Consider the following 45047-nt stretch of genomic DNA (forward strand, 5'->3'; position numbering starts at 1 on the left):
GAGGACGCCACCGCGAACCGCACGCCACCGGCCTCGGGGTGCGCGCCAAGCGGAAACGGGCGCCCGGCGAGCACGGGCAGGTCGGACTCTCCTCTGTGCAGCACCTCGTCGATCCTGCCAGCACGGTGCGATCGGGGCGCTGGGACGAACTCCACCATGGCTGTCAGCCCCCAGTGCTCGGCCCCTCGACTGCGGTCATAAACAATGGTCGCGTGACCGACCACGGGGCGAGGCAGGGCACGGTGCGGAGCAACTCGAATGGACGCGTTGACGTCGATGTGACCGACCTGGTCGTGCACATGGCGGACGTGAGCGTGCGACGAGGGCGGAACACGCTGCTCGGCGGCGTGCAATGGAGTGTTGAGCTGGACGAGCGCTGGGTGGTGCTCGGGCCCAACGGCGCTGGCAAGACCACGCTGTTGCGCCTGGCCGGCGCCGAGATGCACCCGACAGAGGGAACCGTGCACCTGCTCGGCGAGCAGCTGGGGCGGGTGGACGTGTTCGAGCTGCGGCCGAGGATCGGCCTGTGCTCCGCGGCGCTGGCCGCCCGCGTGCCGGCGCAGGAGAAGGTCGTCGACGTCGTGGTCAGCGCCGGGTACGCCGTGCTGGGCCGCTGGCGCGAGGACTACGACGAGCTGGACACCGGCCGGGCGCTGGAGCTGCTGGCGGCCCTCGGCGTCGACCACCTCGGCGACCGGCTGTTCGGCACGCTGTCCGAGGGCGAGCGCAAGCGCGTGCTGATCGCCAGGGCGCTGATGACCGACCCGGAGATGCTGCTGCTCGACGAGCCGGCGGCCGGGCTCGACCTCGGCGGCCGGGAGGACCTGGTCGCGCGGCTGTCCGAGCTGGCGCTCGACCCGGACGCGCCGGCGATGGTGCTGGTCACCCACCACGTCGAGGAGATCCCGCCCGGCTTCACCCACGCGCTGCTGCTGCGCGAGGGCGGGGTCGTCGCGCAGGGACTGCTGGACGAGGTGATCACGGCCGAGAACCTGTCCGCCACCTTCGGCCAGGACCTCGACCTACAGAAGGCTGGCGACCGCTTCTTCGCCCGCCGTCGCGTGTGAGCTGTTCCACGAGGTGGGCTACCGCGCGGTAACCTGCCGTTGACTAGCGCTGGATCACGGTCGAGGAGGACCTGGGGATGGGCGAGTTCGTCAGGCTTGAGGTTGAGGGCGGCATCGGCACGATCCGGCTGGAACGGCCCCCGATGAACGCGCTCAACAAGCAGGTCCAGGAGGAGATCCGGGCCGCGGCGCACGAGGCGGCGCAGCGCGAGGACGTCCGCGCGGTGATCGTGTACGGCGGCGAGAAGGTGTTCGCGGCCGGCGCGGACATCAAGGAGATGGTCGACATGTCCTACGTGGAGATGGCCGACCGCGCGCACGCGCTGTCGTCCTCCTTCGCGGCCGTCGCCGAGATCCCCAAGCCCACCGTCGCCGCGATCACCGGCTACGCCCTCGGCGGCGGCTTCGAGCTGGCGCTGTGCTGCGACCGCCGGATCGCCGGCGACAACGCCAAGGTCGGCCAGCCGGAGATCCTGCTCGGCATCATCCCCGGCGCCGGCGGCACGCAGCGGCTGGCGCGGCTGGTCGGCCCGAGCAAGGCCAAGGACATCGTGTTCACCGGCCGGTTCGTCGGCGCCGAGGAGGCCCTGGCCATCGGCATGGTCGACCAGGTCGTCGCCCCCGACGAGGTGTACTCGGCGGCGCGCGCCTGGGCCGGCCAGTTCACCGGCGCGGCGTCCCGCGCCCTCGCCGCGGCGAAGGCGGCCATCGACGGCGGCCTCGACGGCGACCTGGCCAGCGGGCTGAAGCTGGAGAGCCACCTGTTCGCCGCGCTGTTCGCCACCGACGACCAGACGATCGGCATGCGGTCGTTCGTCGAGAGCGGCCCGGGCAAGGCCAACTTCACCGGGAAGTGAACTCCGTGACCGAGAAGTCCGTGACCGCGAAGGCAGACCCGGCGCCCAACCCGCACGCCAGCGCGGAGCAGGTCGAGGCCGCCTGGCAGGACCCCAAGCTCGCCAACGTGCTCTACCACGACTGGGAAGCCAGTACGTACGACGAGAAGTGGTCGATCTCCTACGACGAGCGCTGCATCACCTACGCCGTCGACCGGTTCCGGCTTGCCGCAGGCGACGTCGGGCCGTACGAGCACGCGCTCGAACTGGGCAGCGGCACCGGTTTCTTCCTGCTGAACCTGATGCAGGGCGGCGTGGCCAGCAAGGGCTCGGTCACCGACCTGTCGCCCGGCATGGTGCAGGCCGCGCTGCGCAACGCCGAGCACCTCGGCCTCGACGTGGACGGCCGGGTCGCCGACGCCGAGCGGATCCCCTACGAGGACAACACCTTCGACCTGGTCGTCGGGCACGCCGTGCTGCACCACATCCCGGACGTGTCGGCGGCCATGCGCGAGGTGCTGCGGGTGCTCAAGCCGGGCGGGCGGTTCGTGTTCGCGGGCGAGCCGACCACGATCGGCGACTTCTACGCCCGCAAGCTCGGCCAGGCCACCTGGTGGCTGACCACCAACGTGACCAAGGCCGTGCCGGTGCTCAACAGCTGGCGGCGCCCGCAGGAGGAGCTGGACGAGTCGTCCCGCGCCGCCGCGCTGGAGGCCGTGGTCGACATCCACACCTTCGACCCCGACGAGCTGGAGCGCACCGCGGTGCGGGCCGGCGCGGTGCGGGTCAGGGCCGTGACCGAGGAGCTGTCGGCCGCGCTGTTCGGCTGGCCGGTGCGGACCTTCGAGGCCGCGGTGCCGAGGGAGAAGCTCGGCTTCGGCTGGGCCATGTTCGCCTACCGGACCTGGCAGCGGCTGTCCTGGCTGGACGAGCAGGTGCTGTCGAAGGTGGTGCCGCGCAACCTGTTCTACAACGTGCTCATCGCCGGGACCAAGCCCGTCTAGTCGGGGCCGGCCGGAGTTGGGCTACGAGTTCACCCGCGAGGACGTCGCGTTCCTGCGGTCGGCGGCAGGCGGCCGCGCGCTGGCCGAGGTCGGCGCGCTGCCGCTGATCCCGGCCTCGCAACTGGCCGACGTGGTCTCGGCGCGGCAGCTCGTCGGCGAGCGCTTCGCCACCGTGGTGGAAACCGTGCTGCTGCGCCGCCGCGCGGTGTCCAAAGTGGACGATTCGGCCGACTGGCTGTTCACCGACGCCGCGCTCCAGCAGGCCACCGCGTCCGCCGTGACGGCGCACCGGGCCGCGCGGTTCGCCGGCCGCGACGTGCACGACGTGACCTGCTCGGTCGGCGCCGACCTGGTCGGGCTGGCCAGGGTCGCCGCGCGGTGCGTCGGCTCGGACCTCGACCAGGTGCGGCTGGACATGGCCGCGCACAACTGTGCGGTCGCCGGCGTCGGGCCGGTGCTCGCGCGGGCCGACGCGCTGCGGCCGGTCACCAGGGGCACGGCGGTCACCGCCGACCCCGCGCGCCGGGACGCGAGCGGGCGGCGGCGCTGGCAGCCCGGCGACTTCGCGCCGCCGCTGGACGAGCTGGCGGAGACCTATCGCGGCGTCGACCTCGCCGTGAAGTGCGCGCCGGGGCTGGACTTCGACATCGCGCCGTGGGCGGACGAGGTGGAGGTCGTGTCGCTGGACGGGCAGGTGCGCGAGGCGTGCCTGTGGACCGGCGGGCTCGCGACCGCAGGCGTCCGGCGGCGGGCCACCGTGCTGCGCTCCGGAGGTCCACAGTGGACGGTCACGGATGCGGAGTCGGATGACTGCCCGGTGCGGGAGGTCGGGGAGTGGATCGTCGACCCCGACGGCGCGGTCGTGCGGTCCGGCCTGGTCCGCCAGTACGCGGCGCGGCACGGCCTCGGCCAGCTCGACGAGCACATCGCCTACCTCACCGGCGACACCCCGCCGCCGGGCATCCGGGCGTTCCGGGTGACCGAACACGGGCACTACAACGAGAAGACCCTGCGGGCGATGCTGCGCCGGCACGGGGTCGGCCGGCTGGAGATCCTGGTGCGCGGGCTGGACGTCGACCCCAACACGTTGCGCCGCAGGCTCAAGCTGGCCGGCCCCGCCGAGGCCACGGTGGTGCTGACCCGCGTCGGGCGCAGCCCCACCGCGTTCCTCTGCACGGCCCACCGCACCTGAGCGTGCTGACCGTCCTGGCTTGTGCTGAGTGGTTCTACAGAGTGCTGATCCGCGTCGGGCGCAGCCCCACCGCGTTCCTCTGCACGGCCCATCGCACCTGACCGTCCCGGCTTGTGCCGAGTCGTTCTACAGGGTGCTGAGCCGGTCGAGGACGAACTGTCGGAGGCCGTCGAGGTCGGTGTCCAGCGCGAAGTCGACGGCCTGCTCCTGATCGACGCCGTACTCCCTGTTGACCTCGGTGCGGCGGCGGTCCGCCACGGTCGCCCCTCGGCCAGGCCCGAACGTGCAGTCGACGTCCACCGGATACCTGGTGGTGCGCAGGATGCCCGGCCGCACCGCCTCCGCGACCGCGACCGCGTCGTGCAGCACCAGGCCGGGCCAGCCGAGCGACTGCGCGTAGTGCCGCTGGTACTCGGCGGTGAGCCCGACCAGGGCCGCCCCGACCGGCCCGGCGGCCTCGACCCGGCCGAGCCAGTCGAGGTCGACCGCGCAGCGCATGGTCAGGTCGAGCGGCACCAACACCGTCGGCAGGCGCTCCTCGGCCAGTACTCGGCGCGCGGCCTCCGGGTCGCTCCAGATGTTGAACTCCGCGGCCGCGCTGACGTTGCCGCCGCCGACCGCGCCGCCCATGATCACCAGCCGGCCGATCTTCTCCCGCGCCCAGGGGTGCGCGGCCAGCAGCAGCGCGACGTTGGTCAGCGGGCCGACCGCCGCGATGGTGACCGGCGCGGTCGCGGCGGCGAGCAGCTCGGTCATCAACGTGACCGCGTCCCTCGGATCGAGCGCGCGCGTCGGCTCGGGCAGCGTGTCCGAACGGCCGGACAGCCCGTCCGAGCCGTGCGCGTAGCGGGCCCGGTGCGGGTGCGGGTGCACCAGCGGCCGGTCCGCGCCTGCCGCCACCGGCACGTCCTCGCGGCCAAGCAGCGCGAGCAGCCGCCGCGCGTTGACGGTGGTCGCGGACAGCGGGACGTTGCCGAAGACGGTGGTCACGGCGAGCAGGTCGACCTCGGGGCTGGCGGCGGCGAGCGCGAGCGCGAACGCGTCGTCAACGCCGGGGTCGGTGTCGATGATCAGCGGGGTCCTGGTGGTCACGTGATCGCATCCTGCCCGACCCCGCGCGGTCCCGTCGGGTGCGATACGCGGAGTGCGTGCGCGACCGCGCTGCGCGCTCGACTACCGTTCGGTAGCCATGACCAGCATGTGGGGCGCGCCGATGGCGGAGCGGCTGCGATCGTGGCGCGGCGCGCGGCGCGATCCGGACCAGGCCAGGTTCCTGACGCTCGACTCGTTGCGTTGGGTGCTGCGGCACCGCGCGTACACGCCCTGGTACCTGGTCAGGTACTGGCGGCTGCTCCGGTTCCGGCTGGCCAACCCGCACGTGGTGCTGCGCGGCATGGTGTTCCTTGGCAAGCGCGTCGACCTGCACTGCCGGCCGGGCTACGGACGCCTGGAGATCGGCCGCTGGGTGCACATCGGCGACGGCAACGCGATCCGCTGCCACGAGGGCTCGCTGCGCCTCGGCGACAAGGTGGTGTTCGGCAAGGACAGCACGGTCAACTGCTACCTGGACATCGAGATCGGCGCGGCCACCCTGGTCGCGGACTGGACCTACATCTGCGACTTCGACCACGTCACCAGCGACATCCACCAGCCGATCAAGGACCAGGGCATCGTGAAGTCGCCGGTGCGGATCGGCCCGGACTGCTGGGTGGCCACCAAGGTCACCGTGCTGCGCGGCACCAGGGTCGGCCGAGGCTGTGTGCTCGGCGCGCACGCCGTGGTGCGCGGGGACATCCCGGACTACTCGATCGCCGTCGGCGCGCCGGCCAGGGTGGTCCGCGACCGCAGCGCCGACTACGCCGCCGACGCCGACCGCCGCGCGGCGGTGGCGGACATGGCACGCAAGGCGTCCGAGGCGCTGAACCGCACGCTGGAGTCCTGACGGCGGCGGTCGACAGCGGAGGCCCGGAACGGGTCCGCCGCACGCCTGACGCCTCGCTGACGGTCCCGCGCCCGCCCAGTTCCCGCTACGGACCGAAGGCGTTGCCGCTGGCGATCTTGGGGCGGCCGAGGGTCGCGGGGGCGGACACCGTGGCCTGTCGGTACACCTCGGCGGTCGCCTCGGCGATGCGCGTCCAGTCGAAGTCGGTGGCCAGCCGCGCCTTCGCGGCGCGCGCCCGTCGGGTCGCCGAGGGCCGGTCCGCCAACACGGAGTGCACGGCGTGCGCGAGGCCGTCCACGTCGCCGGGCGCGAAGGACAGGCCGGTGCGGCCGTCGACCACGACCTCGCCGAGGCCGCCCGCCGTCGAGGCGACCAGGGGAGTGCCGGCGGCGGCCGCCTCCAACGCCACAATGCCGAACGGCTCGTACCTGCTCGGCAGCACCACGGCGTCGGCGGCCGACAGCACCGCGGCCAGCTCCCGATCGGACAGGTGACCGGCGAACTCCACCGCCCGCCGCACCCGGTGCTTGCGGGACTGCTCGACCAGCCAGGACGCGTGGCTGCCGTGCCCGGCGACGACCAGCCGCGTGCCGGGGTGGCTGCGGCGCACCTTCGGCAGCGCCGCGATCAGGTCCTGGACGCCCTTCTCCCACTCGAGCCGCCCGAAGAACAGCAGCAGCGGCTCGCCGCCCGGCGCGTACCGGTCCCGCGCCTGCGCGAGGTCGGCCGGGCGCACCCGCCAGCCCCGTGGCTCGATTCCGTTGTGCAGCACCGAGATCGTCGCCGGATCGACCTCGAACAGGTGCGACACCTCGGCGCGCATCGACGAGGAGCAGGTGATCACCGTGTCGGCCCGGTTCGCCAGCCACCACTCCACCGAGTGCACCTGCTGGTTCAGCGACTGGGTCAGCCAGCCGCTGTGCCGGCCAGCCTCGGTGGCGTGGATCGTCGCGACCAACGGCACCTCCGCCGCCTCGGCGAGCGCCACGGCCGGATGCGTCACCAGCCAGTCGTGCGCGTGCACCACCTCGGGCCGCCAGCCGCCGAGCAACGCCAGCCCGGCGCGCACCATCGCGTGCCCCATGGCCAGCGTCCACGCCACCAGGTCCCGCTCGAACACCAGGTGCGGCGGGTCCTCGGCGACCCGGATCACCCGCACGCCCTCGACCGACTCGTCGGTGGTCGGGTGCGTGCTCGCGTCGCTGCCGGCCTCCTGCCGGCACAGCACGACCACGTCGTGTCCCTGCTCGGCGAGCCGGCTGGCCAGCGCGTGCACGTGCCGGCCGAGCCCGCCGACCACCACCGGTGGGTACTCCCAGGACAGCATCAGCACGCGCATGACGGGCGATCCTCGCACTTCTCACGCAGGTTCATCGACGCATCAGGTCCCGTGCGTCCAGGTGGCCGAACGGTCCGTCGACCGCCCGCAGCTCCGCGGCCAGCGCGGCGGCGTGGTCCCGCCGGCCGGCGCGCAGCAGCGCGGCCAGCTCGGCGAACCGCTCGCCGTGCACCTTCGCCCGGTGGCGGGCGTAGTCCGCGGCGGAGTCCTTGGTGACCATGAACGCCCAGTCGCTGGACAGCGCGAGCAGCGCCTCCCGCACCGTCTGGTCGAGGGCGGTGTCCCGAACGCCTCGGTCGCCCGCCAGGTCCACCGCGGCGAGGAGTTCGCGTTGCAGTGCGGTGTTCTCCGCCACCAGGTCGGCGACCTGCTCGCCGTCCCACACCCGCCAGTCCTTGCCGGAGCCCCAGGAGGACGCGGGCAGCTCGATCGGCTCGCCGACGTGGCCTGCGGCCACCGCGCCGCGCAGCGAGCTGACCCGCACGCCCGCCTCGGGCAGCGCGCGCAGCACGGCCTCCAGCCACGCGGGGCCCTCGTGCCACCAGTGCCCGTACAGCTCGGTGTCGTAGGCGGCGACCACCATGCCTGGCCGGCCGTCCCGGTCGCGCAGCTCCCGCAGCCGCCGCACCACGGTGTCGACGAAGTCCTCGGCGTGCCGCTGGACCGCCTGTGCCGCAAGCGTTGGCTCGTAGGGCTTCTTGTCCTCCGGTGCGACGTCCCTGCCGGTCACCCGGGAGGGCTTGAGGCCGGTGGGGTGGTCGAAGGTGTGGAAGTCCCGGTACGCCGGGTCGCCGGGGTAGCCGACCTTGGGCGACCACACCCGGTAGGTCACCGACAGGTCGCGTCCGAAGCACAGCACGTCCGAGGAACCGACCGGGTGCGCCCGCGCGGTGTCGCCGCGCAGCGCCGGACCGTCCACCAGGAACCGCCGCACCCCGGCCGCCGCGTAGTCGCGTTCCATGCCGGGCGCGTAGCCGCACTCGGGCGCCCAGATGCCCTCCGGTGCCGAGCCGAGCCGCAGCGCGGTGTCGGCCAGCCCGGTGCGCAGGGCGAAACCGCGCACCCGCTCGTCCAGCAGCGGCTGGAACGGGTGCGTCGCCGGCCCGCCGATCAGCTCGATGACACCGGCGTCGACCAGCGGGCGCAGCACCGGTGAGAAACCGTGCCGCCAGGTCGACTCGAACCGCTCGATCGACCAGGTCGCCCTGCGGAACTCGTCGGCGGACAGCTCGCGGAGTTCCGGTTCGGCGCGCGCCCACCGGGTGCCGGCGTACTCGGCGCGCAGCCGCCAGTTGCCGAGCCAGTCGTGGAAGCCGCGCAGGCTGTAGGGATCGTCGAGCTGGGCGGCGAGCACCGGGGTGACGCCGAGGGTCAGCACGTCACGGAAACCCTGCTCGCCCAACCGTTGCAGCAGATCGATCAGCGGCAGGTAGGAGTGCGCCCACGCCTGGTAGAGCCACTCCTCGCCGACCGGCCACGCGCCGTGGTGCGCCAGCCACGGCAGGTGGCTGTGCAGCACCAGGCAGAAGGTGCCCTCGTCGCGTGGCTGCCCGCCGGTCATGGCGCCACCGCGACGGCGACCAGGTCGAGGCTCGCGTCCAGGTCGTCCCCGGTGATCTCGAAGTCGTTGCTGCGCACGGACTTCACCGCGTCGAGCAGGTCGGCCGGCCACGGGGTGCCCGCGACGGCGACGGCCACCTGCGCGTCGATGATCGAGCCTCCGTTGGCCGCGTCAAGCTCGCGCAGCGCGGGGCCGTGCCGCAGGCCGGCGAGCAGCTCGACGCGGAAACCGGCCCCGCGCAGCAGCTCGGCCAGCTCGTTCGGGGCGAGTTCCCTGGTGTGGAAGGGGTTCAGCGGGGTGTCCCGGCCGGGGGAGAAGGTGAGCCGGTTCGGGGTGGTGACCAGCAGTCGACCGCCGGGCCGCAGCACCCTCGCGCACTCGGCCAGGAAGCCCTCCTGGCTCCACAGGTGCTCGATGACCTGGAAGTTGGCCACCACGTCCACCGAGGACGATCGCACCGGCAGGTCGGCCAGGTTCCCGCGCAGCACGGCGAGGTCCGGGTAGGCGCGGGCCACGTGCGCTGCGGTGAACTCGTCGTAGTCCAGCGCCAGCACCCTGGCGGCCGTGCCGGCGATGAGCTGGGCGCCGTAGCCCTCGCCGCAGCCAGCGTCCAGGACGGTGCCGCCCGCGCAGTGCGGCAGCAGCGCGAGGTATGCCGCCTCGTGTCGGCGGAACCAGTAGTTTTCCTCGGCGATGCCGGGCACCGTGCGTTCACCGGTGAGCGGCAGGCCGGGCTCCTCAGCTGCGTCGATAGCTGCGTGGATGCTGCTCACTGCCCTCGTCCTTTCGGGTGGACCGACTCTCGGGCGATCCCCAGCCAGGTGGATGGCGCCGGTCAGTTTTCCACCTGGACGGGGGAACGTTACTCACGGGTATGTGAATCAGGAGGAGGCGGCCCACCAGCGGAGCGACGGGCGCGGCCCCCGTGACCTTCCCAAATTGATCACCGGACCGGCTGACAGCGGTGCCCGGTCCCGTCGGGCGCCGCGCGGCCGCTGGCCGTCGGTCGCGGTCCGGGGCGTACGCCGACAAGCCGTGACCCGCAACCGCGACCGCGCGGCCGTGCCGCGGCTGGGGGATCGGTGAACCCCGTCGGCGGGACACCCGTTGGTGGGAATGCGAGGTTTTGCTGACGGTGCGCACTTGGTGTGGTCGGTGGATCCGGCCGTGTCCACGCGACGGTGAATTCTCTAAATTCACACAATCGTGTGCAGGTCGATAGTGCACAGTTGATCTACTTGGGCTGGTCAAGGGCATGTCACGCCGGTTGGGAAGGCGTTCGCGACGGATGTCGCCGTGTCGACTTCCGGTGGTTGTCCACCCATCGTGTGGGTATCCTCCGACGACCATTCCGTTCCGGCCCCAGTGATTAGGCGTCGCGTATGTGCGCTAAAGAGCAGGAGATTGTGCCCTTGCACGAGGCATTCGATGTCGTGTTGCGAGGCTTCCACAAGCGTCAGGTCGTGGAGCACATCGAGTCGATGGAGGAACAGCTCCGGTTCACCAGCATGGACCGGGCCGAGGCCATGGCGCAGGCCGCCGACCTGCGCAAGCTGCTCGACATGACCCGCAGGGACCTCGAGAGCACCAGGGCTCGGCTGGAACGGCTCGAACTGTCGCCGGCCACCGCCGTCGGCGCCAGCGAGCGGCTGCACCGGATGATGATGCTGGCCGAGGACGAGACGGCCGAACTTCGGTTGCGGGCCAAGAAGGACACCGACGGCCTGCGGCAACGCGTCGACGTCGAGGTCGCCGAGCTGCGCGCGAAGGTCGCCAAGGAGGCGAAGAAGGCCCGCGAGACCGCGGTGCGCCGGGCGGCCGAACTGGACCAGCGGGCGGTGGAGCTGGAGCGGCTCCGCGTCGATCTCGAGGCGGAGAACGCGCGCAGGCTGGTCGAGGTCGAGGCGGAGTGCGCGGCCATGCGGGAGAAGGCCACGGCCGACGCCGAGCGGATCCGCGCGGAGATCGTGGAGTTGGCCACCGCCAGGGCGAACTTTCTGGTGTCGGTCGCCGGGCAGGAATCGCGTCGGCGAATCGACGAGGCCCGCGATCGGATCGCGCAACTGCACGAACTGCACAAGGCTTTGGCCGGCAAGGTCGAGGCGGCTCGGTCGGCGATCGCGGACGCGGTCAAGGGAATCGAGTTGACCCCCGTCAGAACGAACGGGGTCATTCCGGAACAGTCGACGAAGGTCGCCGGCACAACCGTGACGCTGCCGGCATAACGACACTGTCGGCATAACCGAATTGCGACGCATCGTGCCAATGCTGCGTCAATAGGGTGTCTTCGCGCCAGACGCGATGACGGGTGATGGTGCGCCCGGTATCGCGTGTGGCGCGAAGCTTTTTGTGGGAGTGGTGCGGTCGCGAGGCGGGTGCGGGCGGTCAGTGGGGGGAGATGGAGACGCCGAGGGCTCCTGGGCCCACGTGGGCGCCGATGGCGGAGCTGACCTGGGTGAGGGTGAAGTTGTGGCCGCCGGGGATTCGGCTGCGGAGGGCGCGCAGCAGCGTCTCGGCCCGGTCGGGGGCGGCGAAGTGCTCGACGGCGACGTCCACCTGGGCGCCTCGGGCCTTCTTGGCGGCCAGGTCGACCATGCGGCGCAGCGCTCGGTCGGTGCCCATGACGCGTTCCAGGGGAGTGATCGCGCCGTCGGCGACCGTGAGCAGGGGCTTCATGGACAGGGCGGTGCCGACCAGGGCCGCCGCGGGGCCGATGCGGCCGCCCCTGCGCAGGTACTCCAGGGTGTCCACATAGATCAGCTCAAGGCCCTGGCTCCAGCGGCGCTCGGCCGCGGCGATCACCGCCGACACGTCGCCGCCCCGGTTCGCGGCGTCGGCCGCCGCGATGACGCCGTGGCCGAGGCTCATGCCGGCCGTGTGCGAGTCGATCACGTGCACCGGGATCTTCGACCGCTCGGCCGCCGCGCGCGCCGCCTCGCAGGTCGCCGACTGCCGGCCAGAGATGTGCATCGACACCACCGCCTCGGCGCCGTGGCCCCAGGCCTCCTGATAGGCCCAGAACAGCGCCCCGGCGTCGGGCGGCGCGGTGGCCACCTCGACCCGGTCCTCCATGGCCCTGACCAGGGCGTCGGTCGGCACCCGCGCCTCGTCGTCGACCTGGTCGCCGACCCGCAGCTGCATCTGGACGACGGCGATGCCCAACCGCCCGACGTCCGCGTCCGGCAGGTCGGCGGTGGAGTCCGTGACGATCGCTACTCGTCGGTACATGTGCCAGCACCCTAGACCGAATGACGGAGTCCGGGTCCATCTCCGCCTCCCTAATCTGCTTTACCGGTTAACGAGCGGCGGGCCGTGTGCGATGGTTCTGTCCAATCGACGGCGTCCGTGGCCGGGTGAGCACGATCACCGGCGCGGGCGCTTGCTTCTGTTTGCACCCGCGCTACCGGTGGGTAACATCTGGAGTAGTCGACACCACCGTGCCATCGCGGCAACGACATGGCAGGGTCGGTGTGCTCGGATGACCCTCGAGTCACCCACCCCCATGAAGGCAACTGCCGCCCGTCCGCAGGAGGTCGAAGAGGACCTATGAACATCGTTGTCCTGGTCAAGCAGGTGCCTGACACCTGGTCCGAGCGCAAGCTCACCGACGCCGACCACACCCTCGACCGCGAATCCGCGGACGCCGTGCTCGACGAGATCAACGAGCGCGCCGTCGAAGAGGCCCTGAAGCTCCAGGAGGCGCACGGCGGCGAGGTGACCGTCCTCGCGATGGGTCCCGACCGCGCCACCGAGGCCATCCGCAAGGCCCTGTCGATGGGCGCGGACAAGGCGATCCACGTCTCCGACGCGGCCCTGCACGGCTCCGACGTGCTGGCCACCGCCAAGGTGCTGGCCAAGGCCATCGGCACCGTCGAGGGTGTCGACCTCGTCATCGCCGGCAACGAGGCCACCGACGGCCGCGCGGGCGCGATCCCCGCGATCCTCGCCGAGCTGCTCGGCCTGCCGCAGGTCACGCAGGTCCGCAAGGTCGAGATCGACGGCACGACCGTGAAGGCCGAGCGGGAGACCGAGGAGGGCGTCGCCTTCCTCGAGGCCACGCTGCCCGCGGTGGTCAGCGTCACCGAGAAGATCAACGAGCCGCGCTACCCCTCGTTCAAGGGGATCATGGCGGCCAAGAAGAAGAAGGTCGACACCCTCAGCGTCGCCGACCTCGGCCTCGACCCGGCGGAGGTCGGCCTGACCGGCGCGTGGTCGAGCGTGCTGGAGGCCGCGCCCAAGCCGCCCCGGTCCGCCGGCCAGCGCGTCGAGGACGACGGTAACGGCGGCGCGCAGATCGCCGAGTACCTCGTCGGCCAGAAGCTCATCTGAGGACGAGGAGGGAAGGTACACATGTCTGAGGTCCTGGTCCTCGTCGACCACATCGACGGCGAGGTCAAGAAGGTCACCTTCGAGCTGCTCACCGCGGCGCGTCGGATCGGCGAGCCGTCCGCGGTCGTCGTCGGCACACCCGGCACCGCGGCGAAGGTCAGGGACGCCCTGGCCCGTTACGGCGCGGCCAAGGTGTACGCGGCGGAGTCCGAGGACGCCGTCACCTACCTGACCACCCCCAAGGTCGACGCGCTCGCCACGCTGGCCGGCTCGGCCTCGCCAGCGGCCGTGCTGATCTCGGCCACGGTGGAGGGCAAGGAGGTCGCCGGCCGGCTGGCCGCGCGGCTGAACTCCGGCCTGCTCGTCGACGTCGTGGACATCGACGCCGACGGTGTCGGCACGCAGTCCATCTTCGGTGGCGCGTTCGTCGTCAAGGCCAAGGTCGGCAACGGCCTGCCCGTCATCACGGTCCGCCCCGGCGGGGTCGAGGCGGAGGAGGCCGACGGCGCCGCCGCCGAGGCGGCCGTCGAGCTGCCCGCCGTCGACGCGGCGAAGTCCGCCAGGATCACCGGCCGCGAGCAGATCGTGGGCGGCGACCGCCCCGAGCTGACCGAGGCGTCCGTGGTCGTCTCCGGTGGTCGAGGGGTCGGCAGCGCGGAGAGCTTCGCGGTCGTCGAGAAGCTGGCCGACACCCTGGGTGGTGCGGTCGGCGCCTCGCGCGCCGCGGTGGACTCCGGCTACTACCCGCACCAGTTCCAGGTGGGGCAGACCGGTAAGACCGTCTCGCCGCAGCTGTACATCGCGCTGGGCATCTCGGGCGCGATTCAGCACCGCGCCGGCATGCAGACGTCGAAGACGATCATCGCGGTGAACAAGGACGCCGAGGCGCCGATCTTCGAGATCGCCGACTTCGGTGTCGTTGGTGACCTGTTCCAGGTCGCGCCGCAGCTCACCGAGGCCGTGGCGAAGCGTAAGGGCTGATTTTTTCGTCATGTCTTTATGAACACCGGGGCTGCTCCTGCGGGGGCAGCCCCGGTGCTTGTTTCACCCGGTCGAGTCAACCTGAGGAGAACCTGAGAACCGGGGATTAACCGACATTCCACCGACGTGTCATCGGATTCCCCTGCTCCCGTACGCACTGCGGCACGTACACCAGTCATATGACGCAGTCGGAACTGCTTGTCAGCACCGCGCGGCCAGGAACCGAGGTTCCCGCCGACGCCCCCCGCTACTCGCTGCTGGTCGCGAGGGACAGCGCGGAAGTCCTTGCCGCGCAACGTCTCCGTTACGAGGTCTTCGCCACCGAGATGGGGGCGACCCTGCACACCGACCAACCCGGTGTCGACGTCGACTACTTCGACGAGTTCTGCGACCACCTGGTCGTGCGCGACGACCGCACCGGCGAGATCGTCGGCACGTACCGGATGCTGCCGCCCGAGCGCGCCGCCGAGGCCGGCCGCATCTACTCGCAGTCCGAGTTCGACCTCGGCGCCATCGCCGACCTGCGCCACACGCTGGTGGAGACCGGTCGATCCTGTGTGCACCCCGACCACCGCAGCGGGGCCGTGGTGAGCCTGGTGTGGGCCGGCATCGCGCGCTACATGCTGCTGTCCGGGCACTCCTACCTCGCTGGCTGCGCCTCGGTGTCGCTCGCCGACGGCGGCACGCTGGCCGCCGGGGTGTGGGATCTGGTGCGCGCCAAGCACTTCGCGCCGGAGGAGTACCGGGTGCGGCCGCTGCACCCGTGGGATGCGGACGCGGTCGCCAGGCCGGCCCGCGCCACGATCCCGCCGCTGCTCAAGGGGTACCTGCGGCTCGGGGCCTGGGTCTGCGGCGCGCCCGCCCTCGACGAGGACTTCGGCGTCGCCGACCTGTTCGTGCTGCTGAGCCTGGACCGGGTGGACAAGCGCTACCTGAAGTTCTTCCTCGGGGAGACCGAATGACCACGCACGCGTGGATGCCGCAGTCGCCGTGCGGGGCTGGCTGTGTCGAGGGCGCGGCGCCCTCGGTGACCTGGTCGCGCCGGGTCGCGCGGGCGGTCGCCGCTGGCTCGGTGCTGCTCGGCGCCGTCGGCATGCTGCTGGCGATCGTGGCGCTGCCGGGTTCCGCGCGGGCGGTCGTGCTGCGCGGCTGGTTCCGGCTGCTGCTGCGGGCCTTCGGCGTGCGGCTGCGCGTCGTCGGCGCCGACCGCTTCCAGGGCACGGCGGGCCGGGGCGTGCTGGTGGCCAGCAACCACGTCTCCTGGCTGGACGAGGTCGCCCTCGACGCCGTGCAGCCCCTTCGGATGGTGGCCAAGCGGGACATCAGGTCGTGGCCGGTGCTCGGCAGGCTGGTCGCCGCCGCCGGCACGGTCTTCCTCGACCGCGAGCGGCTGCGGTTGCTGCCGGGCACCGTCGCCGAGCTCGGCTCGGCGCTGCGGGACGGGGCCGCCGTCGGCATCCACCCCGAGGGCACCACCTGGTGCGGGCTCGCCTCGGGACGGTTCCGGCCCGCGCTGTTCCAGGCCGCGCTGGACGCGGGCGTGCCAGTGCGCCCGGTGGCGCTGCGCTACGTCCTGGCCGACGGCGCGCAGACGAGCACGCCGGCCTTCGTCGGCGACGAGACCCTGCTCGACGCGATCGGCCGGGTGCTGCGGCTGCGCGGGCTCGTCGTCGAGGTGCACGTGCTCGACGAGATCGCGCCGGGCCGCGCGGTCGACCGCAGGGAACTCGCCGCGCTCGCGCAGGCCGCCGTCGACGCGGTGTCGGCGTGGGACATCGAGCTGCCCGGCCAGCGGACGCACGGACACGCCCTCGCGGCGTGAGCCGAACCACCGCGCGGAAAAATAGCTGGACCTCGATCGCCCTAGAGGTTGCAAGGTAGTTTCCGTGACGATCGAGACCGAGTCCAAGACCGCCAAGAGCAGCGTCCTGTGGGCCCCCGACCGGCGGGGGCCCACGATGGGCATCCTGCTGCTGGTCACCCTCGTGGCCTTCGAGAACATGGGCGTGAACACGGCCATGCCCAAGCTGGTCGCCGACCTGCACGGCGAGAGCCTCTACTCGTGGCCGTTCGTGGCCTTCCTCGCGGCCAGCGTGATCGCCACGGTCCTGTCCGGCCGGGTCAGCGACCGACGCGGCCCGGTGCCGTCCCTGCTGGTCGGGCCCGCGCTGTTCTTCGTCGGGCTGATCGTGGCCGGCACGGCCCAGTCCATGACCATGCTGCTCGCCGGCCGCGTCCTCCAGGGGCTCGGCGCCGGCGCCCAGGTCGTCGCGATCTACGTGTTGATCGCGCTGGTCTACCCGCAGCGCGACCGGCCTGCCGTGTTCGGCGCGCTGTCCGGGGCGTGGGTGCTGCCGTCGCTGATCGGTCCCGCGCTGTCCGGCGTGATCACCGAGAACCTGAGCTGGCGGGTGGTGTTCCTCGGTCTCGCCCCGCTCGTGCTGCTCGGCCTGCTCCTGCTGGTGCCGGTGCTGCGCAGGCTCCCAGCGCACGTGGCAGGCGACACCGTGGTGCGGCGCGGGCTGACGCTCGCCGCGATCGCCGCCGGTGTCGGCGTCGCCGGGCTGAGCTGGGCCGCCGAGCACCCGTCGCTGCCGAGCCTCGCGCTCGGCGTGGCCGCCATCGCGGTCCTCGCCCCCGCGCTGCGCACCCTGCTGCCGACCGGCACGCTGCTCGCGCGGCGCGGGCTGCCGGTGACGATCCTGGCGCGCGCCCTGCTGGCCGGCACCTACTTCGGCGTGAGCGCGTACCTGCCGCTGACCCTCGTCGCGGTGCACGGCTACAGCATCGCGCTGGCCGGCGTGCCGCTGACGGTCGGCGCGCTCGGCTGGTCCTCGGCGTCCGCGTGGCAGGCCAGGCATCCCGACCTGGCCAGGTCCACGCTGCTGCGCTGGGGGTTCGTGCTGCTCGCGGTCGGCACCGCAGGCCTGACCCTGGTCGCGCCGAGCTGGAGCTCGCCGTGGCTGGCGCTGCCGTTCTCCGTCATCGCCGGCGCGGGCATGGGGCTGGGCACCTCCAGTGTGAGCGTGCTCACGCTGGCGGGCTCCTCGGCGGCCGACCGGGGGTTCAACTCGGCGGCCATGCAGATCGCCGACATGCTGGGCTCCGCGATCATGATCGGTCTCGGTGGGGCGCTGGTCAGCGCGCTGGCGTCGACGCGACTGCCCACGGCGGCGATCGTGCCGTTCGATCTGCTGATGGCCGCGCTCGCGGTGCTCGGCGCGGTGCTCACCGGCCCGAGGGCCCGGGTCGACTCGGTCGCGTAGGTGCGGGGGCCCCTCGGCCGTCTACCCTTGACTCCCGATGGCATATCTCGACCATGCCGCCACGACACCGATGCTGCCTGAGGCGGTCGCGGCGATGAGCGCGGCGTTGTCCACCGTGGGCAACGCCTCCTCGCTGCACACCTCGGGCCGGCGGGCGCGGCGGGCGGTCGAGGAGGCGCGCGAGACGATCGCGGCCGCGCTGGGCGCCCGGCCCTCCGAGGTGCTGTTCACCGCAGGCGGCACGGAGAGCGACAACCTCGCCGTCAAGGGCATCTACTGGGCGCGCCGGCAGGCCGACCAGCGCCGCCGCAGGGTGCTGGCCTCGGCCGTCGAGCACCACGCCGTGCTGGACGCGGTCGAGTGGCTCGCCGAGCACGGCGGCGCCGAGGTCACCTGGCTGCCGACCGACGCGCTCGGCAGGGTGCTGCCCGACGCCGTCGAGGAGGCCATCGCGGGCGACCCGGACAGCGTGGCGCTAGTCACCGTGATGTGGGCGAACAACGAGGTCGGCACGGTCAACCCGGTGCGCGAGATCGCCGAGGTCGCCGCCCGCCACGGCATCCCGTGCCACACCGACGCGGTGCAGGCCGTCGGGTCGCTGCCGGTGGACTTCGCCGCGTCGGGAGCGTCCGCGCTGACCATGACCGGCCACAAGCTCGGCGGCCCGTACGGGGTCGGGGTGCTGCTGCTGGGGCGCGACGTGCCGTGCACGCCGCTGCTGCACGGCGGCGGCCAGGAACGAGACGTCCGGTCCGGCACGCTGGACTTGCCGGCGATCGTCGGGCTCGCGGCGGCCGTGCGGTTCGCCGTGGCCGAGCAGCCGCGCGAGGCCGAACGGCTGGCCGCGCTGCGCGACGAGCTGGTGGCCGAGGTGCTGCGCGTGGTGCCAGACGCGCACCCCAACGGCGACCCCGATGCGAACGGGCGGCTGCCCGGCAACGCGCACTTCACGTTTCCCGGTTGCGAGGGCGACAGCCTGTTGATGTTGTTGGACGCCAAGGGAATCGAGTGTTCGACGGGTTCGGCGTGCACGGCCGGGGTCGCGCAGCCGAGCCACGTGCTGCTGGCGATGGGCGTCGACCCGGTGCTGGCGCGTGGCTCGCTGCGGTTCTCGCTGGGGCACACGTCGACGAGGTCGGACGTGGCCGCGCTGGCCGCGGCGATCGGCCCGGTGGTGGAACGCGCTCGCCGCGCCGGGCTCGCCGGGCTTCGGCGGTCGGTCAGTGAGCGGTCTGTGAATGAGCAGTCTGTGGATGAGAATGCGGGCGTGAATCGTCCGGCGGAGGTGTGACGTCATGCGTGTGCTCGCGGCGATGAGCGGTGGGGTCGACTCCGCGGTGGCGGCGGCGCGGGCCGTCGAGGCCGGGCACGAGGTGGTCGGCGTGCACCTCGCGCTGTCGGCCAAGCCGGGCACGCTGCGCACGGGCGCGCGGGGTTGCTGCACGGTCGAGGACGCGCACGATGCGCGCCGGGCCGCCGACCTGCTCGGCATCCCGTTCTACGTCTGGGACTTCGCGGAGCGGTTCACCGAGGAGGTCGTCGAGGACTTCGTCGCCGAATACGCCGCGGGCCGCACCCCGAACCCGTGCCTGCGCTGCAACGAGCGGATCAAGTTCGAGGCGTTGCTGGACAAGGCGATCGCGCTCGGCTTCGACGCCGTGTGCACCGGGCACTACGCCCGACTGTCCACTGTGGATGGCGAGATCGAGCTGCGGCGCAGCGCCGACGACGGCAAGGACCAGTCCTACGTGCTGGCGTCGCTGACCACCGACCAGCTGCGGCACGCGATGTTCCCGCTCGGCGACTCCACCAAGACGGCGGTGCGCGCCGAGGCGGCCGAGCGCGGGCTCGGCGTCGCGGAGAAGCCCGACAGCCACGACATCTGCTTCATCCCCGACGGGGACACCAGGAAGTTCCTCGGCGACCGGCTCGGCGAGCACGCCGGGCTGCTGGTGGACGACGAGACCGGCGCGGTGCTCGGCCGGCACGCCGGCGTGCACGGGTTCACCGTCGGCCAGCGCAAGGGGCTTGGCATCGACGCGCCCGCCCCGGACGGCCGGCCGAGGTACGTGCTCGCGCTGGAACCCGTCTCGGGCACCGTCCGGGTCGGCGCCGCCGACCGGCTCGCGGTGGACCGGATCGTCGCGACCCGCCCGGTGTGGCCCTCCGGCCAACCCCTCGGCGGCGCGCAAGGCCCGGTGGAGTGCGTCGCCCAGGTCCGCGCGCATGGAGGCATTTCGCCTGCCGTCGCCGAGCTGGTGGACGGCGAGGTGGTCGTGCAGCTGCGCGAGCCGCTCAAGGGCGTCGCGCCGGGCCAGGCCGTCGCGCTCTACCGCACCGACGCCGCCGCAGGCGACCTCGTGCTCGGCAGCGCCACCATCACGACCACCGGCTAGGTAGCTCAGCCGAGGAAGGTCGCGAGCATCACCGCGGCGGCCACCACCAGGTAGCAGCCCACGGCGACGCGAACGACCAGCAGCCGCCGCGCCTCCGGCCAGTCGGTGAACGACAGCAGCCAGGCCAACGCGGGCAGCACCAGAATGGCGTGCATGGGCGCGGCGTGCGCCGGCTTGTACGACCCGCCGGTGGCGAAGGCGAGTTCCAGCTGCCCGCTGTTGGCCAGGATCTCGCCCTTGGCGATCATCACCGCGCCGACAGCCAGCGCGGCGAGGAGCGCGAGGAAGCCGAAGCGCAGCGCGAGCCGCATGCTCGGCGACACCGAGGGATTCGGCCGCTGCGCCACCACGGTCAGCGCCAGCACCACGGCGATCAGCACCATGCCGCCGGAGGCGAGGAAGGCCACCACGACGGCGTTGAACGGCCCGACCGCGTTGTAGTGCGACGGCACGTGCCGCCACGCCTGCACGGTGATGCCGGCGACCTCGATGGCGCATTCGAGGGTGAACAGGCCGAGCAGCCATGTCCTGGCGCGGTCCCGCAGCGGCAGGTACGACGTCACCCAGACGATGGTGATCAGCGTGAGCCCGAAGGACAGCCCGAAGGTGACCGGCTTGCGCCACGACACCGGGCCCTCCCACGGGCCGCCGAGCACCGCGAACACCCCGAGGTGGAACAACCCGCTGAGCAGCAGCACCGCGCCGACCAGGTAGCCGACGCGCTCGATCCGGCGGCCACCCGTCCACCGCGCGCGCAGGTCGTCGGCCATGCGGCGCCACGGAATTCGGGTCGTGGTGGGCAGTGCGGTGGTCATGGCGTCCTCCCGGCCGAGTCGCGCTCAGCCTGGCAGGACGGCGGGCCAGCGTCGTCGGTCCGCTGCGGACACTTCGGCGTACGTCGGGGCGCGTAGCCGCGCTGCGTTCGGGGAGGTACTCAGCGTTCTCAGCGCGGCACGGACAGGGCGGCCGAGGCGAACTCCGGCCAGCGGTCCAGGAACGCGCGCGGGACGCACACCCAGTCCTTCATCGGGCGGTCCCGCCCGGACGGGTCGAACAGCTGCGCCCCCGACAGGGCCAGCGCCTCGGTGTGTGCCTGGGTGCCCTGGCCCAGCCGGCAGGCGAGCTCACCCTGGAAGAGGCAGGCGAACGCCTTGCCCCCGGCGTCCTTGAGGGCGGGCTTGCCGAACATCACCGAGACACTGACCCCGGAACAGCCGAGATGTCCCACAAGGGTGTCGAGCAGGTCTGTGTCGTCCACCGCACAAGCGTCCCACCGAACTGCGGGTTTGTCCTGGTGATCGGCTATGTGGCTTGCGGGCGCCGTGGACCTCAGACCGGCGTCCAGTCGGTGTTCGCGCCGCACAGCACCACGCAGGCCAGCTCGCCGGGCACGCGCCCGGCCAGCCAGGCCGCGAACGGCACCGCGCCCGCCGGCTCGACGGCCAGCCGGAACTCCTCCCACAGCCGGTCCCGCGCGGCCAGCAGCTCCTCGTCGGTCACCAGCTCGGACCGCACCGGGTTGGCGCGCAACACGTCGAAGGGCACCCGGCCGACCCTGGTCGCGCCGAGCGCGGAGGACGCGACGGAGTCAACCGCAGAGTCGACCGGCTCGCCCGCCGCGAGCGCGTCGTGCACCGCGCGGCAGTGCTCCGGCTCGACCAGCACGGTGAGCCTGCCGCCAGCGCCGAGGGCGGTGCCAGCGCCGAGCCCGCCCCCGCCGCAGGCCACCGCGAACGCGTCGACCTCCGGCAGCGCCGCGACCACCTCGGCGGCCACCGTGCCCTGGCCCGCGACCACCAGCGGGTCGTTGTAGGCCTCCACGTACCTGCTGCCGGGCTGCTGCGCCGCCGCCCACGCGGCCACCACGGCGTCGGCGTAGGTGGCGCCGTGCCGCACCAGCGTCGCGCCGAACTCCTCGATCCGCCGCGCCTTGCCGGCCGGCACGGACTCCGGCACGAACACCGTCGCCGGCAGGCCGAGCAGCCGCGCCGCCATGGCAACCCCGAGGCCGTGGTTGCCGCCCGACGCCGTGACCACCCGGTCGGGCCGCTCGGTGGCCAGCAGGGCGTTGAGCGCGCCGCGCAGCTTGAACGAGCCGGTCAGCTGGAGGTGTTCGAGCTTCAACACCAGCGGCCGACCGTCCACTTCGGTCCGGAACAGCGGGGTCCGCCTCGCATATGGGCGAATCCGCTCCGCCGCGGCGGTGACGTCGGCCGCGCTCGGGGCGGTGGTCGAGGTTGTCATACCAGCGAGCCTGAGGCCGGCCGGACATAATGACCAGCGATGTTCACTCAGCTGACGTTAGCAACGCTTAACTCTCTCGGTGGGCTCGGATGAGCCTGGACGCCGGGCGGCTGCGGGTGCTGGTGGAGGTCGCGCACGCCGGGTCGATCGCGGCGGCGGCGCAGCGCATGTCCTTCACGCCGTCCGCGCTGTCCCAGCAGCTGGCCAAGCTCGAACGCGAGCTGGGCTGCCGGCTGGTCGACCGGGGTCCCGGCGGCACGACGCTGACCAAGGCCGGCCGGGTGCTGGTCAGCCACGGCGAGGCCGTGCTCGGCGAGCTGCGGGCCGCCGAGGAGGCCGTGCGGGCGGTGCTCGGCGCCGAGCCGGACCGGTTGGCCATCGGCACCTTCTCCACGGCCGGCCGCATCCTGGTGCCCGAGGCGCTGGCGGCGTTCCGGCACGACTACCCGGCGGCCCGGCTGTCCCTGCTGGACCTTGAGCCGCCCAAGGGATACGGCCTGGTCACCTCGCGGGACCTCGACCTGCTCATCACGCACCGGTACGTGGGTGTTCCGCTGCCGGGGCTGGCCGGCCTGCGGCGCACCAGGCTGCTCACCGATCCGCTGCGGCTCGTGCTGCCGGCCGACCACCCCGCCGCCGATCAGGCCAGGTCGGGCCTCGCCGACCTGGCCGACGAGGAGTGGATCTCCGGCGGCCACGGCGTGCCGAACCGGGTTTGCCTTGGCACGCTGGCGAAGCAGGCCGGGGTTGAGCCGCACGTCGCCTACGAGACCCAGGACTACGAGGTGACCCTGGCGCTCATCCGGGCGGGTCTCGGCATCTCGCTGGTGCCGGAGAGCGTGTTGCGGCGCACCGACCTGACCGGGCTGGCCGTCCGCGAGCTGCGCGGCGTCCGACCGTCCCGGCAGATGTACGTGGTGCACCGCAGGCGGCCCGCCGCGCTCGTCGCGGCGATGGTGACGCTGCTGCTGCGGTCCGCGGAGACCATCACGACGGCGGTGTGACGGCGGCCTCATCCGGCCGGTGTCACGTTCCGGCGGGCTGTCCAGTCCTACTTGTGTGGACGCGCAGGAGAGCAGGACGACGGAGTTCCTGTTGCTGCGCTGGGAAGCCAGTCAAGAACTGGCTGTCTATCAAGAGGAGAACCGATGAGCCGCCTGAACGTGATGGCAGTCGAGCCCAAGGCCTACGAGGCCATGTTCGGGCTCGAGCGATACCTGGCCAGCAGCCCGCTGCCCAAGCCGATCCTCGAACTGGTGAAGCTGCGCGCCAGCCAGCTCAACGGGTGCGCGTTCTGCGTCGACATGCACGCGCACGACGCCAAGGCCGCTGGGGAGACCGACGAGCGGCTGTTCTCGGTGGTCGTCTGGCGGGAGGCCCCGTGGTTCAACGCGCAGGAGCGCGCCGCGCTCGCGCTGACCGAGGAGGCCACCCGGCTCGGCGAGCACGGCGTGTCCGACGAGGTGTGGGAGGACGCGGCCGCGCAGTTCGACGAGCACGCCCTCGCCGCGCTGGTCATGGCGATCGCCGTGATCAACGCGTGGAACCGGTTCGGCGTGATACTGCGCAATGAGCCCGGTTCGCTGCGCAAGAAGGCGGCTCCTGCGCACCAGTGACCACCGAGCGCCCGCACTGAAGTCGTTGCTGGGCAACGGTTTTACGATTCGAAGGTTCGAGCTGGCGGCCGCCCATCGGCGTCGGACGGAGTTCCCGTTCGCGTCGAGCGGGCGGCTGTCGGCGAGCAGACCCGTGCAGCGGACGACGGCGCGCCGGCCCACCGGTGCAGGGCGGCTTCGAGGTCGGTGACATCGGTGGTGTCGGAAGCCCACGCGACCACCCCGTCCGGGCGCACCAACACCCCGGTCGGCGTCGTGTGGTCGTCGGTCACGCTGCTCACCCGCCCTGCCCAGGCCGAGGCGAGGCGGGCGAACGCGCCGTCCGGAGTGCGGTCGAGCAGCAGGAATCCGCCGCCGTGGCCGTGGTCGACCAGGCGGGAACCGTTCCCGAGCCACAGGTCGGGGGCGAACCGGCCGACCAGCGGATGGTCGCCGGGTAGGTCGACGCGCTGCGTGACGCCGGAGAGCTGCTTGACCGTGTGGGTCGCGCCGGCCCCGGTGCTCAGCAGGTCGGCGACGACCGCCCGGAGCGCGGCCGACTTCGCGTCCCCGCGCAGCACCCCGATCTGGGCCCGCGTCCAGTCCAGCACCCAGGCGCCGAGGGGATGGCGCTCGGCGTCGTAGGTGTCGAGCAGTCCTTCTGGCGCCCACCCCGCGACCACGGCGCCGAGCTTCCACCCGAGGTTCATCGCGTCGCCGACCCCGAGGTTGAGCCCCTGACCGCCGAACGGCGAGTGCACGTGCGCGGCGTCGCCGGCCAGCAGCACCCGCCCCGACCGGTAGGTCGCGGCCTGGCGGGCGTTGTCGGTCCAGCGGGTCGCGGCGCCGCGCAGCGCGGTCAGCGTGACGTCGGTGCCCGAGACCCTGCGCAGGCTGGCCTGGAGCTCCGCGAGGGTGACCGGCGCCGAGCGGTCGCCGGACGCGCCGTCGAACTCCACCGTGATGACCCGCCCGCGCTCCGGCCCGCAGCGGTACACGCCCCTGGTCGACCACGTCCATCCGTTCGCGAGCTTCTCGGGGTCGGCGATGTCGACGGTCGCCACGCGCCCGGTGAGTTCCGGGTCGGTGCCGGGGAAGTCGACGCCAGCGAGGCGGCGCACGGTGCTGCGCCCGCCGTCGCACCCGACCAGCCAGCCGGTGCGCACCGGGCCCGCGGTGGTGCCGACGAGCACGCCGTCGCCGGTGTCGTCGAGCGCGGTGACCGCCACCCCGCGCCGCACCGGTACGCCGAGTCGCGCGACATGCTCGGCCAGCAGCGCCTCCAGCTCGCGCTGCGGCACCATCCGCGCTCCGCCGACCGAGGCGTGCGCGGCGAGGTCGGGATCGGACCAGTCCACGAGGTCGGCGTCGAGGACCATGCCGGCGAAGTGCCCGGTCAGCCGCGGCTGGCGCGCTCGCTCGCCGCCGCCGGGTGCTTGGTCGTCGACCGCGCGAGCGAACCCCATCCGCTCGAACAGCTCGCGCTGCACCTGTTCGGCGGCGGGCAGCAGGCCCCGGCGGTCGAGCGCCTCGGCCGTCGGCACGTTGATTCCGCCGGCCTTGGCCGACTCGTCCGGCGCGGTCCGTCGTTCGAAGACCTGCACCGTCGCCCCGGCCAGCGCCAGTTCCGCGGCGAGCACCAGGCCGACCGGCCCGGCTCCGACCACGGTCACGTCCACGTCGCGGGTCGCGTCCACCGGCTCTGACGAACACTGTTCTACTCTCACGAACAAAGTTCTACGTGTGGAACATTGTTCGTGTCAAGGTAGGCTCTGCCGCATGTCAGTCGATCCGACACAACGCCGCGCCGTCCGGCACGCTCAGCCGGCCGCCGTTCCGGCGCGGCAGGCGCGCCGGAAGCCGCCGATCACTGTCGACAGGATCACCGACGCGGCGCTCGAGATCGTCGCCACCGAGGGCTACGACGCCCTGACGATGCGCAGTGTCGCCGGCGCGCTCGGCACGGGGCCCGCCTCGCTCTACGCCCACGTGGTCAACAAGGCCGACCTCGACGAGCTGCTCATCGGGCGGCTGTGCGCGGGGCTCGTGCTGCCCGAGCCCGACCCGGCGGCCTGGCGGGAGCAGATCCTCGGCGTGTGCGCCCAGATCCGCGACCAGTACCTGAGGTACCCCGGCATCTCCCGCGCCGCGCTCGCCATGGGGCCGACCGATCTCGAGATCGTGCGCGTCAGCGAGGGAATGCTGGCGATCCTGCTCGCCGGCGGCGTCGCCCCGCAGGCCGCCGCCTGGGCCATCGACGCCCTCCTGCTGTACGTGGCCGCCTACTGCCTCGAGGCGTCGATCGTGCGCCAGCGATCGGCGCAGGAGGACGCCGTCGTGGTGCACGACCGCGAGGAGGTGCTCCGCCGGTTCGCCGCCCTGCCCGCCGCGACCTTCCCGCACACCACCCGGCACGCCGCCGAGCTGACCGCGGGCGAGGGGCACGACCGGTTCGACTTCACCCTCGCCCTGATGGTCGACGGCCTCGTACACCGCTAGGCCGACGCCGTCGGACGGGTTTCGGGTCTCACCTTGCCACGTCTGCGTGTTTGTTCTATAACTTCTATAACAGAGCAACGCGGGAGTGCGGACGTGATCCTCAGTGTCGACCTGACCAGCGAGGTCCCGATCTACCAACAGATCAGGGACCGGGTCGTCGAAGCGATCGCGGCGCGCGCGCTGGTCGAGGGCAGCCCGCTGCCCTCGACCAGGCAGCTGGCCGCCGACTTCGGCATCAACTTCCACACCGTCAACAAGGGCTACGACCTGCTCAGGCAGCAGGGGCTGTTGCGGCTCAACCGCAAGAGCGGCGCCGTCGTGCAACGCGATCCCGACTCCGGTCCGCCGGAGGCGGGCTTCGCCGAGGAATGGCAGGGTCGGCTGACGACGCTGCTCGCCGAGGCGGTCGCGCACGGCGTCGACGACGCCGTGGTGCTCGGCATGTGTCAATTGGTGCTCTCGTCGTTCGGCGGCGGGGAAGGGGAGTCGGCGTGAACGCCCTGACGGCCATCCAACTGGCCCTCGTCCTGGCCATCGGCAGCCTGCTCTGGCTGATGCCGGCGCTGATCCGCCCAACGCTCCAGTTCGGCGTGCGGATCCCGCCGCAGCGGGTGGACGCCCCGGTGATCGCGCGGCAGCTCGTCACCTACCGGCGATGGGTGCTCGGCGCCACCGTCCTCGCCGTCGTGGTCGGCGTGCTGGTCGCGGCGGTCAGCGACCAGCCGGTCGCCGCGTCCGTCGGGATACCCGTGCTGCTCGTCGGGGGCGCGGTCGGCTACGTCAGGGCGCGGCGGGCGATCCAGGCGGTCAAGGCGCGCGAGGACTGGTATCGGGGGCTGCGGCAGGGCGTCGCGGTCGACACCTCGCTGCGCACCGACCCCGTGCGGTTCCCGTGGTCGTGGGCCGTGCCGGGGTTGTTGATCCTGGTCGGCACGGCGGTCTACGGCGTGCTGCGCTACCCGCACCTGCCGGACACCCTGGCGCTGCACTACAACGCGGCAGGCGTCGCGGACCGGACGGCGGCCAGATCGGTCGCCACCGCGTTCGGCCCGGTGTTCACGCAGGCCGGCCTCACCGTGCTCATCGTCGGGCTGATGTGGCTGTCCCTGCGCGCCAGGGCCGACCTGGACGCCGCCGCGCCGGTCGCCTCCGCGCGTCGGCACCGCGAGTTCGCGCCCCGGCTCGCCCGCGCCATGCTCGTGCTGGTCGCCTGCCTCAACCTGTCGATGCTCGTCCTCGCGGTGCAGGTGTGGCACGGCAGCGCGCACATCAACAGCGCGCTGCTGCTGGTGCCGGTGGTGTTCGGCGTCGCGGGGCTGGTGGCCGTCGCGATCCGCGCCGGGCGGGCCGCGCGCACGCCGCCCGGCGGCGAGGAGGCCGAGGACACCGGCACGGTGCAGCGCGACGACGACCGGTACTGGCGCGGCGGCGGGCTGGTCTACGTCAACCCGGACGACCCGGCCCTGATGCTGCCCAAGCGGTTCGGCATCGGCTGGACGCTCAACTTCGGCAATCCCAAGCTGTTGCTGGTGCTGCTCGGCGTCGTCGCCGTCGTGCTCGTGGTCAAGGTGGTCGCCTGACGCTGCACCGACCCCGTGGCCGGCGCCTCGACGAGGCCCGGCCACGGGGACTTCTCGGTCAGCCGGTGTAGGCGCCGAACAGGGTGGTGAACTCGTAGGGGGACTGGGAAATGCTGCTGCACGTCGGCGAGACGCCGCCGCCGGGGCAGGAGCCGTTGTCCCGGCCGACCGACCAGAACCGGATCTGCGCGATGTGGTTGCTCTGCGCGAAACCCAACAGCTTCCTGGCCGCCGCCTGGTCGGTGATCGGGCCGGTGTCGTTGCGCCCGATCATCGGCGTGATCGCCAGCGCGGCGCGCTGTTCCGCGTCGCTGCGGCCCGGCCACACCGTCTGCATCTGCCCGAGCGTCGCGTTGGCCGCCGACACCATCGCGTCGCCCCAGTCGCCGCTGCCGCCGAAGTCCATCAGCATCGGGTTGACCACGACGTTGAGCCCCTGCGCCGCGGCGTCCTGGAGGATCTGCACCGAGAACGGGTCGAGCCCGTAGTCCTGGCCCTGGATCCGCAGGGTGTAGCTGACCGAGGTGCCCCTGGTCTGCTGGAGCCGCAGCAGCGCCTGGTTCACCATGGCGACCGGGATGCTCGCCTCGACGTCCACGTCGATGCTGTTGCTGCCGACCGTGTCCAGCGCCTTCGTGTACGCCGCGTAGAGCGCGTCGGCCGTGCCGCAGGTGTCCTCGAGGTACGGGCCTGCCGCGCCGCCGGTCGCCACGACCACGCTGCCGCCGACCCCCTTGAGCGCGTTGACCTCGCCGACGATCCTGCTGTCGGCGATGGGGATCGTGCCGCCCCACGACGGCGTGCAGCCGGTGCTGTCGGCGAGGGCGAAGGCGAGCGTGAAGGTCTTCTGCCCGGTCGCGTTGGCGACGTCGACCAGTGCCGGCCTGTCCATCGTGATGTCGATGTAGGGCGCGGTTCTCGAGTGGTTCGGCGGTGGCGGCGGGCCGGTCGTCGTCGTGGTGGTGGTCGTTGTCGTGGTGGTGGTGGTTGTGGTGGTCGTCGTCGGCGGCGGGGTGCCGCCGCCGCAGGGCTGGCCGTTGAGGCGGCAGTTGGTCGGGTCGGCGGTGCCGCTGACCAGGAAGCCGAAGCTGGTGGACGCGCCGGCCGCGACGGAGCCGTTGTACTCGCGGTTGTTGAACGTGTAGTGGCCGCCGCTGCTGGCCAGCGTCGCGTCCCAGTAGGTGCCGACCGAGCTGCCGGACGGCAGGTCGAACTCCAGCTTCCAACCGGTCAGCGCGGCGCTGCCGGCGGCGATCGCGTACTTGCCCTGGTAGCCGGTGCTCCAGGTGGAGTCGCGGCTGAACGCGGCGGACGGGCCGGCCGCGGCGCCGGCGAGGTGGTTCGCGGCGAGCAGGCCGGTGACGGGCAGCAGCAGGACTCCCGCGATCAGCGCGACGGCCCTGGTTGGCACGAGTCTCATGGGATTCTCCCGCTCACTCGACGACGAGCACGCGTTGTTGGACGCCCCAGTTGTCGGCCTGGCCGCCGGGCAGCCACACGTCGACGATGGAGTCCTTGATCCAGCTGCCGATGTCGGCCGCGTAGCAGTGGCCGTACCCGGGGACGTAGAACCTGGTGCCCCAGGGGATGTTGCGGGCGTCCACTGCGCAGAAGCCGGGGCCCGCGTTGTAGCCGAGCGCGGTGCGACCCGTGTCGTTGTAGGAGGTGACCTTGTAGGTGAACCTGGTGCCGGCCGGGATCGCCCACGCGGCGAGCCGGTTGCCGCCCGCCAGCCGGTAGGAGGTGGAGACCTGGCCGGTGCCGGCCTCCGACCCGGACGAGTCGGCCATCGCGTAGAGCTGGTAGTTGGCGTTCTGGCAGGGAGAAGCGTCCCTGACCTGGAAGCTCGGCTGGCCCCAGTCGTCGATCCACTGGAGCGCCTGGCCGTTGCGGAACGCGCGGTAGGCCACCGCGCCCGGGACGCGGCTGAAGGTGAAGGTCACCGAGCCGTCGGCGTTCAGGCCGCCGGACACGCCGCCGGGCGCGGGCAGTCGGTTGGCGACGCTGACGGCGGAGATCTCGGGGGACGGTCCGGTGCCGGGGGAGAGCGGTCGGTCCGGGATCGTGCCGGTGTAGAAGTGCTGGCAGGCGGGCAGGGTGGCGGCCTGCGCGGTCAGCGGCGCGGCGAGCGTCGTCGCGGACGCGAGGGCGAGGACGGCGGCGGCGAAGACGGGTCGAAGGGTGCGGATTGAGGCCATGGGCGTCACCTCGGCTGGTGCAGGGGAGGTGGTGCGGAGGCACAGGCGCGTCGCACCTCCGCACCACGTTGGGGCGGCCCTGGCAGCGTCGTGCGCGGGTGACCACTGTCAGCACCGTCCCCGTGACGGTATGTGGCCTAGACCACTTAGTCAATAGGTCTAGACCTTTGGTCCACGGTGGACCACCCGGGCGACGCGGGACCCGGACCAGCGACACTGGTGCCGTGGACACCACCCCCTGGTCCCCCGGCACCGCCACCGGCATCGGCTCGCTACCCGGCACCGACCCCTTCGAGGCCGCCCGCATCGTGGTCGGCGAACTCCCCGACCTGCCGCACCTGCCCGAGCTGCCGGCCAGGGGCGTCGGGGCCGACATCATCGGCCGCACCGCGGGCCTGCTGGTGGACCTCGCCGTCGAGGTGGTGCCGTCCGGCTACCGGGTGACCGCGCGGCCTGGCCGGGAGCACCGGCGGGCCGTCGACCTGCTGCGCCGCGACCTCGACGCGATCGAGGAGGCCGTCGAGCGGGCCGGCGCGCGGCCCGAGCTGCTCAAGCTCCAGGTCGCGGGCCCGTGGACGCTGACCGCCGGCATCGAGCTGGTGCGCGGCCACCGGGTGCTGACCGACCAGGGCGCGCTGCGCGAGTTCGCCGACTCGCTGGCCGAGGGCCTCGCCGCGCACGTGGCCGAGGTGGCCAGGCGCACCGGGGCGCGCGTCCTGGTGCAGCTGGACGAACCGACGCTGCCCGCCGTGCTCGGCGGCAGGCTGCCGACCCCGTCCGGGCTGGGCAGGGTGCCGGCTGTGGCCGATCCGGAGGCGCGCGGCGTCCTCGCCACCGTCGTCGAGGCGGCCGAGCGGGCCAGCGGCCAGCCCGTGATCGTGCACTGCTGCGCGCCCCGGCCGCCGCTGACGCTGCTGCGGGAGGCCGGCGCGCGGGCGATCGCCCTCGACCTGACCCTGCTCGGCGACGCGCCAGCCGCCGTCTGGGACCAGTTCGGCGAGGCGTGGGAGGCCGACACCACGCTGCTGCTCGGCCTGGTGCCGAGCACCGATCCCGGCACCAAGTTCGACCTGCGCGCGGCCGCCACCCCCGCGCTCGCGCTCGCCGACCGGCTCGGCTTCCCGAGGTCTGTGCTGGCCGAGCGCGCGGTGCCGACGCCGACCTGCGGCCTCGCCGGGGCGAGCGACGCGTGGGTGCGCAGGGCGATGTCGCTGACCCGCGACCTCGGCAGGGCGTTCGTGGAGGCCCCGGAAGGTTGGTGATTGACCGGTTGGTCACCTTCCCCAATAATTGGGCAACTTTCTTAACCAAATGGGCTCCCGCCGCCGGCCCCGGGGAACGGAGGGTCCATGAGATCGTCACGTCCGGCGATGGCGTTCGCGACGCTTGCCGTGCTGGCTATGGGAACCGTGGTCGCCGCCGTGCCGGCGCAGGCGGCCGCCACCGGCCAGGTGCGCGTCGACCAGGTCGGCTACGGCACCGGCGAAACCAAGCAGGCGTACCTGATGGCGACCTCGGCCGCGTCGGGGGCGCAGTTCGCGGTGGTCGACTCCGGCGGAAAGTCCGTGCTCACCGGCAAGGTCGGCGCCAGCACGGGAAAGTGGAGCAGCACCTACTCGGCCGTCTACCCGATCGACTTCTCGGCGGTGCGCGACCCAGGCACCTACCAGATCAAGGTCTCCGGGGCGGTCTCGGCGAACTCGCCGAGCTTCCGGGTGGACACCCAGGCCGCCCTGTTCACCCCGGTCTCCGACGCGCTGGCCACGTTCTTCCAGGCACAGCGCGACGGTTCGGACGTGGTGCCCGGCGTGCTCGGCCGCAAACCGAGCCACCTCACCGACAAGAGCGCCACCGTCTACGCCGTGCCGACCTTCACCGGTGACGACACGATCACCAGCGCGCTCACCAGGATCGGCGGACCGATCGACGTCTCCGGCGGCTGGTTCGACGCGGGCGACTTCCTCAAGTTCACCGAGACGACCTCCTACGCGGTGACGAACCTCCTGCTGTCCCAACGGGTGCAGGCAACACCGACGGTCGCGGCCGAGGCGCGGCACGGGCTCGACTGGCTCGGCAGGATGTGGAACCAGCAGACCGGCGTGCTCTACGCCCAGGTCGGCGTCGGCGGCGGCAGCAGCAAGGCCAACTTCGTCGGCGACCACGACGTGTGGCGGCTGCCGGAGGCCGACGACGCGCTGAACGTCAAGCCGGGCGACAGTGCGTACTACGTCAAGTACCGCCCGGTGTTCGCGGCCAACCAGGCGGGCAAGCCGATCAGCCCGAACCTCGCCGGCCGCGTCGCGGCGGCGTTCGCGGTGGCAGCGCAGAACATCGCGGGCACCGACCAGGCAAGGGCGAAGCAGTACCTGGCCACGGCGGCGGCGATCTACGGCAAGGCCGACACCTCCGGCGGCGCCATCGTCTCGGCGTACCCGCACGGCTACTACCCCGAGTCCTCCTACCTCGACGACCTCGAACTCGGCGCGACGGAGCTGTCTCTCGCGGCGACCGCGCTCGGCGACTCGCGGGCGGCGGGCTGGACCTCGGACGCCGCGAAGTGGGCCAAGGCGTACCTGGCCAGCGGCGACAAGGGCACGCTGAACGTCTACGACACCAGCGCCATCGCGCACGCCGACCTGGTCGCGGTGCTGCGCGCCGCTGGCGGGCACGCCGACGTCACCGAGGCGCAGCTCGTCGGCGATCTCAAGCGGCAGCTCCAGGACGGCGTGACCAGGGCGGCGAGCAGCCCGTTCCGCACCGGCGCCTCGGTCACCGACTTCGACGTGGCCAGCCACAGCTTCGGGTTCGTGGCCACCGCGCTGCTCTACGGCTCGATCACCGGCAGCCACGAGTTCGACGCGTTCGCCACCCAGCAGCGCGCCTTCACGCTCGGCGCGAACGCCTGGGGCAGCACACTTGTCGTCGGCGTCGGGACGACGTTCCCGCACTGCATGCAGCACCAGGTGGCGAACCTGGCCGGCAGCCTCAACGGCGGCAGCAAGGTCGTGGTCGGCGCGGTCGTCAACGGGCCGAACAACGCCTCGCTGTTCAAGACGATCGACTCGCTGCCCGACGGCGGAAAGTCCTGCGGCGTCTCGTCGTTCAAGCAGTTCGACTCGTCGACCTCGCGCTACATGGACGACGCGCGCACCTGGCAGAGCTCGGAACCGGCGATCGACTTCACCTCGACCGCCGCGCTCGCGCTGGCTCTCACCGCGCGCGGTTGAGTCAGTCGAGGTGGGTCTGCCGCGCCGCGGACCCACCTCGGCTGGTGGTCACTCGTCCGGGGCGGACCGCGTCGGTCGCCCGGCGGCTCCGGTCATGATCGCCCACACTCGTCCCCAAAATCCCGGCCCGCCGGGACAAGCGCAGCACGCGCGAAGGGAACCGGTGATGGCGATGAGCGAGCACTCCGCACAGCCCGTCGACACGTACCCCGTCAGTTTCACCGTCGACTATCCCGACCGGCCGCTGAACCGGCTGACCACGTTCTTCCGCATCGTCGTGGTGATTCCCATCGCGCTCGTGCTCTCGGCGGTCGGCGGTTCGGAGATCGACACCTGGAACCGGGTGGACGGCTCCGGCGCCGTGCACGCCGCGTTCACCGCTGGCGGGCTGCTGTTCGGCGCGCCGCTGCTGATGATCGTGTTCCGGCGGAAGTACCCGCGCTGGTGGTTCGACTGGAACATCCAGCTGCTCGGGTTCTCCAACCGCGTCGGGGCGTATCTCTCGCTGCTGCGCGACGAGTATCCGTCCACGGACGAGGAACAGGCCGTCCACCTGGAGATCCCCTACCCCGACGCGGAGCGCGACCTGAACCAGTGGCTGCCGCTGGCGAAGTGGTTCCTCGCGATCCCGCACTACGTCGTGCTGTTCTTCCTCGGCATCGCCGGCACCGTCGCGATCATCATCGCCTGGTTCGCGATCCTGTTCACCGGCCGCTATCCGCGCGGGCTGTTCGACTTCGTGGTCGGCGTGATCCGTTGGGGCGTTCGCGTGCTGGCCTACGCCTACCTGCTCACCACCGACCGGTACCCGCCGTTCAGCCTGAGCTAGCGATCAGCTCGACGCCCTGCGGCAGGCGGTCGGCCTCGGCCTCCTGCCGCAGGAACTCAAGCAACACCGTCCGGAACGCGCGGGCCGCGTTGGTCGGGGCGACGTCCGTCCGGTGCGCCAGCGCGATCGTGCGGCTCAGGCCGGGCGGCGCGAGCGGCGTGCCGCGCAGCAGCGGCCGGGCGGTCAGCACCATGCTCGGCACGATCGCCAGCCCGAGGCCGGCCTCGACGAACCGCAGCACCGCGTCCATCTCGCCGCCCTCCACCGAGAAGCGCGGCACGAAGCCAGCCGCCTGGCACGCCGCCAGGGTCGCCTCGCGCAGGTCGTAGCCCTCCCGAAACATCACCAGCTCCCGCTCGCGCAGGTCGGTCAGCAGCAGCTGCCGCCGCGCCGGCACTGCGGTGTCCGCGTTCGACGCCACCACCAGGTTCTCCCGCAGGATCGGCGTGCTGGTGAGCGCGCCGTCGGTGTCCCCTGGTGACTCGATCACCAGCGCGAGGTCCAGTTCGCCCCGGCCGAGCGCACCGACGAGGTCCCGCGAACCGTCCTCCTCCACGAGCAGCCGGATGCCCGGATAGGTGTCGTGGAACCGCCTGAGCACGTCGGCGAACAGGCTCGCGCACAGGCTGGGCGGGGCGCCGACGCGGACCCGGCCGCGCCGCAGGCCGACCAACTCCTGCACCTCCAGCCGCGCGGTGTCCACATCGGACAGTATTCGCTCGGCCACCGGCAGCAGCGCCTCGCCGGCCGGGGTGAGCGCGATGTTGCCGCGCGCCCTGCTGAACAGGGTGGCGCCGAGCTCGTCCTCCAGCGCGTGGATCTGCTTGCTCAGCGAGGGCTGCGCGACGTGCACCCGCTCGGCCGCCTTGGTGAAGTGCCTGGCCTGCGCCACCGCGAGGAAGTAGACGAGCTGTTGCAGGGTCACTTCCATAGCCTACGGCTATCGAATCCAGGCGAACGATATATTGGACGACTCGTCCGGCCGCTCCTAGCGTGGATCCGTGCCAGTTGCGAGCAAGGAACTTCCCGGGGCGAGAGCCACGGCGGCGCCCAGATCCGGGATGGTGCGCCTGTGGCGGTCGACGGTCGGCAAGAAGGCCGTCATGGCCGTCTCCGGCGCAGGCCTGCTGCTCTACGTCATCGCGCACATGCTGGCCAACCTGAAGATCTTCTTCGGCGCGCGGTCGCTGGACGGCTACGGGCACTGGCTGCGCGAGCTGGCCGCCCCCGTGTTCGGCTACGAGGGCGTCGTGTGGATCGCGCGGGCCGGGCTGCTCGCCTGCGTGCTGCTGCACATGACCACGGCGATCCAGCTGGCCAGGCGCGCCCGTGCGGCCCGGCCGATCGGCTACCGGCACCGCAGGCCGGTGCAGGGCAGCTACTCGGCGCGCACCATGCGCTGGGGCGGCGTGCTCATCGCCCTGTTCGTCGTCTACCACGTGCTGGACATCACCGCGGGGGTGGTCAACCCCAACGGCGTGCCCGGCCAGGACTACCGCAACGTGACGGCCAGCTTCGGACGCTGGTACGTCGCCGTGTTCTACATGCTCGCCGTGACGGCGCTCGGCTTCCACATCCGGCACGGCATGTGGAGCGCGTTCCAGAGCCTCGGCATCTCCACCGCGAAACGACGGCGCGCGCTGCGGGCGATCGCGCTCGGCGTCGCGGTCGTGATCACCGCGGGCTTCCTGTCCGTGCCCATCGCCGTGCTGACCGGAGTCCTGACATGAGCCAGCTCTACGCCGAGGGAACGCCCATCGCCGACGAACGCGCACCCGACGGGCCGATCGAGACCCGGTGGGACCGCAGGAGGTTCGCCGCGCGGCTGGTGAACCCCGCCAACAAGCGCAGGCTGACGGTGATCGTCGTGGGCACCGGGCTCGCCGGCGGCTCGGCCGCCGCGACGCTCGGCGAACTCGGCTACCGCGTCGAGTCGTTCTGCTACCAGGACAGCCCGCGCCGCGCGCACAGCATCGCCGCGCAGGGCGGCATCAACGCCGCCAAGAACTACCGCAACGACGGCGACAGCGTGCACCGGCTGTTCTACGACACCGTCAAGGGCGGCGACTTCCGTTCGCGCGAGTCCAACGTGCACCGGCTCGCGCAGATCAGCACCGAGATCATCGACCAGTGCGTCGCGCAGGGCGTGCCGTTCGCCCGCGAGTACGGCGGCCTGCTCGACACGCGCTCCTTCGGCGGCGCGCAGGTGTCGCGGACCTTCTACGCCAGGGGCCAGACCGGCCAGCAGCTGCTGCTCGGGGCCTACCAGGCGCTGGCGCGGCAGATCAGCGCCGGCACCGTGCGGATGCACCCGCGCACCGAGATGCTCGACCTGATCGTGGTCGACGGCCGGGCGCGCGGCGTGGTGGTCAGGGACCTGGTCACCGGCGAGGTGACCAGCCACCTCGCGGACGCCGTGGTGCTGGCCACCGGCGGCTACGGCAACGCCTTCTACCTGTCCACCAATGCCAAGGGCTGCAACACGTCCGCGATCTGGCGGGCGCACCGGCGCGGCGCGCTGTTCGCCAACCCCTGCTACACCCAGATCCATCCGACCTGCATCCCGGTCAGCGGCGAGCACCAGTCGAAGCTGACGCTGATGAGCGAGTCGCTGCGCAACGACGGCCGGGTCTGGGTACCGGTGCTGGCCGGCGACGACCGCCCGGCCGGCGAGATCCCCGACGCGGAACGGGACTACTACCTGGAGCGGATGTACCCGAGCTTCGGCAACCTGGTGCCGAGGGACATCGCCTCCCGCGCGGCCAAGCACGTCTGCGACGAGGGACGCGGCGTCGGGCCAGGCGGGCTCGGCGTGTACCTGGACTTCGCCGACGCGATCGCGCGGCTCGGCCGTCCTGCCGTGGAAGCCAAGTACGGCAACCTCTTCGAGATGTACCAGCGGATCACCGGCGAGGATCCGTACGCGGTGCCGATGCGCATCTACCCGGCCGTGCACTACACGATGGGCGGCCTGTGGGTCGACTACGACCTGCGCAGCACCATTCCCGGGCTGTTCGTGATCGGCGAGGCCAACTTCTCCGACCACGGCGCTAACCGGCTCGGCGCGAGCGCGCTCATGCAGGGGCTCGCCGACGGCTACTTCCTGCTGCCCAACACGATCGGCGACTACCTCGTGGACGGCCCGTTCGACGCGGTCGACCCGGCGCACCAGGCCGTCGCGGACGTCGAGTCCGAGGTGCGCGGCCGGATCAAGGCCCTGCTGATGGTCGACGGCGACCGCACGGTCGACTCGTTCCACCGCGAACTCGGCCAGCTGATGTGGGAGCACTGCGGCATGGAGCGCACCGACGCGGGCCTGCGCAAGGCGCTCGCCCAGATTCCCGCGCTGCGCGAGGAGTTCTGGCGGCGGGTGAAGGTGCCCGGCGAGGGCGCGGAACTCAACCAGTCGCTGGAGAAGGCTGGCCGGGTCGCCGACTTCCTCGAACTGGCCGAGCTGATGTGCCTCGACGCGTTGCACCGCACCGAGTCCTGCGGCGGGCACTTCCGCGCGGAGAGCCAGACCCCCGACGGCGAGGCGCGCCGCGACGACGAGAACTTCAGCTACGTGGCCGCCTGGGAGCACACGGGCGTTGGCACGCCGCCGGTGCTGCACCAGGAACACCTGCGTTTCGAACACGTCACACCGAGCCAGCGGAGCTACAAGTGAGACTCACCCTGCGGATCTGGCGGCAGCGCGGCACCTCCGACGCCGGCGAGCTGGTCACCTACCCGATGGACGACGTGTCCCCGGACATGTCCTTCCTGGAGATGCTGGACGTCCTCAACGAGGAGCTGATCCTGCGCGGCGAGGAGCCGGTGGCGTTCGACCACGACTGCCGCGAGGGCATCTGCGGCATGTGCGGCCTGATGATCAACGGTGTCGCGCACGGCCCAGAGCGCGCCACCACGGCCTGCCAGCTGCACATGCGGCATTTCGCCGACGGCGACACCGTCACCATCGAACCCTGGCGCGCCAGGCCTTTCCCGGTGGTCCGCGACCTCGTGGTGGACCGCTCGGCGTTCGACCGGATCATCGAGTCCGGCGGCTACATCAGCGCGCCGACCGGCAGCGCCCCGGACGCGCACGCGGTCCCGGTGCCCAAGCCCGACGCTGACACCGCGTTCGAGGCCGCGGCCTGCATCGGCTGCGGGGCCTGCGTCGCGGCCTGCCCCAACGGCTCGGCGATGCTGTTCACCGCAGCGAAGGCCACCCACCTCGGGCTGCTGCCGCAGGGCCAGCCGGAGCGGTACTCGCGGGCCGAGGCGATGGTCCGCACGCACGACGAGCTCGGCTTCGGCGGCTGCACCAACACGGGGGAGTGCACCGCGGTGTGCCCCAAGGGCATCCCGCTGGACACGATCGGCCGGCTCAACAGCGACCTGCTCAGGGGCGCCCTGCGCTCTTGAGTTAGCCGCCGATGACGCGCAGCGCCGCGAACGCGACCCCGGTGACCAGCAGCGTCGACAGCAGGCCGAGCAGCAGCGCGCGGGGGCCGGTGCGCACCAGCGCGCCGATCCGCACGCCGCAGCCGAGCCCGAACAGCGCGCCGGCCAGCAGCAGCGTGGTGAGCGTCTTCGTCGCGTCCAGGACGCCGCCGGGCAGCACGCCGAGGCTGCGCACCGCCACCATGCCGAGGAAGCCGAGCACGAACAGCGGCACCAGCGGAGGCCTCTTGCCCTCGGTCGCGGGCCGCCTGCGCCGCTCGACCAGGCTGACCGCCGCCACCATCGGGGCGAGCAGCACCACGCGGCTGAGCTTCGCCACGACGGCGACGGTTACCGCGGCGGCCCCCAGCGGCGAGGCCGCCGCCACGACCTGCGCGACCTCGTGCACGCTCATGCCGGCCAGGCGGCCGTAGTCCGCGTCGGACAGTCCGAGCGGGCCCGCCAGCATCGGCAGCACCAACATCGACACGCTGCCGAAGATGGTGACCAGCGCGACCCCGGAGGCGACGTCCTCCTCCTCGCGGTCCACCACGCCCTCCATGGCGGCGATCGCGGACGCGCCGCAGATGGCGAACCCCGTGCCGACCAACAGCGACAGGCCCCTCGGCAGGCGCAGCAGCCGGCCGAGCGCGATCGTGCCGAGGAACGTCACGGCGACGGTGACGACCACCGCGAGCAGCGTGCCGCCGCCGAGCGCCAGCACCTGCGGGACGGCCAGTTGCAGGCCGAGCAGCACCACGCCGGCGCGCAACAGCCTGCGGGTGGCCCAGGTCAGGCCGGGACGCGCGGTGGCCGGCAGGATCGGCAGGTTGCCGACGACGACGCCGAGCAGCACCGCGGCCGTGAGCGCGCTCACCGGCGGCAGCGCGAGGTTGACCAGATAGCTGACCGCGACTCCCGCCGCGACGAGGCCGAGTCCTGGCAGGAGGGTGCGGGTTACCGGTGACGTCGTTGTCCTGGTGGTGCTCACGTAGCCGACACTGCCCCCGCGCGCGGCGCTCCGGTAGCCGACAGTTCGACAGGTGGTCATACCCTTGGGCTATGACACCGACTCAGGTGAGCTGCGGGTCCCGGCCGTGAGGCAGGTGCCGGACCTCGAGTCGCTGCGGCTGCTGGTGCTGGTCGGCGAGCACGGCAGCCTCGGCAGGGCGGCGACGGAGCTGGGCATCGCCCAGCCGTCGGCGAGCAAGCGGCTGTCCACACTGGAGCGGCGGCTCGGCCTCGCGCTGGTCGACCGGACCAGGCGCGGCTCCGCGCTGACCCCGGCCGGCACGGTCGTCAGCGACTGGGCCCGGCGGGTGCTCGACGAGGTCGACGGCCTGCTCACCGGGGCGGACGCGCTGCGCAGCGAACGGGACGCGCAGCTGCGGGTGGCGGCGAGCATGACCGTGGCCGAGCACCTCGCGCCCGGCTGGATCGGCGAGCTGCGCCGGACCGACCCCGAGCTGTACGTCGGGCTCCAGGTGACCAACTCGGGCACCGTCGCCGACCTGGTGCTGCGCGGCGAGGTGGACCTCGGGTTCGTCGAGTCGCCGAGCGTCCCGGCCGGCCTGTCCACCCGACGCGTCGCCACCGACCGGCTCGCCGTGGTCGTGCCGCCTGACCACCCGTGGGCCAGACGCAGGCGACCCGTCGGGCCGCCCGAGCTGGCCGGCACGCCGCTGGTGGTGCGGGAGCCGGGGTCGGGCACCAGGGACACCCTGGAACGGGCGCTGCGGCTGGCCGGCGCCGGCGGCATCCGCCCGCTGCTGGAACTCGGCTCGACCACCGCCGTGCGCAGCGCGGTCATGGCGGGCGCGGGCCCCGCCGTGCTCAGCGTGCTCGCCGCTGGCGTCGACCTCGTGGACGGCCGCCTGGTCGAGGTCTCCGTCGACGGCCTCGACCTGCGCCGCTCGCTGCGCGCGGTCTGGCCGGCCGGCCGCAGCCTGGTCGGCCCGGCCGCCGACCTCCTCGCCGTCGCCGTTCGCGGCCGCTGACGCCGCCCGTGCGGGACAATGGGTGGATGACGTGGTTCTCGCGCAAGCGACGGACGGGACGCGCGGCGGAGCCGGTGGCGGCACCCGCGCAGGTCCCGGTGCACCTGCCGAACCCGGCTGAGGCGGCCGAGGAGTTCTGGCGACGCTGGTTCGACCTGCTGCCCACGATCAGCGGCGCGCTCGGCGACGGCGAACCGGGCCGCGTCGAGAACGAGCTGTGCGAGCTGGTCGCCGCCGTGCACCCCGACCTGCACTTCTCCCTGGAGCGCGGCAGGCGGGCGATCTACGCGCTGGTGCTCAGCGGCCAGGAGGACCCGAGGCTGCGCCCCTACACCGACGCCTGGATCGCGGCCGCGCCGCAGGAGGACATGATCTGGGAGTACCACGACTCGGTGCCGGCCGTGCCGGATCCGACCGGCGTCACCGTCAATCTCGGCGCGCACCGGCTCGCGCTGGCCGACTTCCGGGTCGTCGCGCAGGTCGACGAGGAGGCCGGGGTCGTGGACGTGGCCGTGCACCACCCCGAGCTGGCCAACCTCGCCGAGGCCGCGCGCCAGGCGATGACCTTCCTGCCGCTGGACGCCACCCTCGGCGAGCGGCTGGCCGGCGAGCGGCTGCGCCGGGTCGAGACCGCCGACGCCGAGCCGGCCGGGACGATCAGCCTGTTGGAGCTGCGCGCCATCGTGCGGGGCCTGGCCGGCGTCGAGGACGAGCCGTGGGGGTACCCCGATCGCGACTCCGCTCAGGAGCCCGATCGCGACCCCGGTCAAGATCCGTCGCCGGAGGGTCGAACTGACCCGCCGAAGGGCCACTGACCAGCCATTGTCGGTGCCGATCGTTAGTCTGCACAGGTGACCAGCAGCGAAGAACTCGCCGACAGCGGCCTGCCCCGGGAACAGGCGGCGCAGCCACAGGCCGAGGGCGTCGAGGACGTGCCGACCGACGTGCGGGAGCGGCACGCCGCCCTCGCCGAGGAGGTGCGCGGCCACCAGTTCCGCTACTACGTGCTCGACTCGCCGACCGTCACCGACGGTGAGTTCGACGCGCTGCTCGGCGAGCTCCAGCAGCTCGAGGACGAGCATCCCGCGCTGGCCACCCCGGACTCGCCGACCCAGCTCGTCGGCGGCACCTTCTCCACCGAGTTCACCACCGTGGACCACCTGGAGCGGATGCTCAGCCTGGACAACGCCTTCGACCCCGAGGAGCTGGGCGCCTGGGCGGAGCGGGTGGTCAAGGAGATCGGCGACACGGCGCACTACCTGTGCGAGCTGAAGATCGACGGCCTCGCGATCAACCTGCTCTACCAGGACGGTCGCCTGGTCAGGGCGCTGACCAGGGGCGACGGCCGCACTGGCGAGGACGTCACGCTCAACGTGCGCACCATGGGCGACGTCCCCGAGCGGCTGACCGGCACCGAGGAGTTCCCGGTGCCGGCGCTGGTCGAGGTGCGCGGCGAGGTGTTCTTCCGGGTCGAGGACTTCCTCGAGCTGAACTCGCGGCTGGTCGAGGCCGGCAAGCCGCCGTTCGCGAACCCGCGCAACACCGCGGCGGGCTCGCTGCGGCAGAAGGATCCCAAGGTCACCGCGAGCCGCCCGCTGCGGCTGATCTGCCACGGCCTCGGCAAACGCGAGGGCTTCGAGCCCGCCAAGCAGTCCGACGCCTACCGCGCGCTGCGCGCCTGGGGGCTGCCGGTGTCCGAGCACACCAAGGTGCTCGACTCGCTCGCCGACGTCAGCGCGCACATCGACTACTGGGGCAAGCACCGGCACGACGCCGCGCACGAGATCGACGGCGTGGTGATCAAGGTCGACGAGGTGCCGTTGCAGCGTCGGCTCGGCACCACCTCGCGGGCGCCGCGCTGGGCCATCGCCTACAAGTACCCGCCGGAGGAGGCGACGACCACCCTGCTGGACATCCAGGTCAACGTGGGTCGCACCGGCCGGGTCACGCCGTTCGCGGTGATGGAGCCGGTGAAGGTGGCGGGCTCGACGGTGGCGATGGCGACGCTGCACAACGCCGACGAGGTCAAACGCAAGGGCGTGCTGATCGGCGACCGCGTGGTGATCCGCAAGGCGGGCGACGTGATCCCGGAGGTGCTCGGCCCGGTGGTGGACGCGCGCACTGGCGAGGAGCGCGAGTTCGTCATGCCGGAGCTCTGCCCCGAGTGCCGGAGCATCCTGCGGCACGAGAAGGAGGGCGACGTCGACATCCGTTGCCCCAACGCGCAGAGCTGCCCCGGCCAGCTGCGGGAGCGGCTGTTCCACTTGGCCAGCCGCAAGGCGCTGGACATCGAGGTGCTCGGCTTCGAGGCCGCGTCGGCGCTGCTCGGCTCCGGCGCGATCACCGACGAGGGCGACGTGTTCGACCTCGACGCGGAGACGCTAGGCCGGGTCGAGCTGTTCACCACGATGGCCGGCGAGCTGTCCGCCAACGCGCAGAAGCTGCTGGACAACCTGGCCTCGGCCAAGGATCGTCCACTGTGGAGGGTCGTGGTCGCGCTGTCCATCCGGCACGTCGGGCCGACGGCCGCGCGGGCGCTGGCCCAGGAGTTCGGTTCGCTCGACCGGATCGCCGAGGCCGAGGAGGAGGAACTGGCCTCGGCCGAGGGCGTCGGCCCGACCATCGCCACGGCCGTGCGCGAGTGGTTCGCCGTCGACTGGCACCGCGAGATCGTGGCGAAGTGGCGGCGGGCGGGCGTGCGGATGGCCGAGGAGCGGGACGCCTCGATCCCGCGCACCCTGGAAGGCCTGTCGATCGTGGTGACCGGGTCGCTTGACGGCTTCTCCAGGGACGAGGCCAAGGAGGCGATCCTGGTCAGGGGCGGCAAGGCGGTCGGCTCGGTGTCGAAGAAGACCTCGTTCGTGGTGGTCGGCGAGGCTCCCGGGTCCAAGTTCGACAAGGCGGTGCAGCTCAAGGTGCCCGTGCTGGACGAGGACGGCTTCCGGGTGCTGCTCGACCGGGGCCCGGACGCGGCGGCCGAGGTCGCCACCGCCGGCGCGGTCGAGGAGACGGCCGAGGAGGCGGCGGGCGATGAGTGACGTCGTGGTGCGGCCGGCGCGCGCCGAGGAGCTGCCGGCCGTCGGCGCGCTGACCGTGGCGGCCTACCTGGCGGACGGCTATCTCGAGGGCCGGACCGAGGACGGCTACGCGACCAAGCTCGCCGACGCCGAGGACCGGGCGGCGCACGCCGAGCTGCTGGTCGCCGTCGACCCCGACGACACGATCCTCGGCAGCGTCACCGTGGTCCGCTCCGGCACGAAGTTCGCCGAGATCTCCCGCGCGGACGAGCTGGAGTTCCGGATGCTGGGTGTCGCGCCGGAGGCGCGCGGGCGCGGCATCGGCACGGTGCTGACCGCCGCGGTGGTGGACCGGGCGCGCGAACTCGGGCTGCCCCGAGTGGTGTTGAGCAGCCTCGATCGGATGACGAACGTGCACCGGCTCTATCGGCGGCTCGGGTTCGAGCGGTTACCTGAACGGGACTGGCGGCCGGCGCCGCACGTGCAGCTCGTGGTCTTCGGGCTGGCGCTGTCCTGAGCGGGTCCGGCCGCGCCAACGCGGATGCCGCAACAGCAGGATGCCGCACAGCAGATCGGGGTGACGCGACATGCTCCAGGCGTGTCTGAACGGCGCTCGACCAGTCGGAGCGCACCCGGCCCTGCCGGTCAGCCCGCAGCAGCTCGCCGAGGACGCCGTCGCGGTCGGCTCGCTCGGCGTGACGTCGCTGCACCTGCACCCGAGGGACGCGGTCGGCCTCGAGGTCCTCGCCGGGCCCGAGGTGGCCACCACGGTGGCCGTGGTGCGTGCCGCGGTGCCGCACGCGCAGATCGGGGTGACCACGGCGGCGTGGATCCAGCCGGACCCGGCGCGGCGCGCCGAACTGGTGGCCGGGTGGGCCGGGCTGGCCGCGGGCCGTCCCGACCTGGCCTCGGTGAACGTGCACGAGGACGGTTGGCGCGACGTCTGCGCCGCGCTGCACCAGGCCGGCATCGGCATCGAGCTGGGCGTGTTCGACGTGCCGGCCGCGCGGCGACTGCTCGACCTCGGCCCGCCGGCCGGCGCCGTCCGGGTGCTGGCCGAGGTGCAGGTCACCGAGCCGACCGAGGCGGTCGCCGAGGCCGGCAGGCTGCTCGACGCGCTGGCTCCGCTCGACCTCCCGGTGCTGCTGCACGGTGAGGACGCCGGCGCGTGGCCGGTGCTCGCCGAGGCGGCGCGGCGCGGGCTGGCGACCAGGATCGGTCTTGAGGACGTGCTCACCCGCCCCGACGGCTCGCCGGCCGCCGACAACGCCGACCTGCTGCGCACGGCGGCCGACCTGCTGTCGTCGCAGCGCCCTGCGGGCCTCGCCGTGCAGTCTCTTCGCGGTATCGGCTGGGACGTCGATCTCGACGAGCTGCGTGACGGCGATCCGGAGCGGAAGTGGCGCTCGGGCCCGGCCTAGTAGAGTGTCGCTTCTAACGTGTGGGGTACAGGTGGTGGAGTCGGGTGGGGGCATCGTCGGTGGTGAAGTGCCAGTGGACCTGACGCTGGGTGGCGTTGGTGG

General features: G+C 72.5%; 43 protein-coding genes (1 of these 43 only partly in view). 29 read left to right on the top strand and 14 right to left on the bottom strand.

The features are described from left to right. Positions 1-104, bottom strand: the 5' end (the start) of a protein-coding gene (glgX, locus tag F0L68_RS21630) for a glycogen debranching protein GlgX (protein WP_223199008.1). Its footprint begins 2020 nt before the window's first position; the window shows 104 of its 2124 coding nt (coding positions 1-104); its start codon is at positions 102-104; its stop codon lies beyond the left edge, outside the window. 195 nt (positions 105-299) lie between these two features. On the opposite strand from glgX, the gene F0L68_RS21635 reads away from it, so the two are divergent. The 4 genes from F0L68_RS21635 (at position 300) to F0L68_RS21650 (ending at position 4099) form a co-directional block, all read left to right on the top strand. Beyond that, positions 300-1067, top strand: a complete 768-nt coding sequence (locus F0L68_RS21635; protein ID WP_149851498.1) for an ABC transporter ATP-binding protein — start codon at positions 300-302, stop codon at positions 1065-1067. A gap of 77 nt (positions 1068-1144) precedes the next feature. Then, positions 1145-1924: an enoyl-CoA hydratase/isomerase family protein gene (locus F0L68_RS21640; protein ID WP_149851443.1), complete on the top strand. Its 780-nt coding sequence runs from the start codon at positions 1145-1147 to the stop codon at positions 1922-1924. Positions 1925-1944: 20 nt separating this feature from the next. Next, positions 1945-2907 (top strand): class I SAM-dependent methyltransferase, encoded by a 963-nt coding sequence (locus F0L68_RS21645; RefSeq protein WP_149851499.1) that lies wholly within the window; start codon positions 1945-1947, stop codon positions 2905-2907. 16 nt (positions 2908-2923) lie between these two features. Then, on the top strand, positions 2924-4099 hold the full coding sequence (locus F0L68_RS21650) for a class I SAM-dependent methyltransferase (protein WP_149851444.1): 1176 nt from the start codon (positions 2924-2926) through the stop codon (positions 4097-4099). Between the two features lie 126 nt (positions 4100-4225). Here F0L68_RS21650 and F0L68_RS21655 read toward each other — a convergent pair whose 3' ends face one another. Next, positions 4226-5191: a nucleoside hydrolase gene (locus F0L68_RS21655; RefSeq protein ID WP_149851445.1), complete on the bottom strand. Its 966-nt coding sequence runs from the start codon at positions 5189-5191 to the stop codon at positions 4226-4228. Between the two features lie 97 nt (positions 5192-5288). On the opposite strand from F0L68_RS21655, the gene F0L68_RS21660 reads away from it, so the two are divergent. Then, entirely contained in the window at positions 5289-6041 is a 753-nt protein-coding gene (locus F0L68_RS21660) for an acyltransferase (protein WP_149851446.1), read from the top strand. Positions 6042-6126: 85 nt separating this feature from the next. Here the strand turns inward: F0L68_RS21660 and F0L68_RS21665 are convergent, their stop codons facing one another. From F0L68_RS21665 to F0L68_RS21675, 3 genes are read right to left on the bottom strand one after another with little or no spacing between them, the layout of a single operon-like run. After that, positions 6127-7380: a glycosyltransferase family 4 protein gene (locus tag F0L68_RS21665; RefSeq protein WP_149851447.1), complete on the bottom strand. Its 1254-nt coding sequence runs from the start codon at positions 7378-7380 to the stop codon at positions 6127-6129. Between the two features lie 31 nt (positions 7381-7411). Next, positions 7412-8941, bottom strand: a complete 1530-nt coding sequence (locus tag F0L68_RS21670; RefSeq protein ID WP_149851448.1) for a 1,4-alpha-glucan branching protein domain-containing protein — start codon at positions 8939-8941, stop codon at positions 7412-7414. Then, positions 8938-9714, bottom strand: a complete 777-nt coding sequence (locus F0L68_RS21675) for a class I SAM-dependent methyltransferase (RefSeq protein ID WP_149851449.1) — start codon at positions 9712-9714, stop codon at positions 8938-8940. Before F0L68_RS21675 ends, F0L68_RS21670 begins: the two co-directional genes overlap by 4 nt. 639 nt (positions 9715-10353) lie before the next feature. Between F0L68_RS21675 and F0L68_RS21680 the strand changes: the two genes are divergently transcribed. Continuing rightward, positions 10354-11166: a coiled-coil domain-containing protein gene (locus F0L68_RS21680; RefSeq protein WP_149851450.1), complete on the top strand. Its 813-nt coding sequence runs from the start codon at positions 10354-10356 to the stop codon at positions 11164-11166. A gap of 160 nt (positions 11167-11326) precedes the next feature. Here F0L68_RS21680 and F0L68_RS21685 read toward each other — a convergent pair whose 3' ends face one another. Beyond that, on the bottom strand, positions 11327-12169 hold the full coding sequence (locus tag F0L68_RS21685) for a DegV family protein (protein ID WP_149851451.1): 843 nt from the start codon (positions 12167-12169) through the stop codon (positions 11327-11329). A gap of 318 nt (positions 12170-12487) precedes the next feature. On the opposite strand from F0L68_RS21685, the gene F0L68_RS21690 reads away from it, so the two are divergent. The 7 genes from F0L68_RS21690 to mnmA all read left to right on the top strand — a co-directional run bounded on the left by F0L68_RS21690 (position 12488) and on the right by mnmA (position 19913). Beyond that, on the top strand, positions 12488-13270 hold the full coding sequence (locus F0L68_RS21690) for an electron transfer flavoprotein subunit beta/FixA family protein (protein WP_149851452.1): 783 nt from the start codon (positions 12488-12490) through the stop codon (positions 13268-13270). 21 nt (positions 13271-13291) lie between these two features. Next, on the top strand, positions 13292-14251 hold the full coding sequence (locus F0L68_RS21695) for an electron transfer flavoprotein subunit alpha/FixB family protein (RefSeq protein ID WP_149851453.1): 960 nt from the start codon (positions 13292-13294) through the stop codon (positions 14249-14251). Between the two features lie 179 nt (positions 14252-14430). Beyond that, positions 14431-15213: a GNAT family N-acetyltransferase gene (locus tag F0L68_RS21700; RefSeq protein WP_149851454.1), complete on the top strand. Its 783-nt coding sequence runs from the start codon at positions 14431-14433 to the stop codon at positions 15211-15213. Beyond that, positions 15210-16073 carry a lysophospholipid acyltransferase family protein gene (locus F0L68_RS21705; protein ID WP_149851455.1) on the top strand — a complete coding sequence of 288 codons (864 nt, stop codon included), beginning with the start codon at positions 15210-15212 and terminating at the stop codon, positions 16071-16073. Before F0L68_RS21700 ends, F0L68_RS21705 begins: the two co-directional genes overlap by 4 nt. Positions 16074-16137: 64 nt before the next feature. Then, on the top strand, positions 16138-17517 hold the full coding sequence (locus F0L68_RS21710) for an MFS transporter (RefSeq protein WP_223199009.1): 1380 nt from the start codon (positions 16138-16140) through the stop codon (positions 17515-17517). 37 nt (positions 17518-17554) lie between these two features. Then, positions 17555-18808, top strand: coding sequence for a cysteine desulfurase family protein (locus F0L68_RS21715; RefSeq protein WP_149851456.1), 1254 nt, complete (start codon positions 17555-17557; stop codon positions 18806-18808). A gap of 4 nt (positions 18809-18812) precedes the next feature. Continuing rightward, positions 18813-19913 (top strand): tRNA 2-thiouridine(34) synthase MnmA, encoded by a 1101-nt coding sequence (gene mnmA, locus F0L68_RS21720; protein ID WP_149851457.1) that lies wholly within the window; start codon positions 18813-18815, stop codon positions 19911-19913. A gap of 5 nt (positions 19914-19918) precedes the next feature. Here the strand turns inward: mnmA and F0L68_RS21725 are convergent, their stop codons facing one another. The 3 genes from F0L68_RS21725 to F0L68_RS21735 form a co-directional block, all read right to left on the bottom strand. After that, entirely contained in the window at positions 19919-20728 is an 810-nt protein-coding gene (locus F0L68_RS21725) for a hypothetical protein (protein WP_223199010.1), read from the bottom strand. 128 nt (positions 20729-20856) lie between these two features. After that, complete coding sequence (locus F0L68_RS21730; RefSeq protein WP_149851458.1) at positions 20857-21171, bottom strand: hypothetical protein; 315 nt, start codon at positions 21169-21171, stop codon at positions 20857-20859. Between the two features lie 71 nt (positions 21172-21242). Further along, the gene (locus F0L68_RS21735; protein ID WP_149851459.1) at positions 21243-22157 is read right to left on the bottom strand and encodes a serine/threonine dehydratase; all 915 of its coding nucleotides are present in this window, start codon (positions 22155-22157) and stop codon (positions 21243-21245) included. Positions 22158-22246: 89 nt separating this feature from the next. Between F0L68_RS21735 and F0L68_RS21740 the strand changes: the two genes are divergently transcribed. Together F0L68_RS21740 and F0L68_RS21745 are read left to right on the top strand one after the other, a co-directional pair. After that, a complete protein-coding gene (locus F0L68_RS21740) occupies positions 22247-23161 on the top strand; it encodes a LysR substrate-binding domain-containing protein (protein WP_149851460.1) in 915 nt (304 codons plus the stop codon). Positions 23162-23305: 144 nt separating this feature from the next. Then, complete coding sequence (locus F0L68_RS21745) at positions 23306-23773, top strand: carboxymuconolactone decarboxylase family protein (protein ID WP_149851461.1); 468 nt, start codon at positions 23306-23308, stop codon at positions 23771-23773. Between the two features lie 41 nt (positions 23774-23814). Here F0L68_RS21745 and F0L68_RS21750 read toward each other — a convergent pair whose 3' ends face one another. Beyond that, positions 23815-25479: an FAD-dependent oxidoreductase gene (locus F0L68_RS21750; RefSeq protein WP_223199011.1), complete on the bottom strand. Its 1665-nt coding sequence runs from the start codon at positions 25477-25479 to the stop codon at positions 23815-23817. Positions 25480-25531: 52 nt separating this feature from the next. On the opposite strand from F0L68_RS21750, the gene F0L68_RS21755 reads away from it, so the two are divergent. From F0L68_RS21755 to F0L68_RS21765, 3 genes are all read left to right on the top strand, one after another. Beyond that, positions 25532-26251 carry a TetR/AcrR family transcriptional regulator gene (locus F0L68_RS21755; protein WP_149851462.1) on the top strand — a complete coding sequence of 240 codons (720 nt, stop codon included), beginning with the start codon at positions 25532-25534 and terminating at the stop codon, positions 26249-26251. Between the two features lie 93 nt (positions 26252-26344). Then, a complete protein-coding gene (locus F0L68_RS21760) occupies positions 26345-26746 on the top strand; it encodes a GntR family transcriptional regulator (protein ID WP_149851463.1) in 402 nt (133 codons plus the stop codon). Further along, a complete protein-coding gene (locus tag F0L68_RS21765; RefSeq protein ID WP_188316726.1) occupies positions 26743-27831 on the top strand; it encodes a DUF1648 domain-containing protein in 1089 nt (362 codons plus the stop codon). Before F0L68_RS21760 ends, F0L68_RS21765 begins: the two co-directional genes overlap by 4 nt. A gap of 58 nt (positions 27832-27889) precedes the next feature. Here F0L68_RS21765 and F0L68_RS21770 read toward each other — a convergent pair whose 3' ends face one another. Beyond that, a complete protein-coding gene (locus F0L68_RS21770) occupies positions 27890-29251 on the bottom strand; it encodes a cellulose binding domain-containing protein (protein ID WP_149851465.1) in 1362 nt (453 codons plus the stop codon). A gap of 13 nt (positions 29252-29264) precedes the next feature. Continuing rightward, positions 29265-30029: a 3D domain-containing protein gene (locus F0L68_RS21775; protein ID WP_149851466.1), complete on the bottom strand. Its 765-nt coding sequence runs from the start codon at positions 30027-30029 to the stop codon at positions 29265-29267. Positions 30030-30253: 224 nt separating this feature from the next. On the opposite strand from F0L68_RS21775, the gene F0L68_RS21780 reads away from it, so the two are divergent. The 3 genes from F0L68_RS21780 (at position 30254) to F0L68_RS21790 (ending at position 34085) form a co-directional block, all read left to right on the top strand. Next, complete coding sequence (locus tag F0L68_RS21780) at positions 30254-31291, top strand: methionine synthase (protein WP_149851467.1); 1038 nt, start codon at positions 30254-30256, stop codon at positions 31289-31291. An 87-nt stretch (positions 31292-31378) separates the two neighbouring features. Then, positions 31379-33256 carry a glycoside hydrolase family 9 protein gene (locus tag F0L68_RS21785; RefSeq protein WP_149851468.1) on the top strand — a complete coding sequence of 626 codons (1878 nt, stop codon included), beginning with the start codon at positions 31379-31381 and terminating at the stop codon, positions 33254-33256. 172 nt (positions 33257-33428) lie between these two features. Further along, positions 33429-34085: a DUF4389 domain-containing protein gene (locus F0L68_RS21790; protein WP_149851469.1), complete on the top strand. Its 657-nt coding sequence runs from the start codon at positions 33429-33431 to the stop codon at positions 34083-34085. On the opposite strand, the gene F0L68_RS21795 is transcribed toward F0L68_RS21790, so the two are convergent. Beyond that, on the bottom strand, positions 34072-35010 hold the full coding sequence (locus tag F0L68_RS21795) for a LysR family transcriptional regulator (protein WP_149851470.1): 939 nt from the start codon (positions 35008-35010) through the stop codon (positions 34072-34074). The genes F0L68_RS21790 and F0L68_RS21795 overlap by 14 nt on opposite strands. Before the next feature lie 76 nt (positions 35011-35086). Here F0L68_RS21795 and F0L68_RS21800 point away from each other — a divergent pair, with 76 nt between their 5' ends. The 3 genes from F0L68_RS21800 to F0L68_RS21810 are packed head-to-tail and all read left to right on the top strand — an operon-like array spanning position 35087 to position 38492. Continuing rightward, complete coding sequence (locus F0L68_RS21800) at positions 35087-35815, top strand: succinate dehydrogenase cytochrome b subunit (RefSeq protein WP_223199012.1); 729 nt, start codon at positions 35087-35089, stop codon at positions 35813-35815. After that, positions 35812-37752: a fumarate reductase/succinate dehydrogenase flavoprotein subunit gene (locus F0L68_RS21805; protein ID WP_149851471.1), complete on the top strand. Its 1941-nt coding sequence runs from the start codon at positions 35812-35814 to the stop codon at positions 37750-37752. Before F0L68_RS21800 ends, F0L68_RS21805 begins: the two co-directional genes overlap by 4 nt. Beyond that, positions 37749-38492, top strand: coding sequence for a succinate dehydrogenase/fumarate reductase iron-sulfur subunit (locus F0L68_RS21810; RefSeq protein WP_149851472.1), 744 nt, complete (start codon positions 37749-37751; stop codon positions 38490-38492). Before F0L68_RS21805 ends, F0L68_RS21810 begins: the two co-directional genes overlap by 4 nt. Before the next feature lies 1 nt (position 38493). Here the strand turns inward: F0L68_RS21810 and F0L68_RS21815 are convergent, their stop codons facing one another. Next, positions 38494-39561, bottom strand: a complete 1068-nt coding sequence (locus F0L68_RS21815; protein WP_149851473.1) for a YeiH family protein — start codon at positions 39559-39561, stop codon at positions 38494-38496. Here F0L68_RS21815 and F0L68_RS21820 point away from each other — a divergent pair. The 5 genes from F0L68_RS21820 (at position 39560) to F0L68_RS21840 (ending at position 44945) form a co-directional block, all read left to right on the top strand. Beyond that, the gene (locus tag F0L68_RS21820; protein ID WP_223199018.1) at positions 39560-40507 is read left to right on the top strand and encodes a LysR family transcriptional regulator; all 948 of its coding nucleotides are present in this window, start codon (positions 39560-39562) and stop codon (positions 40505-40507) included. The genes F0L68_RS21815 and F0L68_RS21820 overlap by 2 nt on opposite strands. Positions 40508-40533: 26 nt before the next feature. Continuing rightward, positions 40534-41322: a hypothetical protein gene (locus F0L68_RS21825; protein ID WP_223199013.1), complete on the top strand. Its 789-nt coding sequence runs from the start codon at positions 40534-40536 to the stop codon at positions 41320-41322. A gap of 36 nt (positions 41323-41358) precedes the next feature. Continuing rightward, on the top strand, positions 41359-43545 hold the full coding sequence (gene ligA / locus F0L68_RS21830) for an NAD-dependent DNA ligase LigA (protein WP_149851474.1): 2187 nt from the start codon (positions 41359-41361) through the stop codon (positions 43543-43545). Continuing rightward, positions 43538-44041: a GNAT family N-acetyltransferase gene (locus F0L68_RS21835; protein WP_149851475.1), complete on the top strand. Its 504-nt coding sequence runs from the start codon at positions 43538-43540 to the stop codon at positions 44039-44041. The genes ligA and F0L68_RS21835 overlap by 8 nt, the downstream gene beginning before the upstream one ends. A 70-nt stretch (positions 44042-44111) precedes the next feature. Then, positions 44112-44945 (top strand): 3-keto-5-aminohexanoate cleavage protein, encoded by an 834-nt coding sequence (locus F0L68_RS21840; RefSeq protein WP_149851476.1) that lies wholly within the window; start codon positions 44112-44114, stop codon positions 44943-44945. Positions 44946-45047 lie beyond the last annotated feature (102 nt).

It is taken from the genome of Solihabitans fulvus (assembly GCF_008386585.1).
GTDB lineage: Bacteria > Actinomycetota > Actinomycetes > Mycobacteriales > Pseudonocardiaceae > Solihabitans > Solihabitans fulvus.

What these genes read in the sequence shown, in the direction of transcription:
- F0L68_RS21725 (WP_223199010.1), bottom strand. Translation starts at nt 20,728, where the DNA reads ATGACCACCGCACTGCCCACCACGACCCGAATTCCGTGGCGCCGCATG.
- F0L68_RS21735 (WP_149851459.1), bottom strand. Translation starts at nt 22,157, where the DNA reads ATGACAACCTCGACCACCGCCCCGAGCGCGGCCGACGTCACCGCCGCG.
- F0L68_RS21705 (WP_149851455.1), top strand. Translation starts at nt 15,210, where the DNA reads ATGACCACGCACGCGTGGATGCCGCAGTCGCCGTGCGGGGCTGGCTGT.
- F0L68_RS21775 (WP_149851466.1), bottom strand. Translation starts at nt 30,029, where the DNA reads ATGGCCTCAATCCGCACCCTTCGACCCGTCTTCGCCGCCGCCGTCCTC.
- F0L68_RS21635 (WP_149851498.1), top strand. Translation starts at nt 300, where the DNA reads ATGGCGGACGTGAGCGTGCGACGAGGGCGGAACACGCTGCTCGGCGGC.
- F0L68_RS21840 (WP_149851476.1), top strand. Translation starts at nt 44,112, where the DNA reads ATGCTCCAGGCGTGTCTGAACGGCGCTCGACCAGTCGGAGCGCACCCG.
- F0L68_RS21695 (WP_149851453.1), top strand. Translation starts at nt 13,292, where the DNA reads ATGTCTGAGGTCCTGGTCCTCGTCGACCACATCGACGGCGAGGTCAAG.
- F0L68_RS21835 (WP_149851475.1), top strand. Translation starts at nt 43,538, where the DNA reads ATGAGTGACGTCGTGGTGCGGCCGGCGCGCGCCGAGGAGCTGCCGGCC.
- F0L68_RS21745 (WP_149851461.1), top strand. Translation starts at nt 23,306, where the DNA reads ATGAGCCGCCTGAACGTGATGGCAGTCGAGCCCAAGGCCTACGAGGCC.
- F0L68_RS21740 (WP_149851460.1), top strand. Translation starts at nt 22,247, where the DNA reads ATGAGCCTGGACGCCGGGCGGCTGCGGGTGCTGGTGGAGGTCGCGCAC.
- F0L68_RS21785 (WP_149851468.1), top strand. Translation starts at nt 31,379, where the DNA reads ATGAGATCGTCACGTCCGGCGATGGCGTTCGCGACGCTTGCCGTGCTG.
- F0L68_RS21690 (WP_149851452.1), top strand. Translation starts at nt 12,488, where the DNA reads ATGAACATCGTTGTCCTGGTCAAGCAGGTGCCTGACACCTGGTCCGAG.
- F0L68_RS21755 (WP_149851462.1), top strand. Translation starts at nt 25,532, where the DNA reads ATGTCAGTCGATCCGACACAACGCCGCGCCGTCCGGCACGCTCAGCCG.
- F0L68_RS21815 (WP_149851473.1), bottom strand. Translation starts at nt 39,561, where the DNA reads ATGACCACCTGTCGAACTGTCGGCTACCGGAGCGCCGCGCGCGGGGGC.
- F0L68_RS21825 (WP_223199013.1), top strand. Translation starts at nt 40,534, where the DNA reads ATGACGTGGTTCTCGCGCAAGCGACGGACGGGACGCGCGGCGGAGCCG.
- F0L68_RS21715 (WP_149851456.1), top strand. Translation starts at nt 17,555, where the DNA reads ATGGCATATCTCGACCATGCCGCCACGACACCGATGCTGCCTGAGGCG.
- F0L68_RS21665 (WP_149851447.1), bottom strand. Translation starts at nt 7,380, where the DNA reads ATGCGCGTGCTGATGCTGTCCTGGGAGTACCCACCGGTGGTGGTCGGC.
- F0L68_RS21640 (WP_149851443.1), top strand. Translation starts at nt 1,145, where the DNA reads ATGGGCGAGTTCGTCAGGCTTGAGGTTGAGGGCGGCATCGGCACGATC.
- F0L68_RS21770 (WP_149851465.1), bottom strand. Translation starts at nt 29,251, where the DNA reads ATGAGACTCGTGCCAACCAGGGCCGTCGCGCTGATCGCGGGAGTCCTG.
- mnmA (WP_149851457.1), top strand. Translation starts at nt 18,813, where the DNA reads ATGCGTGTGCTCGCGGCGATGAGCGGTGGGGTCGACTCCGCGGTGGCG.
- F0L68_RS21700 (WP_149851454.1), top strand. Translation starts at nt 14,431, where the DNA reads ATGACGCAGTCGGAACTGCTTGTCAGCACCGCGCGGCCAGGAACCGAG.
- F0L68_RS21670 (WP_149851448.1), bottom strand. Translation starts at nt 8,941, where the DNA reads ATGACCGGCGGGCAGCCACGCGACGAGGGCACCTTCTGCCTGGTGCTG.
- F0L68_RS21685 (WP_149851451.1), bottom strand. Translation starts at nt 12,169, where the DNA reads ATGTACCGACGAGTAGCGATCGTCACGGACTCCACCGCCGACCTGCCG.
- F0L68_RS21805 (WP_149851471.1), top strand. Translation starts at nt 35,812, where the DNA reads ATGAGCCAGCTCTACGCCGAGGGAACGCCCATCGCCGACGAACGCGCA.
- F0L68_RS21660 (WP_149851446.1), top strand. Translation starts at nt 5,289, where the DNA reads ATGACCAGCATGTGGGGCGCGCCGATGGCGGAGCGGCTGCGATCGTGG.
- F0L68_RS21790 (WP_149851469.1), top strand. Translation starts at nt 33,429, where the DNA reads ATGAGCGAGCACTCCGCACAGCCCGTCGACACGTACCCCGTCAGTTTC.